Annotated in this window: 53 protein-coding genes and 2 riboswitches; of the genes, 32 read left to right on the top strand and 21 right to left on the bottom strand. The window is 63.5% G+C overall.

Annotation, left to right across the window (positions count from 1 at the left end):
* Nucleotides 1–380 precede the first annotated feature (380 nt).
* The 11 genes from DFO50_RS00265 (at nt 381) to gcvP (ending at nt 16,032) form a co-directional block, all read left to right on the top strand.
* Nucleotides 381–1,613, top strand: coding sequence for an arginine deiminase (locus tag DFO50_RS00265; RefSeq protein WP_028497903.1), 1,233 nt, complete (start codon nt 381–383; stop codon nt 1,611–1,613).
* A 91-nt stretch (nt 1,614–1,704) separates the two neighbouring features.
* Complete coding sequence (locus DFO50_RS00260; protein WP_028497902.1) at nt 1,705–2,709, top strand: ornithine carbamoyltransferase; 1,005 nt, start codon at nt 1,705–1,707, stop codon at nt 2,707–2,709.
* Between the two features lie 132 nt (nt 2,710–2,841).
* Complete coding sequence (gene arcC, locus DFO50_RS00255; RefSeq protein ID WP_028497901.1) at nt 2,842–3,786, top strand: carbamate kinase; 945 nt, start codon at nt 2,842–2,844, stop codon at nt 3,784–3,786.
* A 308-nt stretch (nt 3,787–4,094) separates the two neighbouring features.
* Nucleotides 4,095–5,534, top strand: coding sequence for an arginine-ornithine antiporter (arcD, locus tag DFO50_RS00250; protein WP_107888743.1), 1,440 nt, complete (start codon nt 4,095–4,097; stop codon nt 5,532–5,534).
* An 887-nt stretch (nt 5,535–6,421) separates the two neighbouring features.
* Nucleotides 6,422–7,654: an arginine deiminase gene (locus DFO50_RS00245; protein ID WP_107888742.1), complete on the top strand. Its 1,233-nt coding sequence runs from the start codon at nt 6,422–6,424 to the stop codon at nt 7,652–7,654.
* Between the two features lie 81 nt (nt 7,655–7,735).
* Complete coding sequence (locus tag DFO50_RS00240) at nt 7,736–8,743, top strand: ornithine carbamoyltransferase (RefSeq protein WP_107888741.1); 1,008 nt, start codon at nt 7,736–7,738, stop codon at nt 8,741–8,743.
* Nucleotides 8,744–8,968: 225 nt separating this feature from the next.
* Nucleotides 8,969–9,919, top strand: a complete 951-nt coding sequence (gene arcC, locus DFO50_RS00235) for a carbamate kinase (protein WP_036385049.1) — start codon at nt 8,969–8,971, stop codon at nt 9,917–9,919.
* A 109-nt stretch (nt 9,920–10,028) separates the two neighbouring features.
* The gene (locus DFO50_RS00230) at nt 10,029–11,168 is read left to right on the top strand and encodes a glycosyltransferase family 4 protein (RefSeq protein ID WP_112691887.1); all 1,140 of its coding nucleotides are present in this window, start codon (nt 10,029–10,031) and stop codon (nt 11,166–11,168) included.
* A gap of 35 nt (nt 11,169–11,203) precedes the next feature.
* Nucleotides 11,204–11,301: riboswitch (glycine riboswitch) on the top strand.
* Between the two features lie 13 nt (nt 11,302–11,314).
* A riboswitch (glycine riboswitch) is annotated at nt 11,315–11,439 on the top strand.
* Nucleotides 11,440–11,471: 32 nt separating this feature from the next.
* Nucleotides 11,472–12,575 (top strand): glycine cleavage system aminomethyltransferase GcvT, encoded by a 1,104-nt coding sequence (gene gcvT, locus DFO50_RS00225; protein ID WP_107888739.1) that lies wholly within the window; start codon nt 11,472–11,474, stop codon nt 12,573–12,575.
* A gap of 131 nt (nt 12,576–12,706) precedes the next feature.
* Nucleotides 12,707–13,090, top strand: a complete 384-nt coding sequence (gcvH, locus tag DFO50_RS00220) for a glycine cleavage system protein GcvH (protein ID WP_112691886.1) — start codon at nt 12,707–12,709, stop codon at nt 13,088–13,090.
* An 83-nt stretch (nt 13,091–13,173) separates the two neighbouring features.
* Nucleotides 13,174–16,032 carry an aminomethyl-transferring glycine dehydrogenase gene (gcvP, locus tag DFO50_RS00215; RefSeq protein WP_107888738.1) on the top strand — a complete coding sequence of 953 codons (2,859 nt, stop codon included), beginning with the start codon at nt 13,174–13,176 and terminating at the stop codon, nt 16,030–16,032.
* Between the two features lie 70 nt (nt 16,033–16,102).
* On the opposite strand, the gene DFO50_RS00210 is transcribed toward gcvP, so the two are convergent.
* The 11 genes from DFO50_RS00210 to DFO50_RS00160 form a co-directional block, all read right to left on the bottom strand.
* Nucleotides 16,103–16,918 (bottom strand): glycosyltransferase family 2 protein, encoded by an 816-nt coding sequence (locus DFO50_RS00210; RefSeq protein ID WP_158537377.1) that lies wholly within the window; start codon nt 16,916–16,918, stop codon nt 16,103–16,105.
* A gap of 67 nt (nt 16,919–16,985) precedes the next feature.
* Nucleotides 16,986–17,870, bottom strand: a complete 885-nt coding sequence (locus tag DFO50_RS00205) for a transketolase family protein (RefSeq protein ID WP_107888736.1) — start codon at nt 17,868–17,870, stop codon at nt 16,986–16,988.
* Nucleotides 17,863–18,672 carry a transketolase gene (locus DFO50_RS00200; RefSeq protein ID WP_233495150.1) on the bottom strand — a complete coding sequence of 270 codons (810 nt, stop codon included), beginning with the start codon at nt 18,670–18,672 and terminating at the stop codon, nt 17,863–17,865. The genes DFO50_RS00205 and DFO50_RS00200 overlap by 8 nt, the downstream gene beginning before the upstream one ends.
* Nucleotides 18,669–19,601, bottom strand: coding sequence for an FkbM family methyltransferase (locus DFO50_RS00195; protein ID WP_158537376.1), 933 nt, complete (start codon nt 19,599–19,601; stop codon nt 18,669–18,671). Before DFO50_RS00195 ends, DFO50_RS00200 begins: the two co-directional genes overlap by 4 nt.
* Nucleotides 19,598–20,632: an NAD-dependent epimerase/dehydratase family protein gene (locus DFO50_RS00190; protein WP_199489708.1), complete on the bottom strand. Its 1,035-nt coding sequence runs from the start codon at nt 20,630–20,632 to the stop codon at nt 19,598–19,600. The genes DFO50_RS00195 and DFO50_RS00190 overlap by 4 nt, the downstream gene beginning before the upstream one ends.
* Nucleotides 20,633–20,656: 24 nt before the next feature.
* Nucleotides 20,657–21,982 (bottom strand): lipopolysaccharide biosynthesis protein RfbH, encoded by a 1,326-nt coding sequence (gene rfbH / locus DFO50_RS00185; RefSeq protein WP_112691884.1) that lies wholly within the window; start codon nt 21,980–21,982, stop codon nt 20,657–20,659.
* Nucleotides 21,979–23,061, bottom strand: coding sequence for a CDP-glucose 4,6-dehydratase (rfbG, locus tag DFO50_RS00180; protein ID WP_112691883.1), 1,083 nt, complete (start codon nt 23,059–23,061; stop codon nt 21,979–21,981). The genes rfbH and rfbG overlap by 4 nt, the downstream gene beginning before the upstream one ends.
* On the bottom strand, nt 23,058–23,831 hold the full coding sequence (gene rfbF, locus DFO50_RS00175) for a glucose-1-phosphate cytidylyltransferase (protein ID WP_107888731.1): 774 nt from the start codon (nt 23,829–23,831) through the stop codon (nt 23,058–23,060). The genes rfbG and rfbF overlap by 4 nt, the downstream gene beginning before the upstream one ends.
* A 79-nt stretch (nt 23,832–23,910) precedes the next feature.
* Nucleotides 23,911–25,644, bottom strand: coding sequence for a glycosyltransferase family 2 protein (locus DFO50_RS00170; RefSeq protein WP_158537375.1), 1,734 nt, complete (start codon nt 25,642–25,644; stop codon nt 23,911–23,913).
* A gap of 82 nt (nt 25,645–25,726) precedes the next feature.
* Nucleotides 25,727–26,185, bottom strand: coding sequence for an adenylyltransferase/cytidyltransferase family protein (locus tag DFO50_RS00165; RefSeq protein WP_107888729.1), 459 nt, complete (start codon nt 26,183–26,185; stop codon nt 25,727–25,729).
* Nucleotides 26,182–28,242 (bottom strand): lipopolysaccharide assembly protein LapB, encoded by a 2,061-nt coding sequence (locus DFO50_RS00160; protein WP_107888728.1) that lies wholly within the window; start codon nt 28,240–28,242, stop codon nt 26,182–26,184. The genes DFO50_RS00165 and DFO50_RS00160 overlap by 4 nt, the downstream gene beginning before the upstream one ends.
* Before the next feature lie 262 nt (nt 28,243–28,504).
* On the opposite strand from DFO50_RS00160, the gene DFO50_RS00155 reads away from it, so the two are divergent.
* From DFO50_RS00155 to DFO50_RS00080, 16 genes are all read left to right on the top strand, one after another.
* A complete protein-coding gene (locus DFO50_RS00155; RefSeq protein WP_107888727.1) occupies nt 28,505–29,329 on the top strand; it encodes a flagellin in 825 nt (274 codons plus the stop codon).
* 90 nt (nt 29,330–29,419) lie between these two features.
* Nucleotides 29,420–29,836, top strand: coding sequence for a flagellar protein FlaG (locus DFO50_RS00150; RefSeq protein WP_107888726.1), 417 nt, complete (start codon nt 29,420–29,422; stop codon nt 29,834–29,836).
* 120 nt (nt 29,837–29,956) lie between these two features.
* Nucleotides 29,957–31,285 (top strand): flagellar filament capping protein FliD, encoded by a 1,329-nt coding sequence (gene fliD, locus DFO50_RS00145; RefSeq protein ID WP_107888725.1) that lies wholly within the window; start codon nt 29,957–29,959, stop codon nt 31,283–31,285.
* 75 nt (nt 31,286–31,360) lie between these two features.
* A complete protein-coding gene (fliS, locus tag DFO50_RS00140; RefSeq protein WP_146744992.1) occupies nt 31,361–31,804 on the top strand; it encodes a flagellar export chaperone FliS in 444 nt (147 codons plus the stop codon).
* Nucleotides 31,785–32,111: a flagellar protein FliT gene (locus DFO50_RS00135; protein WP_107888724.1), complete on the top strand. Its 327-nt coding sequence runs from the start codon at nt 31,785–31,787 to the stop codon at nt 32,109–32,111. Before fliS ends, DFO50_RS00135 begins: the two co-directional genes overlap by 20 nt.
* Nucleotides 32,112–32,196: 85 nt before the next feature.
* Nucleotides 32,197–32,580 (top strand): DUF2802 domain-containing protein, encoded by a 384-nt coding sequence (locus tag DFO50_RS00130; protein ID WP_158537374.1) that lies wholly within the window; start codon nt 32,197–32,199, stop codon nt 32,578–32,580.
* A gap of 177 nt (nt 32,581–32,757) precedes the next feature.
* Nucleotides 32,758–33,132, top strand: a complete 375-nt coding sequence (gene rpsF / locus DFO50_RS00125; RefSeq protein ID WP_028497875.1) for a 30S ribosomal protein S6 — start codon at nt 32,758–32,760, stop codon at nt 33,130–33,132.
* Nucleotides 33,133–33,432, top strand: a complete 300-nt coding sequence (priB, locus tag DFO50_RS00120; protein WP_107888722.1) for a primosomal replication protein N — start codon at nt 33,133–33,135, stop codon at nt 33,430–33,432.
* Nucleotides 33,433–33,434: 2 nt separating this feature from the next.
* Nucleotides 33,435–33,662, top strand: a complete 228-nt coding sequence (gene rpsR / locus DFO50_RS00115; protein ID WP_028497873.1) for a 30S ribosomal protein S18 — start codon at nt 33,435–33,437, stop codon at nt 33,660–33,662.
* A gap of 18 nt (nt 33,663–33,680) precedes the next feature.
* Entirely contained in the window at nt 33,681–34,133 is a 453-nt protein-coding gene (gene rplI, locus DFO50_RS00110) for a 50S ribosomal protein L9 (protein WP_107888721.1), read from the top strand.
* Between the two features lie 115 nt (nt 34,134–34,248).
* Nucleotides 34,249–35,256, top strand: coding sequence for an endolytic transglycosylase MltG (gene mltG, locus DFO50_RS00105; protein ID WP_107888720.1), 1,008 nt, complete (start codon nt 34,249–34,251; stop codon nt 35,254–35,256).
* 36 nt (nt 35,257–35,292) lie between these two features.
* On the top strand, nt 35,293–35,916 hold the full coding sequence (tmk, locus tag DFO50_RS00100) for a dTMP kinase (RefSeq protein WP_107888719.1): 624 nt from the start codon (nt 35,293–35,295) through the stop codon (nt 35,914–35,916).
* Nucleotides 35,916–36,899 (top strand): DNA polymerase III subunit delta', encoded by a 984-nt coding sequence (holB, locus tag DFO50_RS00095; protein WP_112691881.1) that lies wholly within the window; start codon nt 35,916–35,918, stop codon nt 36,897–36,899. The genes tmk and holB overlap by 1 nt, the downstream gene beginning before the upstream one ends.
* A gap of 50 nt (nt 36,900–36,949) precedes the next feature.
* The gene (locus tag DFO50_RS00090) at nt 36,950–37,726 is read left to right on the top strand and encodes a TatD family hydrolase (protein WP_112691880.1); all 777 of its coding nucleotides are present in this window, start codon (nt 36,950–36,952) and stop codon (nt 37,724–37,726) included.
* Entirely contained in the window at nt 37,716–38,492 is a 777-nt protein-coding gene (locus tag DFO50_RS00085) for an MBL fold metallo-hydrolase (protein ID WP_107888716.1), read from the top strand. The genes DFO50_RS00090 and DFO50_RS00085 overlap by 11 nt, the downstream gene beginning before the upstream one ends.
* A 107-nt stretch (nt 38,493–38,599) precedes the next feature.
* Entirely contained in the window at nt 38,600–39,910 is a 1,311-nt protein-coding gene (locus DFO50_RS00080; RefSeq protein ID WP_112691879.1) for an Nramp family divalent metal transporter, read from the top strand.
* Here the strand turns inward: DFO50_RS00080 and recG are convergent.
* The 6 genes from recG to DFO50_RS00050 all read right to left on the bottom strand — a co-directional run bounded on the left by recG (nt 39,907) and on the right by DFO50_RS00050 (nt 45,827).
* Entirely contained in the window at nt 39,907–41,934 is a 2,028-nt protein-coding gene (recG, locus tag DFO50_RS00075) for an ATP-dependent DNA helicase RecG (protein WP_112691878.1), read from the bottom strand. The genes DFO50_RS00080 and recG overlap by 4 nt on opposite strands.
* An 89-nt stretch (nt 41,935–42,023) precedes the next feature.
* Nucleotides 42,024–42,593 (bottom strand): YceI family protein, encoded by a 570-nt coding sequence (locus DFO50_RS00070; RefSeq protein ID WP_107888713.1) that lies wholly within the window; start codon nt 42,591–42,593, stop codon nt 42,024–42,026.
* A 27-nt stretch (nt 42,594–42,620) separates the two neighbouring features.
* Complete coding sequence (locus tag DFO50_RS00065; protein ID WP_107888712.1) at nt 42,621–43,169, bottom strand: YceI family protein; 549 nt, start codon at nt 43,167–43,169, stop codon at nt 42,621–42,623.
* An 18-nt stretch (nt 43,170–43,187) separates the two neighbouring features.
* Nucleotides 43,188–43,736 carry a cytochrome b gene (locus tag DFO50_RS00060; protein WP_107888711.1) on the bottom strand — a complete coding sequence of 183 codons (549 nt, stop codon included), beginning with the start codon at nt 43,734–43,736 and terminating at the stop codon, nt 43,188–43,190.
* Nucleotides 43,733–44,188, bottom strand: a complete 456-nt coding sequence (locus DFO50_RS00055; RefSeq protein WP_107888710.1) for a MarR family winged helix-turn-helix transcriptional regulator — start codon at nt 44,186–44,188, stop codon at nt 43,733–43,735. Before DFO50_RS00055 ends, DFO50_RS00060 begins: the two co-directional genes overlap by 4 nt.
* A 130-nt stretch (nt 44,189–44,318) precedes the next feature.
* Nucleotides 44,319–45,827 (bottom strand): PLP-dependent aminotransferase family protein, encoded by a 1,509-nt coding sequence (locus DFO50_RS00050; RefSeq protein ID WP_107888709.1) that lies wholly within the window; start codon nt 45,825–45,827, stop codon nt 44,319–44,321.
* 216 nt (nt 45,828–46,043) lie between these two features.
* Between DFO50_RS00050 and gabP the strand changes: the two genes are divergently transcribed.
* A complete protein-coding gene (gabP, locus tag DFO50_RS00045; RefSeq protein ID WP_107888708.1) occupies nt 46,044–47,429 on the top strand; it encodes a GABA permease in 1,386 nt (461 codons plus the stop codon).
* Between the two features lie 103 nt (nt 47,430–47,532).
* Here the strand turns inward: gabP and dapD are convergent, their stop codons facing one another.
* Nucleotides 47,533–48,354, bottom strand: a complete 822-nt coding sequence (dapD, locus tag DFO50_RS00040) for a 2,3,4,5-tetrahydropyridine-2,6-dicarboxylate N-succinyltransferase (protein WP_028497858.1) — start codon at nt 48,352–48,354, stop codon at nt 47,533–47,535.
* Between the two features lie 42 nt (nt 48,355–48,396).
* Entirely contained in the window at nt 48,397–49,599 is a 1,203-nt protein-coding gene (dapC, locus tag DFO50_RS00035; protein WP_112691877.1) for a succinyldiaminopimelate transaminase, read from the bottom strand.
* 223 nt (nt 49,600–49,822) lie between these two features.
* On the opposite strand from dapC, the gene DFO50_RS00030 reads away from it, so the two are divergent.
* The gene (locus tag DFO50_RS00030) at nt 49,823–50,743 is read left to right on the top strand and encodes a DMT family transporter (protein WP_051528617.1); all 921 of its coding nucleotides are present in this window, start codon (nt 49,823–49,825) and stop codon (nt 50,741–50,743) included.
* A gap of 141 nt (nt 50,744–50,884) precedes the next feature.
* Nucleotides 50,885–52,768 carry a methyl-accepting chemotaxis protein gene (locus DFO50_RS00025; RefSeq protein ID WP_051528616.1) on the top strand — a complete coding sequence of 628 codons (1,884 nt, stop codon included), beginning with the start codon at nt 50,885–50,887 and terminating at the stop codon, nt 52,766–52,768.
* A gap of 66 nt (nt 52,769–52,834) precedes the next feature.
* On the opposite strand, the gene DFO50_RS00020 is transcribed toward DFO50_RS00025, so the two are convergent.
* On the bottom strand, nt 52,835–53,617 hold the full coding sequence (locus DFO50_RS00020; RefSeq protein ID WP_028497856.1) for a ParA family protein: 783 nt from the start codon (nt 53,615–53,617) through the stop codon (nt 52,835–52,837).
* 78 nt (nt 53,618–53,695) lie between these two features.
* Complete coding sequence (locus tag DFO50_RS00015) at nt 53,696–54,166, bottom strand: surface-adhesin E family protein (protein WP_036385045.1); 471 nt, start codon at nt 54,164–54,166, stop codon at nt 53,696–53,698.
* A gap of 107 nt (nt 54,167–54,273) precedes the next feature.
* Here DFO50_RS00015 and recQ point away from each other — a divergent pair, with 107 nt between their 5' ends.
* Both recQ and argJ read left to right on the top strand, forming a co-directional pair.
* Nucleotides 54,274–56,100 carry a DNA helicase RecQ gene (recQ, locus tag DFO50_RS00010; RefSeq protein ID WP_028497854.1) on the top strand — a complete coding sequence of 609 codons (1,827 nt, stop codon included), beginning with the start codon at nt 54,274–54,276 and terminating at the stop codon, nt 56,098–56,100.
* 96 nt (nt 56,101–56,196) lie between these two features.
* Nucleotides 56,197–57,414, top strand: a complete 1,218-nt coding sequence (argJ, locus tag DFO50_RS00005) for a bifunctional glutamate N-acetyltransferase/amino-acid acetyltransferase ArgJ (protein ID WP_112691876.1) — start codon at nt 56,197–56,199, stop codon at nt 57,412–57,414.
* Nucleotides 57,415–57,671 lie beyond the last annotated feature (257 nt).

The raw sequence follows: 57,671 nt of genomic DNA, 5'->3' as shown, positions 1-57,671 counted from the left end.
CTTTTCGGCCGGAATTGATGCTTTCCGACCCTCGGGCCGTTTTACATAAATCGGTGTCGGTTCCCAGCCAAACCCTTTTGAATCAAAGGCTTGCGTGTCGTGGTGCGAGGCGGGGCGCCAGGGCGGGAAAGCGGACTAAGACCTTGATCCCAAAAGGTTTATCACTGTTTTCTAATTTTTATGACGAGGCGGCGCAGCGCCAATACTGATCTGGATGGAATAGTAGCGGCTTGCAATATGAGTGTGCGCTAATATAATTCAACTCAAGAACGCTGATGCACAAAGCGATCAGCGTTCATTAACGGCTGGCCGGGTTGCTCTCACTTCTCGGCAGCGCACTGACAAGTGCGACCAAGTCTCTTTATGGAAAGGAAGTCATCATGACGACGTTTGGTGTTCATTCTGAGTGCGGTAAGCTCCGCACGGTGATGGTTTGCCGCCCGGGTCTGGCTCACAAGCGCTTGACCCCGGCAAACTGCGACAGCCTGCTGTTCGATGACGTGATCTGGGTTGAACGGGCTCAGAAAGACCATGACTACTTCGTCAGTCAGATGCGCGCTCGCGGCATCGAAGTGCTGGAAGCACATGACATGCTGGCGAAGGTGCTGGACGACAAGGCCGCTCGTGCCTGGCTGCTGGACCACAAGGTGAAGGCAGACAACGTCGGTATCGGCATGCTGGGCGATCTGCGCAGCTGGCTGGAAGAAATGCCGTCGGCCCAACTGTCCGAACACATGTTCGGCGGTATCGCCAAGTCCGAACTGCCGTTCGACCCGAAGGGTCTGTTCGGTGGCTACCTCGACCAGTCCGATTTCGTGCTGCCGCCGGTGCCGAACAGCCTGTTCCAGCGTGACCCGAGCTGCTGGATCTACGAAGGTGTGACCGTCAACCCGATGTACTGGCCGGCTCGCCGTCAGGAAACCCTGCTGCTGGAAGCCATCTACCGCTTCCACCCGACGTTCGCCGGCAAGGCCAACATCTGGTGGGGTGGCAGCGACAAGGACCACGGTCCGGCTACGCTGGAAGGCGGCGACGTGATGCCGATCGGCAATGGCGTCGTGCTTATCGGCATGGGCGAACGCACCAGCCCGCAAGCTGTCGTGCAAGTGGCCAAGAGCGTGCTGGGCAAGAAGGGTGGCGCCAACCGCGTTATCGCTTGCCAGATGCCGAAGTCGCGTGCCGCCATGCACCTGGATACCGTGTTCAGCTTCCTCGACATCGATCTGCTGTCGGTGTTCCCGGACGTGGTCGACGAAATCGTCTGCACCAGCATGTACGCCGGTGACAAGGAAGGCGAAATCCGCTTCGAACGTCACGACGGCGTGCATATCAGCGAAGTCGTGCGCCAGGCACTGAACCTGCCGAGCATCGAACTGCTGAAGACCGGCGGCGACGCATTCCAGCGTGAACGCGAACAGTGGGACGACGGCAATAACGTCGTGGCGCTGGACCGTCGTGTCGTGGTTGCCTATGACCGCAACACCTACACCAACAAGCTGATGCGTGACCGTGGTGTGGAAGTGATCGAAGTCCCGGCATCCGAACTCGGCCGCGGCCGTGGGGGTGGTCACTGCATGACTTGCCCGATCGTTCGCGACGAAGTCAAGCTGTAATCGACCTGACGCATTGAAAGAACATCCCGGCTGGCAGCAGCTGGCCGGGACATCCTGAAGTTACGCAAAGTACGACCAAGGACAACACATCATGGCCTTCAACCTGAAGAACCGTCACTATCTGAAGCTCCTCGACTTCACCCCGCGTGAAATCCGCTACCTGCTCGACCTGTCCCGCGACCTGAAGCGTGCCAAGTACAACGGCACCGAACAGCAACGCCTGACCGGCAAGAATATCGCCCTGATCTTCGAAAAGACCTCGACCCGTACCCGTTGCGCGTTCGAAGTGGCTGCGCACGATCAAGGCGCCAACGTGACCTACCTCGGGCCGTCGGGTTCGCAAATCGGTCACAAGGAATCGATGAAGGACACCGCCCGCGTGCTGGGTCGCATGTATGACGCGATCGAATACCGTGGCTTCAAGCAAGACATCGTTCAGGAACTGGCTGACTACGCCGGCGTGCCGGTCTACAACGGCCTGACCGACGAATGGCACCCGACCCAGATGCTGGCCGACGTGCTGACCATGACCGAACACAGCGACAAGCCGCTGTCGCAAATTGCCTACGCCTACGTGGGTGACGCACGCAACAACATGGGCAACTCGCTGATGGTTGTGGGTTGCAAACTGGGCATGGACGTCCGTATCGGCGGCCCGAAGAACCTGTGGCCGGAAGAATGGCTGGTCGCAGAATGCCAGAAGATCGCTGCCGAAACCGGCGCTCGTCTGACCCTGACCGACGACCCGAAGGTTGCCGTTGACGGCGCCGACTTCATCCACACCGACGTCTGGGTGTCGATGGGCGAACCGAAGGAAGTCTGGGAAGAACGCATCAAGCTGCTGTCGCCGTTCCAGGTGAACAAGGCGCTGCTGGCTGCCGCGAAGAACCCGAGCGTGAAGTTCATGCACTGCCTGCCGGCCTTCCACAACAGCGAAACCAAGGTTGGCAAGGAAATTTCGGAACAGTATCCGCAATTCACCAACGGTATCGAAGTGACGGAAGAAGTGTTCGAAAGCCCGGCAAACGTGGCCTTCGAGCAAGCGGAAAACCGCATGCACACCATCAAGGCAATCATGGTGGCAACGCTGGCCTGATAGCCGCATTGCGCCTCGAAGAGTAGCCCGTCGCGACGTGTTACGTCGCGTCCCCTCTCAGGGGCCGGTCGGCTGTGAAGACCGACCGGCCCCTTTTGTTTCCGAATTCCTGCCGCTTGAAGGAAATAGATCATGCGTGTTGTAGTCGCCCTGGGTGGTAACGCCCTGCAACGTCGCGGTGAAGCAATGACCGCCGAAAACCAACGTAACAACGTCAAAATCGCTGCCGCGCAACTGTCGGAAGTGACCAAGAAGGGTCACAACCTGGTCATGTGCCACGGCAACGGCCCGCAAGTCGGCCTGCTCGGCCTGCAGAACGATGCCTACGCCCGTCACGTCAATGCTGCCGTGACCCCGTACCCGCTCGACGTGCTCGGCGCGCAGACCGAAGGCATGATTGGCTACATGATCGAACAGGAGCTCGGCAACGTGCTGCCGTTCGAAGTGCCGCTGGCCACTGTCCTGACCATGACCGAAGTCGATCCGAAGGATCCGGCTTTCGCCAACCCGGTCAAGTTCGTCGGCCCGGTGTACACCAAGGAAGAAGCCGAAACCCTGGCCGCCGCAAACGGCTGGACGGTCAAGGCTGACGGCGAATACTTCCGCCGCGTGGTGCCGAGCCCGAAGCCGAAGCGCATTTTCGAAATGCGCCCGATCAAGTGGCTGATCGAAAAGGGTGCCGTTGTGATCGCCGCCGGCGGCGGTGGCATCCCGACCATGTATGAAGACGGCAAGCTGGTTGGCGTCGAAGCCGTGATCGACAAGGACCTGGCCTCGTCGCTGCTGGCCAGCGAAGTCGATGCTGACTACTTCGTCATCGCCACCGACGTGTCGACCGTGTTCGTCAACTGGGGCAAGCCGGATCAGAAGGCGATCAAGCGCGCTCACCCGGACGAAATCGAAAAACTCGGCTTCGCAGCCGGTTCGATGGGCCCGAAGGTCGAAGCAGCCTGCGAGTTTGCCCGCAAGAGCGGCAAGCGTGCCGTGATCGGCGCGCTGGGTGATATTGCCAAGATCGTCGAAGGCGAAGCCGGCACCATCATCAGCACCGAAGCCAGCGGCATCGAGTGGTATTGATCGTTTGACTCCTGGAAAAGGCGCTTTTGGCGCCTTTTTTAGGACAACGATACGAACATTTATCGTTGCAATACGCGTAAGGGTGGGCTAACTCGTAATGGCATCAGCGTGATTTGCCAGGCGGGGTTCGCGGTAGGTTTCGCGTTCCGTTCACCCAAAACGTAGTCCCTGCGGCATGGAACATTCATTGTGGATTTTCTGCTTGATCTGAATCAAAGGCGACAGCTGGCAGGTTTGGACAAGGGGCTGTCGTTTTGCGATAAACAAGAATAAGAATTCCTTAATTAACTAACCTACGGAGAGTCAAAATGTCTGACGGGACTCAAGCTGGTTCGCAAAAGCTGAAGCTCGGCGCACTGACTGCGCTGGTCGTCGGCTCCATGATCGGCGGCGGGATCTTCTCGCTGCCGCAGAATATGGCAGCGGGTGCAGGTGCCGGCGCCATCATTATCGGTTGGGTCATTACCTTCTTCGGTATGCTGACCCTGGCGTTCGTGTTCCAGACGCTGGCCTTCCGCAAGCCGGAAATCGAAGGCGGCGTGTACGGGTACGCACGTGCCGGTTTCGGTCCGTACGTTGGCTTCAACTCGGCCTGGGGCTACTGGATCTCGGCGTGGATCGGCAACGTGTCGTACTTCGTCGTGTTCTTCTCGGCGCTGGGCGCGTTCGATGCACTGGGCTTCTTCGGTGACGGCAACACCATGCCGGCCGTGGTCTGCGCATCGATCCTGCTGTGGGCACTGCACTTCATGGTCTGCCGTGGCGTGCATGGCGCGGCGTTCATCAACACCGTGACCACCGTAGCCAAGCTGGTCCCGCTGGCACTGTTCATCGGCATCGTGATCTTCGCGTTCAACGTCGAGACCTTCAACCTGGGTTTCTGGGGCTCGCCGACGCTGGGCAGCGTGGTTGACCAGGTCAAGAGCACCATGCTGGTGACGGTGTGGGTGTTCATCGGTATCGAAGGCGCGTCGATGTTCTCCGGCCGTGCCGAGAAGATGGCCGACGTCGGCAAGGCCACCGTGATCGGTTTCCTGCTGGTGATGGTACTGCTGGTCGCCGTGTCGGTGCTGTCGATGGGCGTGCTGACGCAACCGGAACTGGCTGCACTGAAGAACCCGTCTACCGCTGGCGTGCTGAAGGCTGCCGTGGGTGACTGGGGTGCTGCGCTGATCAACATCGGCCTGGTGATCTCGGTGGGTGGCGCGCTGCTGGCCTGGACGCTGCTGGCAGGAGAAGCGGCTTACCTGGCGGGCAAGGACGGCACCATGCCGGCTGCCTTCGGTCGTCTGAACAAGAACGGTTCGCCGGCCAATGCCCTGTGGCTGACCAACGGTTGCATCCAGGTGTTCCTGATCATCACGCTGTTCAACTCGGCGGGCTATCTGGCGCTGCTGTCGCTGGCAACGTCGATGATCCTGATCCCGTACTTCCTGTGCGCGCTGTATGCACTGATCATCGTGCTGAAGTCCGATGGCTATGAGGCGGGTGACTCCAAGCGTCTGAAAGACATCGTCATCGGCCTGGTCGCTACCGTCTACGGTGTCTGGCTGGTGTACGCAGCAGGTCCGAAGTACCTGTTCCTGTCGATGATCCTGTACGCGGTTGGCCTGCCGTTCTACCTCTGGGCCCGTCGTGAACAGAAGGAACGTCCGTTCACGTCGCTGGAAGGCATCCTGGCTGCCATCGTTCTCGTGCTCGGCGCCTACGCCGCATACGAACTGGGCACCGGCGCACTGTCGCTGTAAGGTCTGCCACCCGCCCTGCGGCGGGTTGCGCAAAACACCCCGGAAGGCATCCTTCCGGGGTGTTTTGTCGACTGCTTGCAAAGGTGGGCACCGGCGGTCAGCGTGGCGTCGGTGCACGCCCGACTGACAGGATCTGTCGTGAGCACGGCAGTCTGCCTGTTTGAATCCTGCCCCTTCCGTCCCCGCCGCCGCGGGGAAACCTCGCTTCGCTCGTCCGTGCTTCGTGGCGAAGGGGAGTGCTTGCAAAGGTGGGCACCGGCGGTCAGCGTGGCGTCGGTGCACGCCCGACTGACAGGATCTGTCGTGAGCACGGCAGTCTGCCTGATTGAATCCTGCCCCTTCCGTCCCCGCCGCCGCGGGGAAACCTCGCTACGCTCGTCCGTGCTTCGTGGCGAAGGGGAGTGCTTGCAAAGGTGGGCACCGGTGGCCAGCGTGGCGTCGGTGCACGCCCGACTGACAGGAGCTGTCGTGAGCACGGCAGTCTGCCTGTTTGAATCCTGCCCCTTCCGTCCCCGCCGCCGCGGGGAAACCTCGCTTCGCTCGTCCGTGCTTCGTGGCGAAGGGGAGGGCCGTCAACAAAACACCCCGGGAAGTAACTTTCCGGGGTGTTTTGCGTCCTGCTGCCGGGGGGCTCGCGCGATGGATGGCCCTTTACGGAGCGGGGCGGGTGTTCTATACCGTGGCGTGATGAGAGCAGAATTCAGAACGTCCAGCCCCGGCGGGAACATGCCCGCCACCCCCGTCCGTTCCGCGTCGTGTCACGGCGTCACGGCGGCTGGCTGCGTCGTGCGGCAACGAGATGAGTCCACCAGATAGCGCTGTCGGCGGTCCCCGCCCCGGCGCTATTTTTTGTCCCCGCTGAAAAGCACTCAGAGAAGGAGTTCTCCATGTCCCAGTTTGGCGTTCATTCCGAATGCGGCAAGCTGCGAACGGTGATGGTGTGCCGTCCCGGCCTGGCCCACAAGCGACTGACCCCGGGCAACTGCGACAGCCTGCTGTTCGACGATGTGATCTGGGTCGAGCGCGCCCAGAAGGACCATGCCTACTTCGTCAGCCAGATGGAGTCGCGCGGCATCGAGGTGCTGGAGGTTCACGATCTGCTGACCAAGCTGCTCGAGGACCGGGCCGCTCGCGGGTGGATTCTCGACCACAAGATCAAGCCGGACTATGTCGGAGTCGGCATGCTCGGTGATCTGCGTCGCTGGCTGGACGAGATGCCGGCCCAGCAACTGGCCGAACACCTGGTCGGCGGCATTGCCCGTTCCGAATTGCCGTTCGACCCGAAGGGGCTGTTCGGCGGTTATCTCGACCAGTCCGACTTTGTGTTCCCGCCGGTGCCGAACAGCCTGTTCCAGCGTGACCCGAGCTGCTGGATCTACGAAGGCGTGACGCTGAACCCGATGTACTGGCCGGCCCGCCGTCAGGAAACCCTGCTGATGCAGGCGATCTACCAGTTCCATCCGTTCTTCGCCGGCAAGGTCCGCGTCTGGTGGGGCGACAGCGACAAGGATCATGGCGCGGCGACGCTGGAAGGCGGCGACGTGATGCCGATCGGCAACGGGGTCGCCCTGATCGGCATGGGCGAGCGCACCAGCCCGCAGGCCGTGGTGCAGGTGGCGAAGAATGCACTGGGCCAGCCCGGAGGCCCGACCCGCGTCATCGCCTGCCAGATGGCCAAGAGCCGCGGTGCCATGCACCTCGATACCGTGTTCAGCTTCCTCGACTACGATTTCGTGTCGGTGTTCCCGGACGTGGTCGACGAAATCGTCTGCACCAGCATGTACGCCGGCGACAAGCCGGGCGAGATCCGTTTCGAACGTCACGAGGGCAAATCCTTCCTCGACGTGGTGGCCAGTTCGCTCGGCATCGGCAAGCTGAAGACGCTGGCGACCGGCGGCGACGCGTTCCAGCGCGAGCGCGAACAGTGGGACGACGGCAATAACGTCGTGGCACTGGATCGCGGCGTGGTGGTTGCCTACGATCGCAACACCTATACCAACCGGCTGATGCGCGACGCCGGCGTCGAGGTGATCGAGATCCCGGCATCCGAGCTCGGCCGCGGCCGTGGTGGTGGCCACTGCATGACGTGCCCGATCGTGCGCGATCCGGTCAACTTCTGATTTCCGGCACTCCTGCCGCGATTGCCGCTGCCCGCGGCATCGCGGCATATCCCGCCCATCCGCTCATTCTGGAGAAACAACATGGCTTTCAATCTGCGCAATCGCCACTTCCTCAAGGAACTCGATTTCACCCCGCGTGAAATCCGCTATCTGCTCGACCTGGCCCGCGACCTGAAGCGCGCCAAGTACAACGGCACCGAGCAGCCGCGCATGAAGGGCAAGAACATCGCGCTGATCTTTGAAAAGACCTCGACCCGCACCCGCTGCGCGTTCGAAGTGGCGGCCCATGACCAGGGCGCCAATGTGACCTATCTCGAACCGAGCGGTTCGCAGATCGGCCACAAGGAATCGATGAAGGACACCGCCCGCGTACTGGGCCGCATGTTCGATGCCATCGAGTACCGCGGCTTCAGCCAGGAACTGGTGCAGGAACTGGCCGACTATGCCGGTGTGCCGGTCTACAACGGCCTGACCGACGAATGGCACCCGACCCAGATGCTGGCTGACGTGCTGACCATGACCGAGCACAGCGACAAGCCGCTGTCGCAGATCGCTTACGCCTATGTCGGCGATGCCCGCAACAATATGGGCCATTCGCTGATGATCATCGGTTGCCTGCTGGGCATGGACGTGCGCATCGGTGGCCCGAAGGATCTGCAGCCGGACGAAAAACTGGTGGTCAAGGCCAGGGAAATCGCCAAGGAAACCGGCGCGCGCCTGCTGGTGACCGATGACCCGAAAGCCGCGGTCAAGGGCGTTGACTTCATCCACACCGACGTCTGGGTGTCGATGGGCGAGCCGATCGAAAAATGGGGCGAGCGCATCTCGATCCTGAAGCCGTTCCAGGTCAACAAGGCACTGCTGGAAGCGACCGGCAATCCGCAGACAAAATTCATGCACTGCCTGCCGGCCTTCCACAACACCGAGACCAAGGTTGGCAAGCAGATCGAGCAGCAGTACCCGGAGTTCGCCAAGGGCATTGAAGTGACCGATGACGTGTTCGAAAGCCCGGCGTGCATTGCGTTCGAGCAGGCCGAGAACCGCATGCACACCATCAAGGCCATCATGGTGGCCACGCTCGGCGCCTGACCGGAAACGGTCGGGAGGGGGCAGAACGCCGGTGATCCGGCCAGTGTCGCGCCGGGACAAGCGATTGTCGCGGCCGGCCTGCCGGGAGTCGGCCGGCGCCCCCTAGAATGCGTTCAGGGTATGGCAGACAACCGCCGACGGGCCGGTTTCCGCAAGCCTTTCCCGCACCAGCCGGTGCGGTGACGGACAGGTGGGCATCGTTGCCCTTCGACAAAGGAGTTGGACATGAGCAGAGTTGTGGTCGCACTGGGCGGTAACGCCCTGCAACGCCGCGGTGAGGTAATGACCGCCGACAACCAGCGGAAGAACGTCAGAGTCGCCGCCAAGCAACTGGCGCAGGTCGCCAAGCACCACGAGCTCGTCCTGGCCCACGGCAACGGGCCGCAGGTCGGCCTGCTCGGGCTGCAGAACGAGGCCTATGCCCGTCACGTCGACGACAAGGTCACGCCGTATCCGCTCGATGTGCTCGGCGCCCAGACCGAAGGCATGATCGGCTACATGATGGAACAGGAGCTGGGCAACGAACTGCCGTTCGAAGTGCCGCTGGCCACCATCCTGACCATGACCGAGGTCGATCCGAAAGACCCGGCGTTTGCCAACCCGACCAAGTTCGTCGGCCCGGTGTACTCGAAGGAAGAAGCGGACAAGGTCGCCGCCGCGAATGGCTGGACGGTCAAGGCCGATGGCGAATACTTCCGTCGCGTGGTGCCGAGCCCGAAACCGAAGCGCATTTTCGAAATGCGCCCGATCAAGTGGCTGATTGAAAAGGGTGTGGTGGTGATCGCGGCCGGTGGTGGCGGCATTCCGACCATGTACGACGAAGGCGGCAAGAAACTGGAAGGCGTCGAAGCGGTGATCGACAAGGACCTGGCATCGTCGCTGCTGGCGCGTGAAGTCGAGGCCGATTACTTTGTGGTCGCAACCGACGTGAAGGCCGTGTTCATCAACTGGGGCAAGCCGGACCAGAAGGCGATCAAGCGTGCGAACCCGGACGCGCTGATCAAGCTCGGCTTTGCGGCCGGCTCGATGGGGCCGAAGGTCGAAGCCGCCGCCGAGTTCGCCACGATGACCGGCAAGCGCGCGGTCATCGGTGCACTCGAGGATATCGAGAAGATCGTCGAGGGTCAGGCCGGCACCATCGTGACGACCGAGATCGACGGCATCGAGTATTACTAAGTACCTTCCGGCCTATCCTGGCTGACCTCTTTACCGCGCCTGCTGGCGCGGTTTTCGTTTCCCGGGTGCTAGAATCACCGCCGCATTCCACTCTTTACCGGGTCACACCATGTCCGCCAGACACGCCGTCATCGCCATTCGCCAGCTGGAGAAGAACACCGGTGCCAGCCGGGTTGCCTTTTCACAGGCGGCGCTGCTGCGACAGGCGGGCTACCGGGTGACCCTGCTGGCCGAACGCGCCAACGAGGCGCTGGTGGCCGAGCGCGATTGCGAACTGGTTCGCCTCTGGCGCTGGCCACTGCGCGGTGCCTTTCGCCGCCAGTGGTTCAATCTGCGCGTGCAGGCATGGTGCCGCCGTCATCACCCCGACCTGCTGATCAGTCATGGCGATGCCGAAACCCCGAACGTACTGTTCCTGCACAACTGCGTGCATCTGGCCTCGCAGAAGATCCACGGCAAGCCGCTGCCGGCCGGGCACGAGGTTGCGCTGCTGCACGACCGCATCCTGTCGGCGCAGGCGTTCGACGTTATCGGCGTCAATTCGCGGATGATGGGCGACGAGGTCATCCGTCGCTACGGCATCCCCGCCGACAAGGTCCGGGTGTTTCACCCCGGTTATGACGCGGGGCAGTTCAACACCGACGATCGCGCGGCCCGGCGTCTGGCCGGGCGTGCGGCAGTCGGCGTCGATCTGTCGGCCACTCTGGTCGGGCTGGTGACGTCCGGTGACTTCAGCAAGCGCAATGTTGCCGGCTTTATCGACGCAGCGGCGAAACTGGTGGCGCTGGCGCCGGACCGGGACTGGCGCTTCCTGGTGGTCGGCAAGGACCGCTTCGACAGCTACCGCCAGCAGGCGGAGCGGCTCGGCATCGGCAACCGGGTCATCCACTCGCCGGTCATGGACAATGTGGCCATGCTGTATCCGGCGCTGGACCTGTTCGTGCTGCCGGCCCATATCGAGGAGTTCGGTCTGGTGGCGCTGGAGGCGATGGCCTGCGGCACGCCGGTGCTGCTTGGCGACCATGTCGGCGCGTCCGAGCTGCTGCCGGCTACCCCTGAATGGCAGCAGCGCATCCTGCCGGCTGCCGACAGCACACGCTGGGCCGAGGCAATACGTGATTCGGTTGCCGATCAGGCCGGGTCCGAGGCCCGGGCGCTGGCGCTGGCCAGCCAGCTCGGACCGTGGCAATACGCGCAGCAGCAGGCCGCCATGCTGCACTTTTTCGAGCAGATCGCCGCTGCGCACTGAGACGGTTGCATCGCGACCGGACCGGCCCGATAATGCGCGGGCATGCAGGAGAGTGTGGCGTGGAAACACGACCACCGCCGAAGGCGCAAGCGCACCCGCACAATCGCTCAGGCAAATGGACTGCATGCACGGCACGGCTGCATTGTGCCAATCACTCTGGAGAGCGGCGCCGCCAGCACGGCGCACACCGAAGGGGCTAACGACGGGACGCCGGACCTGAAAACGGTTCGCCCCGCCGGAAAATCTCAGGTGCCGGGACAGAGGGGTGTCAATCGTCCATTGCCCCTTTGATATTGGCCCGACATGACCGCATCGCTCCTCACCACCCCGTTCCACGCCCTGCATATCGAAGCCGGCGCCAAAATGGTTCCGTTCGCCGGCTGGGACATGCCCATCCATTACGGCTCGCAGCTCAAGGAGCACGAGATCGTTCGTCAGGATGCCGGCATGTTCGACGTATCGCACATGACCGTGGTTGACCTGACCGGAGAGGGCGCGCGCGACTACCTGCGTCACCTGATCGCCAACGACATCGACAAACTCGCGCCGGTCGGCAAGGCGCTGTATGCCGGCATGCTGAACGAAGCCGGCGGTGTGATTGACGACCTGATCGTCTATCTGACCGACTGGGGCTACCGCGTGGTCGTCAACGCCGGCACCCGCGACAAGGATCTGGCGTGGATGCGCCGCCAGATCGAAGGCTATGCCGCCACGCTGACCGAACGCCCGGACCTGGCCATGCTCGCCGTTCAGGGCCCGACCGCCATCGACCGCTTCTGTGCCGCTCAGCCGGCCATGGCCGACCGGGTCCGCGCGCTGAGCGTGTTCCAGGGCCTGCCGTTCAACAATGGCGCGGATGGCTGGTTTATCGCCCGTACCGGTTATACCGGCGAAGACGGACTGGAAATCATCCTGCCGGCGGCCGAAGCCGCCGGCCTGTGGCGCGATCTGCTGGCAGCCGGCGTGCAGCCGACCGGTCTTGGCGCTCGCGACACCCTGCGTCTCGAAGCCGGCATGAACCTGTATGGCCACGACATGGACGACAACGTCAGTCCGCTCGAAGCCGGCATGGGCTGGACGCTGGACCTGAAAGACCCGGCGCGCGACTTTATCGGCCGCAAGCCGGTTGAGGCGCTGAAGGCCGCCGGCCCGAAGCTGAAGCAGGTCGGTCTGGTGCTCGAGGGGCGCGGCGTGCTGCGCGAAGGCATGACCGTGCTGGTCGACGGCCTCGGCGAGGGCGTGATCACCAGCGGGACCTTCTCGCCGACGCTGAAGCAGTCGATTGCGATTGCCCGCGTGCCGGCCGCGACCGGTGCCACGGTGGCGGTCGATATCCGTGGCCAGCGCGTGCCGGCCCGGGTGGTGAAAATGCCGTTCGTCCGCAACGGCAAGAAAGTCTGCGAATAAACGGAAACGGTGCCGGTGACGGCGCCGTTTTGCTGTCTCTGCCGTGACTGCTGTCACGGCGCCCCCTTTTTTGTCAGTATGGCGGGCGGGCAGTACCCGCCGGTCGAAAATCGAATCTAACGGAGTTATCCATGAGCCACATCCCCGCCGATCTGAAGTACGTTGCCAGCCACGAGTGGATCCGTCGCGAAGCCGACGGCACCGTGACCATCGGCATCACCCATCACGCACAGGAACTGCTGGGCGACATCGTCTACGTTGAGCTGCCGGCCGTCGGCAGCGTGCTGGCCGATGGCGCCGGCGCCGGCGTGGTCGAATCGGTCAAGGCCGCCAGCGATGTGTACAGCCCGCTGGCCGGTGAAGTGATCGAAGTGAACGCCGCGCTGGAAAGCGCGCCGGACACCGCCAATACCGACCCGTATGGCGAAGGCTGGTTCTTCAAGATGAAGCCGGCCAATGCCGCCGACGTCGACTCGCTGCTCGACGCCGACGCTTACGCGAAGGAAGTGGGCTAAAACGCCTGGCGGGCCGTGCTGTTGCACGGCCCGTTGCACGTTGCCCGCACGATTGCCCCGACCACGAACGTACTGTTTCCGCCATGACTACGCTGCAACAACTCGAACACACCGACGCCTTTGTCGCGCGGCATATCGGCCCGAGCGATGCTGACGTGAGCGCCATGCTCGCCGTCCTCGGCCTCGATTCGCTGGACCAGCTGACCACCCAGACCGTGCCGGCCGACATCCTGCGCGCCGATCCGCTGCCGCTGCCCGGCGCCATCCCCGAGCATGTCGCCCTCGCCGAGCTGGCCGGCATCGCCGGCAAGAATGTCCTGGCCAGGTCCTTTATCGGGCTCGGCTACCACCCGACGCTGACGCCGAACGTGATTCTGCGCAATGTGACGGAAAACCCCGGCTGGTACACCGCCTATACGCCGTACCAGGCCGAAATCGCCCAGGGCCGGCTGGAAGCGCTGCTGAACTTCCAGCAGATGGTCATCGACATGACCGGGCTGGAACTGGCCAATGCCTCGCTGCTCGACGAAGCCACGGCCGCCGCCGAAGCGATGGCGATGGCGCGCCGGGTGTCGAAGGCACGCGGGCAGGTGTTCTTCGTTGACAGCCAGGTGCTGCCGCAGACCTTCGACGTGCTGAAAACGCGCGCGGCCGAATTCGGCTTTGAACTGGTCAGCGGTCATCCGGAAGAAGCGGTCAATCATGAGCTGTTCGGCGCGCTGTTCCAGTACCCGGGCGCGGACGGTGAAGTCAGTGACCTGAGCACCTATATCGCCGCGGCGCAGCAGAAGGGCGCCATCGTCACCGTGGCGGCTGACATCCTGGCCCTGGCCCTGCTGAAGTCGCCGGGTGAAATGGGCGCCGACATCGCCGTCGGCACCACCCAGCGCTTCGGCATCCCGATGGGCTTCGGCGGCCCGCATGCGGCCTATTTTGCCAGCCGCGACGCGCACAAGCGTTCGACCCCGGGGCGCCTGATCGGCGTGTCGATCGACGCCAGGGGCAAGCGTGCCCTGCGCATGGCACTGCAGACCCGCGAACAGCATATCCGCCGCGAGAAGGCCAACTCGAATATCTGCACCTCGCAGGTGCTGCTGGCCAATATGGCCGGCTTCTTCGCCACCTATCACGGCCCGGCCGGCATCAAGCGCATTGCCGCGCGCGTGCACCGCCTGGCCTGCCTGTTCGCTGACGGCGTGCGCGCCAGCGGCGGCCATGTCGCCAGCCAGACCTTCTTCGACACCGTGCGCGTGCAGACCGGCGCCGCCACCGAATCGGTGCTCGCCACCGCACGTGTGGCCGGCTACAACCTGCGCCGCGTCGATGCCGGCACCGTCGCCGTCGCCTTCCACGAAGTCGCCACCGGCGCCGATGTGGTCGAACTGGTGCGCTTCGTCACCGGCAAGACGGTCGATGTGGCCGCGCTGGACGCCCGCGTCGCCGACCAGTTCCCGGCCGCGCTGAAGCGCGAATCGGCCTATCTGACGCATCCGGTCTTCAATTCGCATCACAGCGAAACCGAAATGATGCGTTATCTGAAGAAACTGCAAAACCGCGACCTGGCACTCGATCACGCCATGATCCCGCTCGGCAGCTGCACCATGAAGCTGAATGCGGCCAGCGAAATGACGCCGATCACCTGGCCTGCCTTCGGTGGCGTGCATCCGTTCGCCCCGCGCGACCAGGTTCAGGGCTATCTGGAGCTGGTCGACGGCCTGTCCGAACAGCTGAAGGCCATCACCGGTTTCGACGCCATCAGCCTGCAGCCGAATTCCGGTGCCCAGGGTGAATATGCCGGCCTGCTGTGCATCCGTCGCTATCTGGACAGCAAGGGCCAGCAGGCGCGCAGGATCTGCCTGATCCCGACCTCGGCCCACGGCACCAACCCGGCCAGCGCGCAGATGATGGGCATGGAAGTGGTGCCGGTCGCCTGCGACGACAACGGCAATATCGACGTTGCCGATCTGAAGGCCAAGGCTGAACAGTACCGCGATACGCTGGCCTGCCTGATGCTGACCTATCCGTCGACCCACGGCGTGTTCGAGGCGGCGATCCGCGACATTATCGACACCGTGCATGCGCATGGCGGCCAGGTCTATTTCGACGGCGCCAACCTGAATGCCCTGGTCGGTCTGGTACGCCCGGCCGATATCGGTGCCGACGTGTCGCACATGAACCTGCACAAGACCTTCTGCATCCCGCACGGCGGCGGCGGCCCGGGCGTGGGCCCGATCGGCATGAAGGCGCATCTGGCGCCGTTCGCGCCGAACCATGCGGTGACGCCGATCGCCAATGGCTCGGAAGGGCAGAGTGCGGTGTCGGCCGCGCCGTTCGGCAGCGCCTCGATCCTGCCGATCAGCTGGATGTACATCCGCATGATGGGGGGCGCCGGCCTGCGCCGTGCTACCCAGGTTGCCCTGCTGAGTGCGAACTATGTCGCCAGGCGGCTGGAAGGGGCCTACCCGATCCTGTACCGTGATGCGAACGGCCGTGTCGCCCACGAGTGCATCGTTGACCTGCGTCCGCTGAAGGCGGAAACCGGCATCACTGAAGTCGACGTCGCCAAGCGGCTGATGGACTACGGTTTCCACGCGCCGACCATGAGCTTCCCGGTGGCCGGCACCATCATGATCGAGCCGACCGAAAGCGAATCGCGCGCCGAGCTGGAACGCTTTATCGACGCGCTGCTGGCGATCCGTGAGGAAATCCGCAAGGTCGGCGACGGCGAATGGCCGCGTGACGACAACCCGCTGAAGCATGCGCCGCACAGCATTGCCGACGTGACCGGTGAATGGACGCGCCCGTACCCGCGCGAACAGGGCCTGTTCCCGCTGCCGTATGTGGCAGAGAACAAGTTCTGGCCGTTCGTGAACCGCATCGACGATGTGTACGGTGACCGCAACCTGGTGTGCAGCTGCCCGCCGATGAGCGAATACCAGTAATCTGCAGTAAATGAAAAACCCCGGTCAGCACCATCGCTGACCGGGGTTTTTCATTGCAGGGTGCCGGCAGTCAGGCGAAGGCCTTCAGCCAGTCGGACGGAGCGACATCGTAGTGGGGACGGTAGACGCGGTTGCACATGATGGCGACCATGATGGCGTGCGGATCGTAGCCGAAGCGGGCGCTGCGGATCAGTTCTTCCTGGACATCCTTGGCGAACACCCGGGTCTTGACCTGCGAGTACGAGTCGCGACCCCAGATATTGTCGATAAAGGTGGCCGGTTCGATCACGACGTTATTGTCCGGATGCCCGCAGTACAGCGACAGGTACAACGGCAGCGTATGGGCCTTGGCCAGGTCATCGCCGTAGCAGTCGAGCGCTTCGATTGCCTTGGCGCGCCGGTACACATTGGCGCCGAGGAACATCATGCACGGACCGGTGTAGTTGAAGATGTCCAGCAGGCTGTTGATCTCGCCCGGCGGCAACTGGGTCGGCAGCGCCAGCCTGCCGTCGTGCCAGACCGCGCGGTGGTTCAGGAAAATGTAGTCGGGCTGTTGCCGGACCAGCAGTTCGCGGATGGCGGACAACAGGCCGGGCCGGTAATCGTCATCGTCGCCGAGGACCATGACGTACTCGGTCTGGCCCTCCCGCACCAGGCGAACCACACTGCTCGGTGCGCCGATGTTTTCCGGATTCACATCGACCTGGACATACGGAAAACGCGATTGCACCGCGTCGCGGATGTCGTAACCGGAACCGTTGTCAAGAATGCGGACGCTGATGAAGTCGTGCAGATCGCCCTGGAGTTCGCTGTCCAGATACGCCAGGGTGTTCATCAGGTGTTCCCGCCGTTCGAAGGTCGGGATGCAGATTTGCAGTACAGCCATGGGGTGAGGGTCCTTGTCGGGGGCCGCGCCGCTCAGGGAGCGGCGCATGATATTCAGTAGCGCGGATTCAGAGGTCGAGGCCGCCAAGCCGGTTCAGGGTCGCCTGACTGCCGACCATGCCGCAGACCCTGGCATCGAGCGCCTTGCGCACCAGTCGGCTGCGCAACGCCGGCACACGGTCCAGCGATTCCAGCAGCCAGGCACCGAAGCCGGCATCTTCCAGATGGTCCTCGACGGTGATGACCTGCTGCCAGGCATCCAGTTGCGCCGCCTGCAGCGGCTTGCTTGCCATGCCCCACAGCGGCATCGAGTGCAGCGAGCAGTCGGCGAAGGCCGGCTCGTCGCACCAGTGGGTGGCCCGCTCGGCCGTGGCGCCGGTGGACAGCAGGGTGCGGGTGGCGCCTGGGCGGACATGCACCGGCAGCCATTTCCCCGGTTCGACTACCGGCACCGTCGGGTGCAGCTCGGGCTCGCCGGCCTTGCCCAGCCGCAGATAGGATGGCTGCGGGTTTGCGGCCAGGTAACGCATGCAGGCGCGCACTTCCATCGGGTCGCCCGGCGCCGCAATCAGCATGTTCGGCAGGGTGCGCATCAGTGCGTAGTCCTGAACGGCATGGTGCGAGTAACCGAGCCCGCCATAGGCGAGTCCGCCGCCCACGGACACGACCGTGACCGGCAGCTTGTGGTAGGCGACATCGTTGCGGATCTGCTCCGCGCAGCGGAAGGTGGGGAAGTTGGCAATCGAGTAGACGAATACGTGATAGCCCTCCGACGCCATGCCGGCAGCCAGCCCCATCATGTTCTGCTCGGCGACGCCGGCATTGACGAAGCGCTCGGGAAAGGTGTCCGCAAACGGCTCGATGACGGAATAGCCGAGATCGCCGACGATCAGCGCAATCGATGGATCCTGCGTCGCCAGCGCCATCAGTTCATGGATAAAGGCATTACGCATTGTCGTGTTCCAGTTCGGCCAGGGCGAGGCGCAGTTGCTCGTCGTTCGGGCTGCGATAGTGCCACTCGACCTTGTTTTCCATAAAGCTGACGCCCTTGCCCTTGGTCGTGTGTGCAATCACGATCGACGGCTTGCCCGGCTCCCACGGCGTGCTGCACAGCAGGGCCGACAGGGCCTGATGGTCATGCCCGTCCGCCTCGCGCACGGCCCAGCCGAATGCGCGCAGCTTGTCGGCCAGCGGCTCCAGCGCCAGAGTCCGGGCGATGGTGGTCATGCTCTGCAGCTTGTTGTAGTCGATGATGGCGACCAGATTGTCCAGCTTGTGGTGCGCCGCGAACATCAGGGCTTCCCAGTTGCTGCCCTCGTCCATTTCGCCGTCGCTGAGCTGCACGAACGTCCGCCAGTCCTCATGCCGGCGTTTGGCCGCCAGCGCCTTGCCGACGCCGAACGGGAGACCGTGGCCGAGCGAGCCGGTGGAAAACTCGACGCCGGTCACTTTGTGGCTGATATGGTTCATCAGCGGCGACAAGTCCTGGCCGTAGCTGTCGAGCGCTTCCAGCGGAATGACGCCGCGGGCCGCCAGGGCCGCGTAGACGGCGACGCAGGCGTGGCCCTTGCTGAGGATGAAACGGTCGCGGTCAGCGGCGTGCGGCTCGGTCGGTGAAAAACGCATGGCGCCGCCATACAGGACCGCAAGGATGTCGGCGATGGACAGCGCGCTGGCGATATGCGATGCCCGGGCGCGGTGCACCATCTGCAGCGCGAGTACCCGGATTTGTCTGGCAAGCTGGTCGGAGTTCACCGTGATTCTCTTGTCGATTCGATCTGCTGACGGTGTTTTTCCTGATGCAGGAAAACAAAATTGGTCTCCACCGTGTTTTCATCCATGGACTGGAACGGAGACAGCCCCCGCTCGCCAATGCTGAAGCAGGCGTAGCCGAGTTCACTGAAAAACCCGATCACTTCATTGGGGTGATAGTGGAAGGACTTCGACCACTTGCGCAGCATCTCGGTGAAAACCACCGGCTTGTGCGTGGCCAGGGTGTCTCGCCCGCCCTTGAATACCAGGAATTCCGCCCCTTCGACATCGCACTTGATGAAGTCGGGGGCCACCTGGTAATTCTGCGCCCAGTCGTCCAGCTTCAGGGTCAGGCCCACCACCTTCTTGCTGTCGGCGGCGCAGGACACGTTTTCGAGCGAGGCATTGGTGGTGCCGGTCGGGTACAGGTAGAACTCGGCGACACCGCCGGTATCCGACAGCCCGTAGTTGTAGAGGCTGATCGCCGAACCCTGCCGGTTGCGGGCGACGTTGCGGTTCAGGTAATCGAAATTGCCCGGCATCGGCTCGAACGCATGAATATGTGCAGCCGGCTGCGCGGCGGAAAACCACAGCGAGAACCAGCCGATGTTGGCACCGATATCGAGAATCTGCCGGCAGCCGTCGAGCAGCGGGGTGATGGCCCGGATGCATTCCGGTTCGTACTGGCTGAAATTCAGGATCTCGATGGGCGCGACCCGCGCTTCCGCTGCCGGGCATTCCATCGAGAACGGCATGTTCTTCAGATGAAAAACCGGGCCGCCTTCACGGATCTCGATTGATTCGATATCGGTGTGACCAATGAACTCGCTGTATTCGAACAGGCTGTTGTGCTGTTCGAGCATGGCGGCAATATAGTCGGGTTTGCCGAGGGTACGGTCTGCGAATTGCTGTGACAGCCTGGCGAGGGTCATGAGTAACTTTCCACCATTTTCTTGAATCCGGCGGCCGGGGGAACCATTGCCTTCCATCCCAGCGCTTCGAGTTGAGTGACGTCCGGCAGCAGTCTGGCGAAGTGGCTCGGCAGGTAGGGCTTTGAACTGTCGATGCCGCGGCGGATCACTTGCAGCCCCAGATCCGGGTAGAGTCCGGTCAGCAGCCGGGCCAGCTCGTAGATCGACAGGTCACCTGCCGGGTTGGCAACGTTGTAGGGCAACCCCGCCTGGCCATTGAACAGCACGTAGAACAGCCCTCGTATCGCGTCGCTGATATAGCAGAACGCGCGACGGGCGGCGCCATCGCTGTTCATCGAGATATCCCGCCGCTGCACGATATCGGCGACAAAATCGGCAAACACGCGGCCATCCTGCAGATCGATGCCGGGGCCGTAGGTATGGAACGGCCGGATGATCCTGACCGGCAGACCGTACTGGCGCATCCACGACAGCGACAGCGTTTCGCCCATGCGCTTGCTTTCCGCATAGCAGGAACGGATGTCAGTCGGGTCGATCACGCCGTAGTCCTGTTCGCTCAGGCGGCTGTGGTCGCGGGTATCGCCGTAGACCTCGCTGCTGCTGATATACAGAAAGCACTCGGCCGCGCTGGCCTGGGCCAGTTGCAGCAGCTTGTAACTGCCAATGACATTCGGCGCCAGCGTACCGACCGGGTCGGTGCCATAAAAGCGGGGGCTGGCCTGACTGGCGGCATGAATGAAATAGTCTGCCCGGACGTTCAGACCATCCGGCAGCGACAGATCGCACTCGACAATGCTCAGCGCATCGCCGGCATCGAGATCGGCAAAGCGGCGTGCCGCTTTTTCCGGGTTCCTGACGATGGCGATCACCCTGACCGGTGCCGCCACTTTGCCGGCCGGGTGCAGGGCGAGCAGGCTGCGTACCAGATAGCTGCCGATAAAGCCCGAAGCCCCGGTCACCGCCACCGTTTTTCCCGCGAGCCGATGCCAGGGCAGCGGCGCCGCGAGGATGTGCCCGATATCGTCGGTCACGATATTTTCATGGCAGGAGGACATTCAGAAATTGGCGCCAACGATGGTTTCGAGTTTTTCGGCGGCGAAGTCCAGCATGTCCTCGCTGAGGCTCGGGTGCACACCGATCCAGAACGTGTGGTTCATCACCAGATCGGTGTTGGTCAGCTCGCCGCTGACGCGGTAGACCTGATTTTCCATGTATGGCTGGCGGGTCAGGTTGCCGGCGAACAGCAGGCGGGTACCGACCCGGTACTGGTCGAGATAACGCAGTACGTCGACACGCTCGATGCCGCTGTCCGGCCGGATGGTGATCGGGAAGCCGAACCACGACGGATCGCTGCCCGGGGTCGCTTCCGGCAGGATCAGGAATTCTTCGCAGCTGGCCAGCCGCTCCTTCAGGAAGGTGAAGTTGTGCTTGCGGGCTGCGATGAAGCCTTCCAGCTTGTCCAGTTGCGCCAGCGCACAGGCCGCCTGCATGTCGGTGATCTTCAGGTTGTAGCCGACGTGCGAGTAGGTGTACTTGTGGTCGTAGCCGGCAGGGAGCTTGCCCAGTTGCCAGTTGAAGCGGCGGTTGCAGGTGTTGTCACAGCCCGGCGCGCAATAGCAGTCACGGCCCCAGTCGCGGAACGATTCGACGATCTTCTTCAGCTCGGCGTTGCGGGTGAACACTGCGCCGCCTTCCCCCATGGTGATGTGGTGGGCCGGGTAGAAGCTCAGTGTGCCGATATCGCCGAAGGTGCCGGCCAGCTGGCCGTTGTAGGTCGAGCCGAGGGCATCGCAGCAGTCCTCGATCAGCCACAGGCCGTGCTTGCGGCACAGCGCGCAGATGATGTCGAGGTTGTACGGATTGCCCAGCGTGTGGGCCAGCATGATCGCCCTGGTACGCGGCGTGATGGCGGCCTCGATCAGTTCCGCATTGATGTTGTAGGTCGGAATGTCGACATCGACGAAAACCGGAACCGCGCCGAACTGCAGGATCGGGTTGACCGTGGTCGGGAAGCCCGCCGCGACGGCGATGACTTCGTCTCCCTTCCGGATCGCCCGATCGCCGAGGCGGGGGGAGGTCAGGGCCGAGAAGGCCAGCAGATTGGCGGAGGAGCCGGAGTTGACCGTAATCAGGTGCTCGACCCCGAGGTAGGCGGCAAGGCGCTTCTCAAAAGCGTCATTGAAGCGCCCGGTGGTCAGCCATCCGTCCAGCGACGCATCCACCATATTCCTGAGCTCGGCACCATCGATCAGCTTGCCGGCCGGCGGGACCGGGGTCGTGCCGGGCTGGAACGGGCGCGGGGCCAGGGTGAGGGACGCATACTCTTCGACCAGGGACTGGATTTGCTGGCGGAGTGCCTGGGCTCTGGTGTTCTCGTTCATAGTTCGGGTACTGAATCCTGATAGGCTTGAATTTGCTGGAGCGTGACGCTGCGCATGTCACTGCCGAGACGGTAGGCATTGTGCCATTGCGCGATCTGGTCAAGAGCGCGGGACAGCGTCCAGCGCGGGTGCCAGCCCAGCGTCCGCCGGGCCTTGGCGCAATCCAGCATGAGAAAATGGGCTTCGTGGGGCTGGCCGCTCGTGTCATCGGCCTGGAAGCCGGCGCTGCCGTCGCACTGCCGGGTCAGGCGCTCGGCGATCCAGCTGACCGGTCGGGCGTCGTCGTCGGCCGGGCCGAAATTCCAGCCTTCCGCATGACGGGGGCCATCGTCGTACAGCTTTTCTGCCAGCAACAGGTAACCGGACAGCGGCTCCAGCACATGCTGCCAGGGACGGATGGCGCCGGGATTGCGGATGGAGACCGGCTGTCCTGCCTCGATGGCGCGCAGGATGTCCGGTACCAGCCGGTCGGCGGCCCAGTCGCCGCCGCCGATCACGTTGCCGGCCCTGGCACTGGCCAGCGCCACGCCATGCCGTGCCTGTTCGGCCGGAGAGAAGAACGAACGGCGCCAGGCACTGCATACCAGCTCGGTGCAGCCCTTGCTGCTGCTGTACGGATCAAAGCCGCCCATGGGTTCGTTTTCGCGATAGCCCCACGGCCATTCATTGTTCTCGTAGCACTTGTCGCTGCTGACAACGACCACGGCGCGGATGCCGGGTACCTGGCGTACGGCTTCCAGCAGCTTGACCGTGCCCATGACGTTGGTTTCGTAGGTGCCGACCGGGTCAACATAGCCCAGACGGACCAGCGCCTGCGCCGCCATGTGAATGACGATGTCGGGACGCGCCGCCTGCATGGCGGCGGTCAGGGCCGGCAGATCGCGGATATCCCCCAGGGTGGACGTCATGCCCCGGGCGACGCCGGCCAGTTCGAACAGCGACGGGGTGGTCGCCGGGGCAAGGGCAAAGCCGTGGACCTCGGCGCCGAGCTGCTGCAGCCACAGCGACAGCCAGCTGCCCTTGAAGCCGGTGTGCCCGGTCAGGAACACCCGTTTGCCGCGCCAGAATGCCGGAGTCATTGCCAGACTTTCCACGGCGCCTGCCCGCTCTGCCACAGCTCTTCGAGATGGGTGCGGTCGCGCAGGGTATCCATCGGCTGCCAGAAACCATCATGGGCAAAGGCGGACAGCTGGCCCTGGCTGGCCAGGGTCTCCAGCGGTTCGCGTTCCCAGATTGTCTCGTCGCCATCGATCAGGTCGATCACCGACGGCGACAGGACAAAGAAGCCGCCGTTGACCATGCCGCCATCGCCCTTGGGCTTTTCGCGGAAGGTCGCGACGCGGTTCTCGCGGATGTCGAGGGAGCCGAAACGGCCCGGCGGATAGGTCGCGGTCAGCGTGGCCTTGCTGCCCTGGCTGCGGTGGAACTCGATCAGCTTGCCGATGTCCAGGTCGCTGACGCCGTCGCCATAGGTGAAGCAGAACGCATCATCATCCTGCACATAGCGCCGCACCTGTTTCAGCCGGCCGCCGGTCTGCGTCGTCTCGCCGGTGTTCACCAGCGTGACGCGCCACGGTTCGGCAAACTGCTGATGGACTTCGATATTGTTGTTGGCAAGATCGAATGTCACGTCGGACGAATGCAGGAAGTAGTTGGCGAAATACTCCTTGATCACATAGCCCCGGTAGCCGCAGCAGATCACGAAGTCGTTGATCCCGTAGTGGGAGTAGATCTTCATGATGTGCCAGAGAATCGGTTTGCCGCCGATCTCGATCATCGGCTTCGGTTTCAGGTGCGTCTCTTCGCTGATCCGGGTGCCCAGCCCCCCGGCGAGAATGACTGCCTTCATATTCAGTGGCTTTCCAGAATGGGGTAAAAATGCCTGTTGCTGCCGTCAGCCCGCTGCGGGCTGACGGTCGGGGATCGGCTCAGACCGCAGGGCCGGTCGCTGCCGCGAAATGGCCGAGCGAGCGTTGCACCTGGGAGTAGGCGATAAAGCCATCCATGTGGCCATAGGCGGCTGCCTGCTGGAAATAGAGCTGGGCCTGTTCCAGTCGGCGCAGTGCCACGTTCAGGTGACCCAGCTGCATGCAGGGCAGGTAGCTGCCGGTGCCATAGAGAATGCGGAACCGGCCCGAGGCCTCGCCAATGTCCAGGCAGTGCAGATAGAGCCGCTCGACCAGATCCAGCCCTTCCTTGCTGACCGGCGACGTGGCGAAATGGTCCATCAGGGTTTCTGCTGCGGCATAGCAGTAGTCGGGGCCACGCAGCAGGGGAATATCGTCGACGTGAGCGTGGATGAAGGCAACGGCGTCGAACAGGCGCTTCGCGTCCTTCAGCAGCTTCAGGTACAGCGTCCAGAACGGCGAGGCCATGAAGGAACGGGGCGACAGGCCGTCGAGTGCGCGCTGGCAGAATTCGATGGCCTGACCCTGGTTGCCGCGCTGGCTCAGCATCTGCGCATAGCGGTAATCGAGATAGCGATCCTGCTCGCCTTCCAGGACCAGTTCCTCCACGACCGTGTCGGGCAGGCTCTTTTCATGGAACATGCACTTGTGCATCCAGGCCATGTCGTAGAGCGGCTCATCTTTCCAGTCGTTCAGAACCACCATCCGGCTGCGGAAAATTTTCTTCAGGTTCTTGTTCTGGTGGGCGCTCTCGGCATGGCGGCGATAGTGGGCGACCGTCTTGTTCATGCTCCGGGCCGGTCCCTGGCGCAGCAGTTTCAGCCAGATGTCCCAGTCCTGGAGGGTGGTCTTTTCATTGAAGCCGACCGTGGCGCGCCAGGCTGCAGCCCGGTACATCGCGGACAGCGGCAGAATGAAGTTGCCCATGAACAGCAGGTCGAACAGTTCGCCGCTGTGAAGCGGCATCTCGGACGGGCGTGTCGTACCGTCGGAGAGCAGGAAATCGATGGCACCGTAGCTGAAGGCCGCTTCGGGATACTGCTGCAGATTTTCCAGATGAAGGGTAATGGCATCCGGCAGCAGCAGGTCATCTGCATCCAGGCTGATGATGAATTCGCCCTGCACCGACTGGTGCGCGATATTCAGCGACGCGCTGCGCTCCTTGTTGACCTCGTTTTTCAGATAGACGAAATCGTAGCGCTGCTGCAGTTCGGCAATCACCTCGTCGGTATTGTCCGTCGACGCGTCGTTGATGATGATCAGCTGGATATTCTTGTGGGTCTGAGCGAATACCGAAGCGATGGTTTCCGGCAGGTAGCGGGCATAGTTGTAGGTCGGGATCACGACGCTGACCAGGCTCGGCGACTGCTGGCTGACTTCCCTGACCCAGCCTGCCACTTCGGCGGTCGGATACAGCGTCAGCGCCTGCTTCCACCATCCCAGCGCGGCTGACGCCCCGGCCATTTGATAGTGGGCCAGGCCGATGCGGGAGCAGATCAGGGCTTCGACGCCGCCATCATCGTTCGTGCCGCCGGCCCGCAGGCGGTCCAGGGCTGCAGACAGTGCCCGGGCCGCGGCGGCATGCAGGTTCTTTTGCAGCAGGACGGTGCCCAGACCAAACCAGCCATCAATGCTGCCGTCGTCAGCGGCAAGCAGTTCCCGGTATTTTTCTTCGGCACGATCGACCAGCCCGCTGTCAAAGGCCTGTTCTGCCTGTTCGAGCAGTTGCTGTCGCTGGGCTTGCTGTTCATTCATGTTTTGAGCCATTCCTGCTGTATTCGGAAGAAGCGCCAGGCCGGCACCGGCCATGGCGAGCTTGGGGGGAAGCGTCGTGACGCTATTCGAAGTTCCTGACAATGCTTTCCAGCAGTCCCAGCGCATCCTTGATCTTGAGCAGGTTGTCCCTGTCGACCGCTTTCAGCGTGTCCTTGATCGTGGTGCTGGAGATGCCGGCGGTACGCGGCAGGTAGATGACCTCGCATGCGTCCTTCAACTCGTCGAACTTGCCGGCCCAGTCGTCCCCCATGCCGAGCACGTCCGCCTTCAGCCGGACGATGTCGTGGCGCTTCTGCGCCCAGTCGTTTTCCGGAATGACGCTGTGCACACAGCGGATATTGGCGACGATCTCGGCGCGTTCCGCATAGGGAATGAAGGTGGCCTTGCCCTTGGTCGCGTTGAACTCGTCGGTCGACACCCCGACCACCAGCCGGTCGCCGAGCGAACTCAGGCGTTCCAGCAGGCGCAGGTGACCGATATGGAACAGATCGAAAGTGCCGTAAGTCAGGACGGTTTTCATGCCAGATCCCGCTCGCGGATAAAGGCCTCGACCTGGTCCAGGATCGGGTGGGGGCCCCATTTGCGGATCTGTTTCGCGTAGGACATCGTCTTGGCCCAGCGTCGCGAGCGCAATGCCGAGAACAGCCGTTCATAGCCATAGAAGCTGCACAGGTCCTTCGATTCCGGCGTCAGGCAGTAGCCGGCGACCACCGCATCGAAGCCCGGGTCCGGAATCCGCCATTCACTGCCGTAGATGTCCTCGAAGAAGCGCTCCGGCGATTCCGGCGCCAGGAATTCGACGCCGAGGAAGGGCAGGGGCTTCAGTTCGAAACCGCGATAGCGCCAGCGCAGCTTCATGGCACCCCGGTCGAAGCCCTCCAGGCAGCTGTCGCCGTCGCGGTGGAAGAAGAACATGTCAATGATGATGTCGGTCGGCTTGTGATGCAGCGCGGACACCCAGGCGTTCGGGTCGAGCATGGTGTCCGGCACCATGAAATCGGGGTCATCGTTGAAAGCGCCGACAATGGCTTCGCGCGACACATCCGACCACAGGCCGAAGTCCATGTCCTTGTCGAACGGCAACAGGTCGCCGTCGCGGATGATGCCGAGCAACGTGCCGCCGATCAGGAAGAACGGCACACCGGCCCGGGTCAGTGCCTCGTGGGCGGCCAGCAGGGCGACATGGGCGTCATGGACGACCATGTACTGTTCCTTTTTCTCCTCGAACATCTGCTCCGGAGGCAGTTCCGCCAGTTCTATCAGCTTCTGTTCGATGGCATGGTGGACCGAGCTGAATGCCTTTTCGACATCGCCCTGTTCGCACTCGACCACCGACACGTTCAGGTACAGCTCGGGGTTGTCCGGCCACTTGCTTTCGGCCTGGTCGAAAATGTCGTGCGCCTGATCGTATTTCTGCTGTTGCGACAGGCAGGCGATCAGCGAGGTATAGCCCCACAGGTTTTCCGGATTCAGCGCCATGGCGCGCCGGTAGGCGACTTCGGCCATGGTATGGGCATTGAGCTTGCTCAGCAGCGAGCCGAGGTCGGTATGGATGTCGTCATCGTCCGGCGCCAGGTGGATGGCGAACATCAGTGCATACATCGCCTGCTCGGGATCGCCGGCAGTGTAATGGGCGCGGCCGAGCAGCACCCAGCAGCGCGCCGAGGTCGGGAACTTGTCGCAGATGTACTGCGCTACCGCAATCGCTTCGTCATAGCGGCGTTCGCGCGACAGCAGGCCGGCGAGCAGGGCGGCGCCGTCCGGATGGTCCTGGGCGCCGAGGCGCAGCATGTCGATGGCCTCGGCGTGTTCACCACGGGCCGCATAGTACATGCCGAGTTCCAGGCAGGTATCCAGGCTGGGCGCCAGCTCATGGCTGCGCAGCAGGGCGGCGCGGGCGGCCTCGGTCTGGCCGAGGCCCATGGCGGTTAGCGCCAGACTGTAGAACACATCGGCGCGCTCGCTCAGGCGCTGACTGGCCCGTTCGAGCAGCGGCAGTGCTTCGTCGTATTTTTTCTGCAGCAGCTTGACGTTGCCGAGCTGGAAACTGGCTTCGGCATCGTCCGGCTGACGGGCCAGTTCTTCGCCGCACACCCGCTCGGCCTGCTCCAGCAGACCGGCCGGTGCCTGAATGTCCTTGAACAGCGTGGTCTTGTTCGAGTCGTCGACCTGGCGCGCGCGCGCCAGCGCTTCGCGGGCTTCCTGCGTGTCTTCGCAGACCAGGCTGTCCAGCCAGTGCGATACGCCACGATAGATCTGGCCGGTACTGTCATGGGTGCGGGCGATGCTGCGCTGGATTTCCGCCTGCAGCGGCGCATTGCCCTGATCCGGCCAGCGGGCCCGGGTTTCCATCAGCGCGGCTTCCAGAATCACGTGCGCATCATCCACCAGCCCGGCATGCGCCGCCAGTTGTCCCAGCCCGAGCAAGGCCACCGGGTCGGCCGGGTCCTGTGCCAGCTGCTCGTGCAGCAGGGCCTCCGCTTCGGGGAGCTGGCCCTGTTCGGCCAGGTCGGCAGTCGTTTTCAGGATGGCGAGATCGGAAATTGTCGGGACGGGGGTCTTGCTGTTGGACATCATGTTCTCGGTCAGGAGTGGAGTGCGCGCGTAAAACCTATATAGATGGTCTCACCCGGAAGGCATTCTATGGCGGATTCGGCTGACAGTGCCGATCGAATGTTCCGTCACTCTATCGGCCTGTGGCAATCAAATTTGATGCCCAACTAGAAAATTTGCAAAACATCCCTAAAGCCAACGCAACTGGCTCCGATAAAGCATGTGACCCGGAAGGAAGTACCGGCACCCAACCCACCGAACAACCGTCGCCTGCTTGGAGATCATCATGGCAATCTACGTCAACACCAATATTTCGTCGCTGAATGCGCAACGTAACCTGACCACCTCGGGCAGCGCACTGTCGACCTCCCTGCAACGCCTGTCGTCTGGCCTGCGCGTCAACAGCGCCAAGGACGATGCTGCCGGTCTGGCCATCGCTTCGGGCATGGATTCGCAAGTTCGCGGTAGCAACCAGGCTATCCGTAACGCGAACGACGGCATCTCGCTGGCGCAAACCGCTGAAGGCGCGCTGTCGCAAATTCAGGAAAACACGCAGCGTATGCGTGAACTGACTGTGCAAGCGTCGAACAGCACCGTGTCGACGACCAACCTGACCCAGATCAAGAAGGAAATGGATGCCCTGGGCGCGGAAAACAAGCGTCTGGTGTCCAGCACCAAGTTCAACGGCAAGACCCTGTTCGGTTCGGCTGCCAAGAGCTTCAACTTCCAGGTCGGCGCCAACAGCTCGAGCGACAACCAGATCAAGGTGACCATCGCCGCTCTGGCCTTCTCGCAAGCTGCCGCTACCGCAGCCAGCATGAGCACCAACAGCGCCGCCCGTGCCCTGCTGAACAAGTTCGACAACGACCTGAAGACCCTGGCCAACGCCCGCGCCGACCTGGGTGCCACGCAAAACCGCTTCAGCGCCGTGGTCAGCAACCTGCAAAACTACGTTGAAAACATCTCGGCTTCGAAGAGCCGTATCGTTGACGCCGACTTCGCTTCGGAAACTGCTACGATGACTCGTAACCAGATCATCCAGCAAGCTGGTACCGCCATGCTGTCGCAAGCCAACCAGCTGCCGCAGACCGCGCTGTCCCTGCTGAAGTAATTTCGGTGACGGGGATCTGATCCCCGTAGCGTGAACGGGGCCCCGGCCAGCCAGTCTGTGTCCGGGGCCTATTGACGTCAGGAGAGATCCATGCAGATCAACCCCTCGGCAACACCCATACAGCCGGCTGTCGCAGACGCGCGGCAACCGTCCACATTGCCGCAGTTTGCCGGCCATGCGCCCGCGACGCCCGTGCTGACCAGCACCGCCGTTGCGCCTGTTCATAGTGCCGAGAGTTTGCGCAATGACGCCGATGCCGCTCGCGCCAAGGACCAGAAGCAGCAGCCTGATGCGCTGCAGAAGTCGGTCCAGCAGTTCAATCAGACCATGCAACTCATGCAGAGCGATCTCGAGTTCTCGGTCGATGAAGACACCAAGATGCGTCTGGTCAAGGTCGTCAATCGCGAAACCAATGAAGTGATTCGCCAGATACCCAATGAGCAGATCGTCCAGTTCGCCAAAGTGTTTGACGAACTGCGCGGGCTGCTGCTCTCGGACAAGGCTTGATCCGGGATATCATCATTCATCATGCAGGCGTGCCGGGTCCGATCGTATGTCGGGCTGTCCGGTCGGCGAGGTCCGGCCGGTTCATATCGCACGACATGCGGCTAGTCGAGAGGAAATAACGTGGCTTCCATTACCGCCGCCGGCGCGGGCTCCGGCCTGAATATCGAAAGCATCGTCAGTGGTCTGATGTCGGTTGAACGGCAACCGCTGACCAAACTGCAGACGCAGGCAAGCAAGTACAACACGCAGGTGTCGGATATTGGCAAGCTGACGTCCGCACTGTCCAGCCTGAAGACGGCTGCGCAGAAACTGTCCAGCTACGATTTTCTCGATGCAAACACGGCAACCAGCAGTGACCTGACCGCCATCACGGTCAAGGCCGATGGTACGGCGAGCAACGGCACCTATGCGATCCAGACGACGCAGATGGCCAGCGCGCAGGCCGACGTGTACGACCTGGGTGGGATGACCGACGGCAAGCTGACGTTCGGTACCGCAGGCACGGACCCGGCGACCATCACCGTCAATGGCAAGACCGTCAATCTCGGCACCGGCGAGGTCAAGCTGACCCCGGCCGAGCTGGCGGCGAAAATCAATGGCGCCGGTGTCGGCGCGACCGCAATGCCGATTACCGACAAGACCGGCCAGCAACGGCTGGTGATCAGCGGTCAGAAGACTGGCGCGATCGACGGTGTAATCGGGACGACCAGCTTTGCCTCGCTGACCGGCGGCAGTGCCGCATTGAACGCGGCTGACTCCAAGGCGCCGAAAAATGCCGAATTCACCATCAACGGCATCTCTGCCGTCAGTCAGAGCAACAGTGTTTCGGGCGTGATTGGCGGTCTGACCTTCACCCTGCAAAAAGAAGGCATTGGATCGGTGACGGTGGGGCGCGATGATGATGCGATCGCCAAGAAGGTCGACGATTTCGTTACCTCGTACAATGCCGTCGTCTCGCAACTGACATCGATGAAGAGCGGTTCGTTCGGCAACGACAGCCTGCTGCGCTCGGTCAAGGACCAGCTGTACGCTGCGGTGTCCGCGCCGACCGACAAGACCAATGCCGCTCCGGGCCCGGCGGACTATTCGCCGCTGGCCAGTCTTGGCATCAAGCTCGGTGTCGGCGGCAGCCTGGTGTTCAACAAGACCGACTTCACCAAGGCGCTGGCCAAGGATGCTGACGGGGTCAAGGCCGCGTTCGCCAGCAATGCGGAAGGGGTGACCAGTACGGTCAATACCCTGACCGATCCGGACAAGGGACTGGTTACCAACCGCAAGAGCACGCTCGACGCGAACGTGAAGGCGAACACCAGCAAGCAGGAACTGATGTCGGCGCAACTGGTGAAGACCGAGGCGCGGCTGCGCGCGCAGTACGGTGCACTGGATGCATCGCTGACCAAAATGCAGTCGTCTCTGGCCAACATGAAGAGCATGCTGGGCATTAGCTGATAGCATACGGTTTTTGATCTAGACGGCGACGTGCCGGCGGTTTCCGCCGGCATTGCCGTAGCGGAAGGAAGTAACGTGTCTGTGTCGAGAAACATGCAGCAGTTCGTCAAGGCGTATCAGTCCGACGCGCTGGAAGCGAAAGTGCTGGGCGCCAATCCGGCCGAGCTGGTCGAGCTGATGTACCGGGGGGCGATCGATTCCTTGCACGAGGCGGCACTGTCCATTGCCAGTGGGGATTTCTCCCGCAAGAGCCAGCAGCTGAACAAGGCGACCGACATCATCGGCAGCCTGAACATGGCGTTGAACCATCAGGCCGGCGGGCAGATTTCCAGCCAGCTGGCCTCGCTGTACGACTACTGGAAGCGGCGCTTGATGGATGCCGGTCTGAGCAACGATCAGGCAGCACTGACCGAAGTCATCAGCCAGCTGGACGAGATTCGCGGTGCCTGGGAAATCATCGGCCGTGACGTGCGCAGCAAGGGGAGCAACGGGGGGCGCAATGGCGGTATCGCCGTCTGAGCCGACGCTGGCTGCCCGACTCGATGCGTACTGCGGCCTGACCGCCGAGAGCCTGACGCTGGCCGATGCCGGCGACTGGGATGCGCTGATCGAGTGCATCGCCCGACGTGACCTGATCGAGCCGGAACTGGTCGCCGCCTGGCAGCTTGCCGCGCCGGTGCCGGAACCGCTGCGCCAGCAACTGAACGAGGCCTACCAGCAAAGCCAGCGTCTGGAAACGCTGATGCGGCTGCGACAGGTCGAAATCGATGGACTGGTGTCCAGCGGTCGTCAGCAGGTGCGCATCAACCGCGCCTATTTCAGCTGACCTGATCGCCCGTCGTGCCGGCATGGCGGGATGCACCGCCGCTGGCTAGACTGCAATGCGCAGGCATTGGGAAGAAGAGGGGATCATGGGAGCGTCACAGGTCACGCTGCCGACGTTGTGGCTGGCCCTGTCCAGCGTGACGCTGGTGGGCGTACTGGTCCTGGTTGCGCTGGTGCGCGACTGGCGCCGCCGGCTGCGCGATGCGCGCAACGAGCTTGCGCCACTGCGGGTGCAGCTGGCGGAGCTCGGGCTGCAGGTGCGGCAGCTGTCCGCCGAATTGCAGGCGCTGCGGCGCGCGGCAGTCGAGAACAATATGGGCCGCGGCCGTTCCGGCGGCGGCTCGCCGTACAATCAGGCGATCGAGCTGGTGCGCCAGGGCGTGCTGGCGGCCGAGGTCGCCAGACGATGCGGGCTGACCCGTGCCGAAGCCGAGCTGATCGTGTCACTGTACCGGCGGGAAAACTCCTGACGGCAGCAATGCCATCAGGGATGTCTCCCCGCTGAGGCCGGCCAGCGCCGGCCTTTCGCTTTTCTGCAGTGCAATCGGGTTTGTCAACACCCCCGGTTCTCCGTATAATCCTCCCCCTTTAAACCCTTGCCTTCCCGCGAGCGCATGGCGGAAGGCTGTCATCCAAAAGGAGTCAACATGCGTCATTACGAAATCGTATTCATCGTGCATCCTGATCAAAGCGAGCAGGTGCCGGCGATGATCGAACGCTACAAGGGCATGGTTCTGGGCCAGCAAGGTCTGATCCACCGCCTGGAAGACTGGGGCCGCCGTCAACTGGCTTACCCGATCCAGAAGATCCACAAGGCTCACTATGTTCTGATGAACATCGAGTGCGGCAAGGAAGCGCTGGAAGAAATCGAACACGCGTTCAAGTTCAACGACGCCGTGCTGCGTCACCTGACCGTCAAGATGGATGAAGCCGTGACCGAACCGTCGCCGATGATGAAGGAAGAGAAGGCCAAAAACCTGCTCGCCCCGCAATCGGACGCTGGTGAAGTCGCCGCTGCCTAATTGCGAAATCAGGTAAGGATTGAGGGCGTTGCGCGCCGGGTCGAACCAGTGCGCTACACCCCGGCCGGCATTCCGGTTCTGTCGTTCGAGCTCGAACACGAATCGAAACAGCAGGCCGGTGGTTTCGAACGCGCCGTGCGCTGTGTCATCAGTGCGCAGATGGTCGGAACCGAAGCCCCGCAAACGGCCCCGCAGCTCGAAGGTAACACCGTCTGCGTCGACGGTTTCCTCGCCGCGAAAAGCCTGCGCAATCCCCGCCTGGTCCTGCATGTGCAACACGTTGAATTGATAAAGGTTTAAACATGGCACGCCAACTGTTCAAGCGTCGCAAGTTCTGCCGCTTTACTGCCGAAGGCATCAAGGTCGTCGATTACAAGGCTGTTGATCTGCTGAAGGATTTCGTTGCCGAAAACGGCAAGATCATCCCGGCACGCATCACCGGTACCAAAGCCCGCTATCAGCGCCAACTGTCGACCGCCATCAAGCGCGCTCGCTTCCTGGCCCTGATGCCGTACACCGACCAGCATTAATTCGGGAGCCGCCAAATCATGCAAATCATTCTGCTGGAAAAAGTGGCCAACCTGGGTCAACTGGGTGACGTCGTCAAGGTCAAGGACGGCTACGCCCGCAACTTCCTGATCCCGCAAGGCAAAGCCAAGCGTGCGACGGAAGTCAACCTGAAGGAATTCGAAGTCCGCCGCGCCGAGCTGGAAGCGAAGCAGGCCGAGATCTTCGCCGACGCGCAAGTTCGCGCCGAGAAGCTGACGGGTGCCGTGATCGCCATCTCGCAGAAGGCCGGCGTTGACGGTCGTCTGTTCGGTTCCGTGACCAACGCCGACATCGCTGACGCGATCAAGGCCGGCCATGGCGTCGAAGTGGTCAAGGCTGAAGTGCGTCTGCCGAATGGCCCGCTGAAGGCCATCGGTGAATACAGCGTCGAAGTGGCGCTGCATCACGACGTGCTGGTCGAAGTCCAGATCGTGGTGAGCCCGGAAGCCTGATTCCGTTCGCTCTCTCCGAAGAAAAGCCGCCAGCAGGCGGCTTTTTGTCGTTTTCGCTACGCGGTGCACCCGGTGCGCCGTTATCATCTGACGATTTTTCCGCGCCTTCTCCCCCATGCCCAAGAAACCTTCCGCATCCCGCCACCGTCTGCGTACGCTCGTGTTGCTGGCGCTCGTCGCCATTGCCGTGCTGGCCGGCCTGATCGTCGCACCGTACCGGCCGGCGCAGTTGCCGGTCACGGTCGAAGTTGCGCCGAACCAGTCGCTGTCCACCGTTGCGGCATCGCTGGACCGTGCCGGTGCGGTTCGCTCAGGCACGCTGTTCCTGCTGCTGGCCAAGGTCAGCGGTGCCGCCAGCGAAATCAAGGCTGGCGACTACCGGATGATCAAGCCGCTGTCGATGCTCGACTGGCTGGCCAAGCTGCGCAAGGGCGAGAAGAGCGAGTACGTGGTGACGATTCCCGAAGGCTTCACCTTCGGCCAGTTCCGCGCCATGCTGCAGCAGCACCCGGCCCTGCGTCATGACACCGCCGGCTGGTCGGAAAAACGCATCCTGCAGAAGCTGGGCGCGGACGGCAGCCACGCCGAAGGGCTGTTCTTCCCCGACACCTATTATTTCCTGAAGGGGGCCAGCGACCTGGACGTGCTGAAGCGCGCCCATGACAAGATGCAGTCCGAACTGGAACGCAGCTGGCAGATCCGTGCCGGCGACCTGCCATACCAGTCGCCGTACGAAATGCTGATCCTGGCCAGCCTGGTCGAGAAGGAAACCGGCCATGTCGAGGACCGGCCGCAGATCGCCGGCGTGTTCATCAACCGGCTGCGCATCGGCATGCGTCTGCAGACCGACCCGTCGGTCATGTACGGCGTCAGTCCGGACTTTCGCGGGCCGCTGAACCGGCGGCAACTGCGGGCCGACACCCCCTACAATACCTATACCCGCGCCGGCCTGCCGCCGACGCCGATCGCCCTGCCAGGTCGGGCGGCGCTGGAGGCCGCAGCCAATCCGGCCGCGACCAAGGCGCTGTACTTCGTCGCCCGTGGCGATGGCTCGTCGCATTTCTCCGAAACGCTGGACGAGCACAACAGCGCCGTGCATGAATACATTCTTGGCAAGAAATAGCATTGGGCGCGTGTCCGCGCCCGGAACGGAATCGCAGTGACTGGACAATTCCTGACGCTTGAAGGCATCGACGGTGCCGGCAAATCCACCCACGTCGACTTTATCCGCGACTGGCTGACCGCGCGCGGCATCGACGTCGTCGTCACCCGTGAGCCGGGAGGGACGCCGCTGGGCGAAGCCTTGCGCGCGCTGCTGCTGGACGTGAAGTCGGACATCTCGCTCGATACCGAGACACTGCTGATGTTTGCCGCCCGCCAGGCGCATGTCGACGCCGTGATCCGCCCGGCGCTGGCTGCCGGCCGCTGGGTGCTGTCCGACCGCTTTACCGATGCGACGTTCGCCTACCAGGGCGGCGGCCGGGGCGTCCCGTTCGAACGGATCGCCGAGCTGGAGCGCTGGGTGCTGCGTGACCTGCGAGTGGACCGGACCTTCCTGTTCGATATCCCGCCCGACGTCGCGCGGGCGCGGATGTCGACCACGAGAACACTGGACCGGTTCGAACGCGAGCGCGAGGCATTCCACCAGCGGGTGCGCAATGCCTACCTGAGCCGGGCCGAGGCCGATATCGACCGGATACGCGTACTGGATGCCGAACTGCCGGTCGCGACGCTGCAGGCCGAACTGGCCCGCGACCTCGGCCGCCTGCTGGAGCGACGCTGATGCTGCTGCCGTGGCAACAAGCCGACTGGGCACGACTCGCCCAGCAGTTCGACCGCCTGCCCGGCGCCCTGTTGCTGACCGGCGCGCAGGGTATCGGCAAGGACCGTTTTGCCCGCTTTGTCGCCCAGTCGCTGCTGTGCGAGGCACCAGCGGCCGACCACGCCGCGTGCGGACAGTGCGAGGCCTGCCGCTGGTTCCTGGCCGGCAACCACCCGGATTACCGCCTGCTGGCACCGGACGACGAACGCGATGACGACAAGCCGGCGCGCAAGCTGCTGCTGATCAAGGTCGAGGCCGTACGCGACATCATCGAGTTCGCGCAATTGTCGGCCCACCGTGGCGGCCGGCGCGTGGTGCTGGTCGAACCGGCCGAAACCCTGAACCTGGCCTCGGCCAACGCACTGCTGAAAATCCTCGAAGAACCGCCGGAAGGGGTGCACTTCGTGCTGGTGGCACACCGTCCGCGCCGACTGCTGCCGACCATCCTCAGCCGCTGCCGCGCCTTCCCGCTGACACCGCCGGCGGCCGACGTGGCGCTGGCATGGCTGGAAACGGCCGGTGTCGACAACCCGGAGATCGAGCTGGCCCGGGCCGGCGGCGCGCCGTTCGCGCTGACCGACGGAGCGCGGGTGCCGCTGCGGGAGAAATTTGCCGCCGTGCTGGCCCATCCCGACGCGCAGGCCATCCTGGTCCTGTCCGGCGAACTCGATCGTGCCAAACTGGCGCTGGCCGAGCCGCTGGACTGGCTGCGCAAATGGCTGCACGACCTGCTGGCCGCCGGCACCGCGTCGCCGGTCCGCTATTATCCGGATCATGCGGCGGCCATCGAGCGCCTGTCGCACCGTGCACCGGCCGTGCGCTTTGCCCGCTTCGACCACGAGATTGTGGCGCTGGCACCGTACGGGCAGCACACGCTGAATGTGCGCCTGCAGGTGGAAAAGCTGCTGTTCGACTACCAGCAGCTGTTTGCCGGCACGCGCTGAACCACCCTGAAACCGAACATCACGCGGCCACTGGCGCCGCGCAGGCCAACATGCTGATCGATTCGCACTGCCACATCAATTTTCCCGACCTCGCCAGCCGCATCGACGAGGTCAAGGCCAATATGCTCGCCAACGGCATCGACCGGGCGCTGGTGATTTCCGTCAATGTCCCCGACTACCCGGCGGTCAGGGCGCTGGCGCTGGAACATGACATGTTCTGGGCCACGGTCGGCGTCCACCCCGATGTCGAGGACGGGCCGGACATGGACGAGGACTTTCTGGTCGCCGAGGCCGCGCACCCGAAAATCATCGGTATCGGCGAGACCGGCCTCGACTACCATTGGTGCAAGGGCGATCTCGAATGGCAGCGTGAACGCTTCCGGCGACATATCCGTGCTGCCACCCGTGCCCGGGTGCCGCTGGTGATTCATACCCGCGAGTCGGCCGAGGATACCGTCCGCGTGATGCGCGAAGCCCACGCCGACCAGCCGGGCGGCGTCATGCACTGCTTTACCGAAAGCTGGGAGATCGGCCGTCAGGCGCTGGACCTCGGCTTTTACCTGTCGTTCTCCGGCATCGTCACTTTCAAGAATGCGCAGCAGGTGAAGGACGTCGCGCAGAAATGCCCGCTCGACCGGCTGCTGGTGGAAACCGACTCGCCGTATCTGGCGCCGGTGCCGTATCGCGGCAAGCAGAACGAACCGGCCTATGTGCGCCACGTGGCCGAGCACATTGCCGAGCTGCGGGGCATGACGCTGGCAGCGCTGGCCGAGGCGACCACGGAGAACTTCTACCGCCTGTTTGCAAAGGCACGGCATGCACATTGATGTCACCGTTCTTGGCTGCGGATCGAGCTCGGGCACGCCGGCGATCGGCTGCCATTGCGCCACCTGCAGTTCGACAGACCCGCGCAATCACCGCACCCGCGCCAGCTCGCTGCTGCAGGTGGGCGGCAAGACGCTGCTGATCGATACCGGGCCGGACCTGCGCCAGCAGGCGCTGCGCGAAGGCATCAGCAATGTCGATGCCGTGCTGTACACCCACCCGCATGCCGACCACCTGAACGGTATCGACGACCTGCGCGCCTTCTGCTACGTCCGGCAGGGGCCGATCCCGCTGTACGGGAATGCGTTCATGATGCGCAATATTGAAGAGCGCTTCGGCTACTGCCTGCTGCCGCCGGGCGCGTTCTGGGACAAGCCGGTGCTGGTGCCGAATACGGTCGAGGCCGGCGTGCCGGTCGCGATTGCCGGCATCGAGGTCACGCCGGTACCGCTGATTCACGGCCGCTGGCCGATCCTCGGCTGGCGCGTCGGCCGCTTCGCCTATCTGACCGACGTGTCGACCATTCCCGACGACAGCTATGGCCTGCTGGACGGACTGGACCTGCTGTTGCTGGACTGCCTGAAGATGGCGCCGTATCCGAGTCACTTCGGTTTCCACCAGGCGCTGGAAGCCGCCGCACGCATCGGCGCACGGCGTACGGTGCTGATCCACATGACGCACGAACTGGAATACCACGCAACCAATGCGCTGTGCCCGCCGGGGGTGGAACTTGCTTATGACGGGATGCGATTGCGGGCAGCGGCTTAGCCGTTAGCGATTGCGTCGCCCAATCGTCGGGATGACAAAATTCCATTGTAAACATCAAATGAGAATGATTATCATGAACTGATCGCCTTACTGTTGCAGGAGCCATCATGTCCAGCCTGTCCGCCGAAATGACCGCCGCCAAAATGGCGGATCCCCCGAAACCGGGCCGTCGTCCACGACGCTGGTTCGGCTTTGTCGGCGCCGGCTGCCTGGTTGCGGTGGGTTATACCGATCCGGGCAACTGGGCGACCGCCATCGCCGGCGGGGCGCGCTACGGCTATACGCTGCTCAGTGTGGTGCTGCTGTCGAGCGTGATGGCGCTGTTCCTGCAGTGGATCGCCGCCCGGGTCGGGCTGGTCAGCGGCCAGGATCTGGCCCAGCTGTGCCGCGCCCGCTATGGTCGGCGCACATCGCTGGCGCTGTGGCTGCTGTGCGAGGTGGCGATCGTCGCGACCGACCTGGCCGAGATCATCGGCAGCGCGGTCGCACTGCAATTGCTGTTCGGCGTGTCGCTGCCGGTCGGGGTACTGCTGGCCAGTGCACTGGCGTTCGCGATGCTCGCCATCCAGCTGATCGGCCAGCGCAGCCTGGAAAGCGTCGTCGCCGCGATGATCCTGTTCGCCGGCGGCTGCTTCATCGCCCAGCTGGCGATGGCCAATCCGGACTGGCATGCGGCGTCGCAGGGGCTGGTGCCGCGCAGTGAAATCATCGCCAATGCCGGCCTGCTGTGGATTGCCTGCGGCATCCTCGGTGCGACGGTGATGCCGCACAATCTGTATCTGCACTCGAACCTGCTGCGCACGCGCGGCCAGGCCATGGCCTCGCGCACGGTCGAGCACATGAAGCAGGCGCTGCGGGCCACGCACTGGGATACCTCGCTGTCGCTGGCTTTCGCGTTCTGCCTGAATGCGTCGCTGCTGATTCTTGCCGCCGCCGTCTTCCACCATCACGGCTATGCCGACGTCGAGTCGCTGGGCGACGCCCACCGGCTGCTGTCGCCCCTGCTCGGCAACCACTGGGCCGGCCTGCTGTTTGCCGGCGCGCTGCTTGCCTGCGGTCTGAGTTCGACCATTACCGCGACGCTGGCCGGGCAGGCGGTGATGGAAGGTTTCCTGAACCTGCGCATCAAGCCATGGCAGCGGGCGCTGCTGACCCGCAGCCTGGCCATCATCCCGGCAATGGCGGTGGCCATTCTCGGCGGCGACAGTGAGACGACGTCGCTGCTGGTACTGAGTCAGGTCATCCTCAGCCTGCAACTGCCGTTTGCCGTGATCCCGCTGGTCCGCTTTGCCTCCAGTGCCGGACTGATGGGGCAGTGGCGGCTGAGCGGGCCATTGCAGTGGCTGGCGTGGCTGATTGCCGGCGTGATCGTTACGCTGAACATGGTGCTGCTGTGGCAGGTATTCAGCGGCGCCTAGGCCTTGAGGAACTGCTCGCGCCCTGACAGCCAGCGCGCCAGGTGGCGCTCGGCGTATTCGGGGTAGTCCGACAGCAAGCGGGGCGCCCAGTCCTTGGCCGCTTCCAGCAGCGCATCGTCCTGCTCCGGATCGGCAAAGCGCAGCAGCGGCGCACCGGACTGGCGGGCGCCGAGAAACTCGCCGGGGCCGCGGATCAGCAGGTCCTGGCGGGAAATCTCGAAACCGTCGGTGTGCTGGTAGATCACTTTCAGCCGCGCCTTGGCCAGTTCGGACAACGGCTCCTCGAACAGCAGCACGCAGCGGCTGGCATGCGCGCCGCGGCCGACGCGGCCGCGCAACTGGTGCAACTGGGCCAGTCCCATGCGCTCGGCGTGTTCGATGACCATCAGCGTGGCATTGGGGACGTCGACACCCACCTCGATCACCGTGGTCGCCACCAGCAACTGGACCTCGTTGGCCTGGAAGGCTGCCATCATCGCGGCCTTGTCGTCCGCCTTCATCCGTCCGTGCACCAGGCCGACCCGCAGCTCGGGCAGGGTCTGCTGCAGGGCCTCGAAGGTCGCGACTGCATTCTGCAGTTCCAGCGTCTCCGATTCCTCGATCAGCGGGCAGACCCAGTACGCCTGTCGGCCCTGGGCGATCTCGGCGCGGATGGCGCCGACCACCTCGCCCCGGCGCGCGGTCGAAATCAGCTTGGTGGTGATCGGCGTACGGCCGGGCGGCAGTTCGTCGATGACCGACACGTCGAGGTCGGCGTAATAGCTCATGGCCAGCGTGCGCGGGATCGGCGTCGCCGACATGGTCAGCTGGTGCGGTGCGGCGCCCTTGTCGGTCAGCGCCAGCCGCTGGCCGACACCGAAACGATGCTGCTCGTCGATGATCGCCAGACCGAGGCGCTCGAAGGCGACATCGTCCTGGAACAGCGCATGGGTGCCGACCGCCAGCCGGGTGACGCCGGCGGCGATATCGGCGATGGCGGCCTGCTTGTGCGACTTTTTCAGACTGCCGGTCAGCCAGGTGACGTGTACGCCCAGCGGTTCCAGCCAGGCGGCCAGCTTCAGATGATGCTGCTCGGCCAGAATTTCGGTCGGTGCCATCAGGGCGGCCTGGTAACCGGCCTCGATCGCGGTCAGTGCCGCCAGCGCGGCGACCACGGTCTTGCCGCTGCCGACATCGCCCTGCAGCAGCCGGTGCATCGGATGGGATTCGGCCAGATCATGGCTGATCTCGGCCATGACCCGTGCCTGGGCCCGGGTCAGCGAGAACGGCAGCTGCGCCAGAAAGGCGCGGGTCAGCGTGCCGGTGCCGGTCAGTACCGGCGCGTTGTGCGCGCGGCGGGCGCGGTAGGCGAGCCGCATCGACAGTTGCTGGGCCAGCAGCTCGTCGAACTTGAGTCGCTGCCATGCCGGCAGTGCGCCGTCGGACAGCTGGGCGACCGACAGCGAGGGCGGCGGGCGGTGCAGGGTCATGATCGCGTCGCGAAACGGCAGCAGGTGCAGGCTGTCGCGCAGCGCGTCCGGCAGCGTGTCGGCCAGAATCAGGTCATCGAGCGACTGACTGACCAGCCGGCGCAGCATCGGCTGGGTAATGCCCTGCAGTGCCGGATAGACCGGGGTCAGGTGGTCGGCCAGCGGCGTGCCGTCGACCACTTCGCGCACCTTCGGGTGCACAAGCTCGTCGCCGTGAAAGCCGTGGCGGATTTCGCCAAGCGCGCGGATGCGTGCGCCCTTGCTCAGTTGCTTGATGTGGTTCGGATAGAAATGCAGGAAGCGCAACTGCAGCTGGCCGGTGTCGTCTTCCAGCGTGGCGATCAGTTGCTTGCGCGGTTTCCACTGTACCTGTGCATCGGTGATGGTGCCCTCGACCACGACCGGCGTGCCGGCGCGGGCATCGCGGATCTGCGTCAGGTGAGTTTCGTCCTCATAGCGCAGCGGCAGGTGCAGCACGAGGTCGAAGCGGCTGTGGATGCCAAGCTTGGCCAGCTTCTTCAGCGTGGTGGGGGGAGCGGAAATCGGGGCAGTCATGCTGCGATGGTAGCAAAACGCACTGCTGTCGTGACTGCCGCGACCGCAGGCCCGGCGCGCGGTGGCGCGCCGGGCCTGCGGATCAGCGCTTACTGGGCGTCGATGGCTTCGATGGAAACCACCAGCTTGACGTCGTCGCTGATGGCCGGCACATAGGTCTTCATGCCGAATTCGCTGCGCTTGATGACCGTTTCGGCGTCGGCGCCATAGGTGTCCTTGCCGATCATCGGGTGCTTGCCATGATGGAAGCGGGTCACTTTCAGCGTCACCGGCCTGGTCACGCCGAGCAGGGTCAGGTTGCCCTTGACCGCCGTCAGCTTGTCACCGCTGAACTGCAGGCTGGTCGACTTGAAGGTGATGGACGGGAATTTCTCGGCATTGAAGAAATCCGGGCCCTTCAGGTGTTCGTCGCGCTTGGCGTTCAGCGTCTGCAGCGAGCTGCTGTCGATGGTGATGTCCACTTCACCCTTCCTGGTCTTGGCATCGAGCACGACCTTGCCGTCAGTCTTGGCGAAGGTGCCGCGCTGGGTCGAGAAGCCCATGTGGCTGACTTCATACGTGGCATAGGTGTGGGTCGGGTCGATGGCGTAGGTGACCGGGGCGGCGAAGGCCGAGGCGGCCAGTGCGCTCAGGGCGGAAGCGATCAGCAGTTTTTTCATGTGGTTTTCTCCTGGGATGAACGGGTTTTACTTGGGCAGGGCGACGCGGAACTTGATCTGGACGTCATTGGCCACCGTGTCGGTGTCGCGCCAGGATCCTTCGCCGATATTGAAATCGAGCCGGCGGATGGTCAGCGCGCCGTCGGCAATGCGCAGCGGGCCTTCCTCGCGCAGCGTCAGCGGCGCCGACGCGTCGCGGGTGATGCCCTTGATGGTCAGCTTGCCGTCAGCCTGGTAGCGGCCACCACCCAGCGACTTGATCTGGGTGGAGACGAAGCGCGCGGTCGGGAAGCCGGCGGCGTTGAACCATTCCTTCTTGCGGGCTTCGCCGGTCGCTTCCTTGCTTGGCAGATGCAGGCTGTTGATGTCGAGCGTCAGGTCGACATGGCCGGCCTCGGGTCTGGCCGGGTCGAAAGTGATATCGCCCTTGAAGGCGCTGAACTGGCCTTCGACCGGCACATTGAACTGCTTGAACACAAAGCCGATGCGGCTCTTGTTGCTGACCGGGGCTTGCGCCTGGGTCAGCGGGGCGACCAGCGCGACGGCGACGACAAGCGGTAACAGGGTACGGCGCATGGGGTTCTCCAGAGAGGGTCAGCGGGGACGACGACAGGCCGGCAGCATGCGCGACAGGATGTCGTCCCGATCGATCAGGTGATGCTTCAGGGCGGCGGCGACATGGGCGACCAGCAGCGCGATCAGGCCATAGCTGAGTGCGGAATGGACATCGGCCAGGGTGTCGCCCAGCGCTTCGTCCGGTGCCACCAGGTCCGGCAGCGGGAACAGGCCGAGATAGACCACCGGGAAGCCCTTGGCGGCACTCATCGCCCAGCCCGACAGCGGGATGGCAAACATCAGTACATACAGCAGCAGGTGCATCGCATGCGCGGCGCCGGTCTGCCAGGCCGGCAGCGTGGCCGGCAGTGCCGGCGGCCGGGCGTACATCCGCCACAGCAGGCGCACGGCAGCCAGGCCGAGCACGGTGATGCCGACCCACTTGTGCCAGTTGATCAGCTTGATCTTCAGCGGCGACAGCGACATTTCGCCCATCGACAGGCCGACGCCGATCGCGCCGATAATCAGCAGTGCCATCAGCCAGTGCAGGGCAATGGACAGGCCGTGGTAGCGGGGGGACGTATTCATGATGCGGTTTTCCGTGCGGTATCGAGGCCGGTGCGCAGGCGGGCCAGCATGTGCTGGATCTGCTCGAGCTCCGTCTCGCTGAAGGTATCGAACAGCTTTTGCATATGGTCGAGATGAGCCGGGAACACCCGGGCAAACAGCGCTTCGCCTTCCGCTGTCAGCGCAATGAACACGCTGCGGCGGTCCTCGTCCGGTATGCGACGGCTGACCAGCCCCTTGTCGATCAGCCGGTCGACCACGCCGGTCAGCGTGCCCTTGGTGATCAGGGTTTTCTCGCTCAGCAGCTTGCAGCTCATGCCGCTGGTGTTGCCGAGCGTGGCAATGACGTCGAATTGCGGCGGCGTCAGTCCCAGTTCGCGGATATGGTTGCCGGACAGCTGCTCGAACACCTGGTAGGTGCGGGCGAGCTCGCGAATCACGGGGAGGAAACGGTGTGCGGGTGTGGCGGTCATGCGTGGACTTCCAGTGGCACTCGGGAGTGCATGGCGGGAATTTAGTTCGTGTTAGGACTAAATGCAAGAGAAATGACGGAACAGGTGTCAACCGACTATGCCCATTCCATCTTAGTGAAGTCTGAGCGATTCAGCCCGGCGCATCGGCAATGCAGCCTGCCAGCGTGGCGAAATGGCGACTGATCTCGTCCTCGTCGACATGGGAATAGCCGAGCAGCAGGCCGGAGGCGCTGCTGGCCGGCGCGCGGTAATAGCGGCTCAGTGCCCGGGTGATGATGCCGTGTCCGAGCGCATCCCGGGCGATGGCCCGGTCGTCCCGGCCGGGCAGGCCGAGCACCAGATGCAGGCCGGCCGATCCGTCATGGATCGGCAGCGAATCGCCAAAGCCGGTTGCGATGGCCGACAGCAGCGCCTCGCGCCGTGCCGCATACAGATTGCGCATGCGGCGGATATGCGACACGAAATGGCCGTCGACGATAAAGTCGGCCAGTACCGCCTGGGTCAGCGACTGACCGCCGCGATAGACCTCGGACAGGCCAACGCGGAAAGCATCGACCAGCGGGGCCGGCACCACCATGTATGACAGCCGAAGTCCCGGAAACATCACCTTCGAGAAGGTGCCAAGGTACAGCACCCGCCCGTCGGTATCGAGGCCCTGCAGCGAGGGCAGCGGCGGGCGGCCATAGCGGAACTCGCTGTCGTAGTCGTCCTCGACGATCCAGGCGCCATGATGGCTGGCGTAGGCCAGCAACTGGCGCCGGCGCGCCAGACTCATGACCGAGCCGAGCGGGTACTGGTGGGACGGGGACACGAAGACCAGGCGCGGCCGGCCCTCGCCGCGGTCGACATCCAGCCCCTCGTCGTCGACCGGCACCGGCACGGTCTCGATACCGTTGGCGCGCCAGACGCTGTGCACGCCCCAGTAACCGGGGTCCTCGACCCAGGCGCGGGCGCCGGGATCACACAGCATCAGGCCGATCAGCTGCAAGGCGGTATGGGTACCGCTGGTAATGACGATCTGCTCCGGATCGCAGAGAACGCCGCGTGATGAGCGCAGATAGTCGGCCAGTGCGGCGCGCAGCGGTGGATAACCCAGGCCGACACCATAACTGAGCAGGTCCGGTGGCGGCCGGCGCCAGTGCCGGTTCTGCAGCCGCATCCAGGTCCGGGCCGGGAACGCCCGCACTTCCGGTACCCCCGGCATGAAAGCACCCCACTGGCGCTCGCCGGCGCCGGCCCGGGCCATCAGTGCCGCGCCGCGCTGCGACACGCCGGATGCATGACGGGAGGCGGGGACCGGTGCGGTTTCCCGCGTCGCGGCCGGGTGCGGAATGCGGTCGGGCCGGGTATCCGACACGAAGGTGCCGCGGCCGACGCCCGCGCTGACATAGCCTTCGGCGGCCAGTCGCTCGTAAACATGGATCACGGTATTGCGGGCAATGCCCAGTTCGGCCGCCAGCTGTCGCGATGACGGCAGGCGCAGGCCATGTGGCAATTCCTCACCGAGAATGGCGTCGCGCAGCAGGCGATAAAGTTGCTGATTGTCCGACTCGGCACTGCCCGGCAGGAAGCGAAGCTGGATCAGGTCGACCAGCATCGACGGGCTGCGCGTGCTGGCGGGCTTGGGGCGTTTGGTCATGGTGACAAGGACTTGCTGCCGGATTGGCTCCAGCAAAAAAACAGGATTGGCTCTCATTCTACAGCCAATTGCTGCTTAAACTGAGCTTAAGTGCAATTAGTTCATTTGCATAAAAAAGCAAGAAAAAAGTAAAGCCGCGCGTCGACGAGTCGCCGCGGACCATACAAAGCGCGCCCCGCCGCAGGGTGGCGGCGCAGAGAAAGAGGAAAATCCGCCATGTCCACTTCCGCCGGGCTGAGCCACGGGCTCAAGCCGCGTCACGTCACCATGTTGTCCATTGCCGGCGTGATTGGCGCCGGTCTGTTCGTCGGCTCCGGTCACGCCATCGCCGAAGCCGGTCCCGCCGTCATCCTCGCCTATGCCTTCGCCGGGCTGCTGGTCGTGCTGGTCATGCGCATGCTCGGGGAAATGGCGGTGGCCGATCCCGATACCGGCTCGTTCTCCACCTATGCCGACCGCGCCATCGGCCACTGGGCCGGCTATATCATCGGCTGGCTGTACTGGTGGTTCTGGGTGCTGGTCATTCCGCTCGAGGCCAATGCCGCCGCCACCATCCTGCATGCGTGGTTCGAAGGTGTGCCGATGTGGTCGTTCGCCCTGGCCATCACCTTCCTGCTGACCCTGACCAATCTGTTCAGCGTCAAGAATTACGGCGAGTTCGAGTTCTGGTTCGCCCTGATCAAGGTGATCGCCATCGTCGCCTTCCTGGCGCTCGGCGCGGCCGCCATCTTCGGCTTCATTCCCGGCAGCGGCGTCAGCGGCGTGTCGCGGCTGTTCGACAGCGGCGGTTTCATGCCCAACGGCTTCGGCGCGGTGATCGGTGCCATGCTGACCAGCATGTTCACCTTCCTCGGTACCGAAATCGTCACCATTGCCGCCGCCGAGTCGAAAGACCCGGAAAAGCAGATCGTCCGCGCCACCCGCTCGGTCATCTGGCGAATCAGCCTGTTCTACTTCGGTTCGATCTTCATCGTCATCGCGCTGGTGGCCTGGAACGATCCGCAACTGCCGCTGGTCGGCTCCTACCAGCGCACGCTGGAACTGGTCGGCATCCCGAACGCCAAGGCCATCGTCGACGTCATCGTGCTGGTGTCGGTTGCCAGTTGCCTGAACTCGGCGCTGTATACCGCATCGCGCATGCTGTACTCGCTGTCGGTGCGTCGTGACGCGTTCACCATTTTCAAGCGCACCGCCGCCAATGGCACGCCGCAAATGGCCGTGATCGGCTCGATGGTGGTCGGCTTTGGCGCCGTGATCGCCAACTACCTGGTACCGGAAGAAGTGTTCGCCTTCCTGCTGGCGACCTCGGGCGCGATTGCGCTGCTGGTCTACCTGGTCATTGCCGTGTCGCAACTGCGGATGCGCAAGCAACTGCTGGCGCGCGGCAAGCCGCTGACGCTGCGCATGTGGTGCTATCCGTGGCTGACCTGGGGCGTGATCCTGTTCATCTGCGGTGTGCTGGTGATGATGCTGATTCGTCCGGAGCACCGGATCGAGGTATTCGGCACCGCGCTGCTGACCGTGGTGGTGATGGCGATCGGCTGGTTCCGCTCGCGGGTGCTGGGCACGCCGTGGATGGGGGCGGTGGCGCCGGCGCACTGACGCCCCGTAGCGTGGCGGTCGCCCCACCTGACCGCGTTCACACAAAAAATGCCGCGCCCCTGATCAGGGGCGCGGCATTGTCATATTGCTGTCGCGGCCGGGCTCAGATCCCGCGCAGCAGCTCGTTGATGCTGGTCTTGGCACGGGTCTTGGCATCGACCTTCTTCACGATCACGGCGCAGTACAGGCTGTACTTGCCATCGGCCGACGGCAGGTTGCCCGACACCACCACCGAGCCGGCCGGCACGCGGCCATAGCTGACTTCGCCGGTTTCGCGATCATAGATCTTGGTGCTCTGGCCGATATACACCCCCATCGAGATGACCGAACCTTCTTCGACGATCACGCCCTCGACGATTTCCGAGCGGGCGCCGATAAAGCAGTTGTCGCCGATGATGGTCGGATTGGCCTGCAGCGGTTCGAGTACGCCGCCGATGCCGACACCGCCGGACAGGTGAACGTTCTTGCCGATCTGCGCGCAGCTGCCGACCGTGGCCCAGGTATCAACCATGGTGCCTTCGTCGACATAGGCGCCGATATTCACATAGCTCGGCATCAGCACGGTATTGCGGGCGATGAACGAGCCCTTGCGCGCGACCGCACCCGGTACCACGCGGAAACCGGCAGCCTGGAAGCGTGCCGCATCCCAGTCGGCAAACTTGGTATCGACCTTGTCGAAGAAGCGGTTCACGCCATCGTCGGACACGGCGTTGTCGCGGATGCGGAACGACAGCAGCACCGCCTTCTTCAGCCATTGATGGGTGATCCACTCGCCGTCGAGCTTCTCTGCCACGCGCAGCGTGCCGGCATCCAGTTCGGCGATGACCGCGTCGACGGCGGCTTTCACTTCGGCAGTGACGGTAGCGGGGGAGATGTCGGCGCGGCGTTCAAACGCTTCTTCGATCAGGGCTTGATTCGGATTCATGGGGCAGGCCTTTTCAATCGGATGGCAAAAGGGGTCGAAAATTCAATTAGTGGCAGTATGCACGCAATCGACGATGCGCCATGCTGCCTCGACGCAGGCATCGAGCGGCGCAACCAGCGCAATGCGGACATAGCCGGCGCCGGGATTGATGCCGTGCGCGTGGCGGGCCAGGAACGAGCCCGGCAGCACGGTGACGTGGTAGCGCGCATACAGCTCGCGGGCGAAAGCCGTGTCGCTGCCACCGGGCACTTTTGCCCACAGGTAGAAGCCGGCATCGGGCCGGCGCGTGTCGAGCACGCGACTGATGATCGGCGTGACGGCAGTGAACTTCTCCGCATAGCGCGCGCGGTTGTCGTCGACATGCGCCTCGTCGTTCCAGGCCGCGCGGCTGGCCAGTTGCACTGCCGGGCTCATGGCGCTGCCGTGGTAGGTGCGGTACAGCAGGAAACTCTTGAGGATGGCGCTGTCGCCGGCGACGAAGCCGGAGCGCAGCCCGGGGGCGTTCGAGCGCTTGGACAGACTGGTAAACATGACCAGCCGGCGGAAGTCGGTACGGCCCAGCCGGCTTGCGGCTTCCAGCCCGCCCAGCGGCGGCTGGCCGGCATGGATTTCCGAGTAGCACTCGTCGGAAGCGATGACAAAACCGTAGCGGTCGGACAGGGCAAACAGTTTGCGCCAGCCGTCCAGTCCCATCACGCCGCCGGTCGGGTTGCCCGGGCTGCAGGCGAAGACCAGCTGGGTCCGGGCCCAGACCTCGGCCGGGATGCTGTCCCAGTCCGGGACGAAGCCGGTGGCAGCCGTGCAGTTCACATAGCAGGGCTCGGCACCGGCCAGCAGCGCCGCGCCTTCATAGATCTGGTAGAACGGGTTCGGCGAAATCACCACAGGCCGCTGACCGTCGGCGCGCGGTGCAATGACCGCCTGCGCAAACGAGAACAGCGCCTCGCGGCTGCCAAGCACCGGCAGCACCTGGCTGGCCGGATCGGGGCGGGCAATGCCGTAGCGGCGAACCAGCCAGTCGGCACAGGCTTCGCGCAGCGGCAGGCCGCCAAGCGTCGGCGGATACTCACCCAGACACTCGAGCGCCGCGGCCAGTGTCTCTTTGATGACCGCCGGTGTCGGGTGCTTGGGTTCGCCTATCGACAGGTTGATGGCAGAATATTCCGTATTCGGGCTCAGGTCGCCGAACAGGTCGCGCAACTTCTGGAACGGGTAAGGTTCAAGGCGCTCTAGGTGAGGATTCATCGCGGCGGATTCATTTTGTGCGACTGCAAAACACTGGATACTAAAAGCCCGCCCTGCCATCCGCCAAGCAGAAAATCCTCAGGCCGTCCGTAAATCACACCATGCCGAACGGAAGCACGCAGCGGGGTCTCCCCACCACAACGGGGAGCGATGCCGCGCCCGGCCGTTTCCCGTCTCCGTCGGACCTGCACCGATCCCCCAAAAACCGCTGGTGCCCACCGTCATGCGCAGTCTGAAAATTCTCCCCATCCTCTGTACCCTGACCACCGCGCTGGTGTGGGGGCTGCTGTGGTATCCGTTCCGTTTTCTGACCGAGCAGGGCATCTCGGCGTCGATGACATCGATGCTGGTCTACCTGCTGTGCGCCACGGTCGGCATTGCGCTGTTCTGGCGCGACTTCAAGCGCTATTTCCGCCCCGAGTTCCGCCTGCTGGTCCTGATGGTGATCTTCGGCTGGACCAATCTTGGCTACACCTGGGCCGTGACCGAAGGCCAGGTGATGCGGGTCATGCTGCTGTTCTACCTGTCACCGTTGTGGACTGCCTTCCTGTCCTGGCTGATCCTGAAGGAAACGCTGACCCGTGCCGGGCTGGCGGTGATCGGCCTGTCGCTGCTCGGCTGCGCGATCACCCTGTACCGGCCGGGCCTGTGGAGTGGCTCGGCGATGCTGTCGGAGCGCTATGAATGGTTTGCGCTGACCGCCGGCTTCGCCTACTCGCTCGGCACCGTACTGTCGCGGCGCGCACAATCGCTGGCGCTGCCGGTCAAGTCGGCCTGCATCTGGCTCGGTGTGGCCGGCTTTGCCGCCGTCACGCTGACCCTGTCCGGCCGCATGGGGGAAATCCGCCTGCTGACGCCGGTCATCGGCGTGGAAATCGTGCTGATCGCCGCCTGCCTGCTGGCGACCAGCATCGTGTCCCAGCATGGCGTCAGCCTGCTGCCGGCGAACCAGGTCATGACCCTGATGCTGACCGAACTGGTGTTCGCCGCCGTGTCGGCCTACCTGCTCGCGTCCGAGCGCATGAGCCTGCAGGAATGGATCGGGGGCGGGCTGATCATTGCCGCCAGCCTGCTGTCCGGGAAAATGCATGCCGGACCGGAAAAAGTGCGGTTGAAGCCGGAACCGCCATTGCCAACGCGCTGACGGAAAACGAATAACCCCATACAAAATATGGATTTATTCGTTATGAACATAACAAGCTCCTCCCGACGATATGAATCACTAAATGGCTGAGAGGATCTGACATAATCCCGATCCCAATCGAATTTGCGTCGCATCAGGATCATGAAATCCATCAAGACAAAGCTGATCGTGCTGGTGGCGGTTGCCATCGTTGTCGCGACGGTCAGCGTCACGCTGGTCGCCTTCTTCAAACTGCGCGGCGATCTGCGTACCGGGCTGGAACAGCAGGTAGAGCTGGTGGCAGTCAGCCAGCGTCACTTCGTCGAGGAATGGATCGACGTGCGCAAGCAGGTGGTCGAAGCCGGCCTGCGCCACGCTACCTCGCCGGATGTGTCCTCGTCGCTGCAGTCGCTGGCGGCCGCAGGGGGCTTTACCCAGATGTTCGTCGGGGACGGAGCCAGCAAGGACATGGTCTACTCCATTCCGGGCAAGCAGAAGCCAAGCCCCGACTACGATCCGGCCAGCCGTGAGTGGTTCAAGCGCGCCCGTGCCGGCAACGACACCATCGTGACCTCGCCGTACAAGCCGGCCAGTGCCGACATCAAGGAACTGGTGGTCAGCATCGCGCACCGGGTCGACGGCAGTGAAAAAGTGGTGGCTGGCGATATCGTCATCGGCCAGCTGGTCAAATCGGTCCGTGCCGTGGCGCTGCCGGGCGACGGCTTTGCCTTCCTGATGACGCGCGAGGGCAAGCTGATTGCCTATCCGCACGAAGGCATGGAACTGAAAGACGTCGCCGAAGTGGCCGAAGGGCTGGACGCGGCGCGGATCCAGTCCCTGCTGGCCGAGCCGGGTCTGACCGACATGACGGTCGAACGCGTGCCATCGCTGGTCAGACTGGTCGATGTGCCCGGGACCGACTGGGTGCTGGGCATGGTGATGGACCGCAGCGTGCTGACCGGACCGCTGCTCAAACTGGTCGGTGCCATGGTCGGCGCCACGCTGCTGGTGCTGCTGCTGTGCACCGGTTTTGTGACCGGCTATCTGCAGCGCCTGCTGCGTGGCCTGATCCAGGTCCGCGACGCGATGCGCGAAATCGCTGCCGGCGAGGGCGACCTGACTCGTCAGATCGACGTGCCGGGCGAAGACGAAGTGGCCGAGACCGCACAGGCATTCAACCAGTTCATCCAGCGTCTGAACGGCATGTTCCGCGAACTGCGCGACGATGCGGTGCAACTGGCCGGCGGCGTGGTATCGCTGGGCGGCGCATTCGACAAGATGGCGGGGGATTCGCGCGCGCTGGCCGATATATCCAGCGCCAACGCCGCAACCATCGAACAGGTGTCGGTCAGCATCTCGCAGATTGCCGACGCCGCGCGCGATACCGACGCGATGGTGCATGAAACCGGTGACGCGTCGCATGAAGGGGCACTGCATATCGAGCGCATCGCCACGGATATGGACAAGACCTCGTCGGCGGTCGATGACCTGTCGACCCTGCTGTCGTCGCTGGAACAGCGCTCGCAGCAGATCAGCCAGATCACCAATGTGATCAGCGACATCGCCGACCAGACCAATCTGCTGGCACTGAACGCTGCCATCGAGGCGGCGCGTGCCGGCGAGCAGGGACGCGGTTTCGCCGTGGTGGCGGACGAAGTGCGCAAGCTGGCCGAGCGCACCGGCAAGGCGACCATCGAGATCAGCGCCATGATCGGCAGCATCATGAGCGAGACCACGCGCGCGACCGGCAATATGCAGGTCACCAGCGGGGCGGTCAGCCAGAGTGTGGCGCTGACCCGCGAAGCCAGCGACCGCATCGGCCGCATCAGCGACACCATGCGCGAGGTCGAGAGCAAGATTGAATCGATCGCGCTGTCGACCGGTGAACAGCACAAGGCCGCACTGGCCATGGCGCAGAGCACCGAGAGCATCAATCTGCGCATCGTCGACAGCGATCAGGCGCTGCAATCGGCCAAGGGGACGCTCGATACGCTGACCGGGCTGGCCGGCAGCATGCAGCAGGCGTTCAGCCGCTTCCGCCTGTAAAAGGCACTCCGGAACAAAAAACGGGAGCCGTCAGGCTCCCGTTTTTCTTTCCGGCCGTGCGTACCGTCAGCGAACTGCCGGTGCCGCAGCCAATTGCTGATACAGCGACGTAAATGCCTGGGTCAGCTTGTGACGCGGATCGAAATGGATCAGCGGCCGTGCCGCCTCGTGTGATTCGCGTACCCGGATCGAATGCTGCAAGCGGACATCCAGCACCGGCAGGCCCTCGGCAAGCAACTCGTCGACCATGCGGCCGGGCAGGGTGGCGCGCGGCTGGAACTGGTTGACGATAATGCCTTCCACCGTCAGCCCCGGATTGTGGTCGCCACGGATTTCATCGACATTGGCGAGCAACTGGTACAGCGCCTGACGTGCGAACGCATCGCAGTCGAACGGAATCAGGCAGCGGTCGGCAGCGATCAGCGCCGAGCGGGTAAAGAAGTTCAGCGCCGGCGGCGTGTCGATCCAGACCTCGTCGAAATCAGCCGCCAGCTCGACCAGCAGGTCGCGCAGCTTGTACATCTTGTAGCGGGATTCGAGCTTGCCGGCGAGTTCGCCCAGCTCCGGATGCGACGCCATCAGCGTCAGGCCCGGATACGGCGTGGCATGCAGGAAATCGCGCGTCTCTTTCGAGAACAGGCTGAAGTTCAGTTGCTGGTCAAACCAGTCGAACAGCGTCGGTGAGACGGTATCGGCCCCGGTGCCGAGCAGGTAGTGAGTCAGATTGCCTTGCGGATCGAGGTCGATGACCAGCACCCGGCGTCCGGCATGTGCCGCGACCGCGGCAAGATTGGCGGCGATGGTCGATTTGCCGACGCCGCCCTTCTGATTGAAAACGACTCGCTTGATGGCCGCCATACCGCGTCCTCCGTTGAACCTGCATGAAAAACGCCCGGGGCGGACCGGGCGCGTTGACAGTAGTCGGCGTTATTTCCTGCCGCAGACGAACTGCATTTGCTGATAGCTCGCCGAGTTGGGAATGATCGCCGCCGGTTTGATCTGTTTGTCATTATACGAATAGCTGGCGATCTGGCGACCCCCGTCGTCATACAGGCGCATTGCCACCAGCCGGTAGGTCTGCGACTGGCAGTCGATCTGCCAGGTATTGATCGAACGCTTGTGCAGCGGCGTGTCGCCGAGGTTTTCCTTCTTCGGATTGAACAGCGTCTTGCGGTCGCGGAATGTGACCAGCGAACCGCGACGCTGGATCGACAGCGTGTCGATCTCGTTCATCACATTGCCGTTCGGCGTCACGCCGAGGTTTTTCCATTCGGCGTCCTGCACCGCCGTGGACGTGCCGGACTTGCCCGGCGACGAGGTGCTGCCGGACTGGGTGGCGCAGCCGGTGGCCAGCAGGCTGAGGAGGGACGCGACAATAAGCGGGCGGATAGCAGTCATGACTGAGTCGATGAAAAGGACAGAATGGTTGCAAGTTTGGCACAGCGACGGTCCCAGTGCATCGACCGGCACGGCAAAGGTGCGCGCTTTTGCTTACAATCCGGTCGGTGAACACGCCCCAGACCACCCTTTCCCACGCCAGCCAGATCCTGCGCGACGTATTTGGTTACCCGGATTTCCGCGGCCCGCAGGCCGACATCGTCTGCCACGTTGCCGAAGGACAGCATGCGCTGGTGCTGATGCCGACCGGTGGCGGCAAGTCCCTGTGCTTCCAGATTCCCGCGCTGATGCGCAGCGGACTGGCCGTCATCATCAGCCCGCTGATCGCACTGATGCAGGACCAGGTTTCCACACTGACCGAACTTGGCGTCGCCGCGGCCTTCCTCAATTCGACCCAGGACGCCGAGCAGGCACGCACCGTGGCGCGCGCCGCGCGTGCCGGCACGCTGAAACTGCTGTACGTCGCACCGGAACGCTTGCTCAGCCCGCGCTTTCTCGACTGGATCGCGTCGATGGAAATCGGCCTGTTCGCCATTGACGAAGCGCATTGCGTCAGCCAGTGGGGACACGACTTCCGTCCGGAATACCGGGAACTCGGCGTACTGGCCGATCGCTTTCCGAACGTGCCGCGCGTTGCCCTGACCGCCACCGCCGACCCGGATACCCGCGAGGAGATCCGCCATTACCTGCGGCTGGAACAGGCGCGGGTCTTCCTGTCCAGCTTTGACCGGCCGAACCTGACCTATCACGTCATCGAAAAGCACCAGGCCAAGCAGCAGTTGCTGCGCTTTATCCAGCAGGAGCACGCCGGGCAGAGCGGCATCGTCTACTGCCTGTCGCGCAAGCGGGTGGAAGATACCGCCGCCTTCCTGCGCGAAAACGGCATCGACGCCATGCCGTATCACGCCGGCTTCGATGCACGCACCCGCGAACAGCACCAGACCCGCTTTATCCGCGAGGACAATGTGGTGATGGTCGCAACCATCGCCTTCGGCATGGGCATCGACAAGCCCGATGTCCGTTTCGTCGCCCATCTCGACCTGCCGAAAAGCCCGGAAGGTTTCTATCAGGAGTCCGGCCGCGCCGGCCGTGACGGACTGCCGGCGACCAGCTGGCTGTGCTACGGACTGAGCGATATGGTCCAGCTGCAGCAGATGATCTTCGACGGCGATGTCGACGAAACCCGCCGCAGCGTCGAACTCGGCAAGCTGGATGCGATGCTGGCCTACTGCGAAACCGCCAGTTGCCGCCGCCAGTTGCTGCTGGCCCACTTCGGCGAGCAGATCGAGCCGTGCGGCAAGTGCGACAACTGCCTGCATCCGCCTGTGACCCAGGACATGACCACCCAGGTGCAGAAGCTGCTGTCGTGCATCTATCGCGTCAGCCAGCGCGCAGCGGCCAACCATGTGATCGAGATCCTGCTCGGGCGCGAAACGGCGAACGTGATGAGCCGTGGCCACCAGCACCTGTCGACCTATGGCGTCGGCAAGGAACTGTCGCAACGCGGCTGGCGCTCGCTGGTGCGCCAGCTGGTGGCACAGGGTTATCTGCAGGTCGACGTGATGAACTACCAGGCGCTGCGCCTGACCGACAAGTGCCGGCCGGTGCTGAAAGGCCAGGAACAGGTGTGGCTGCGCCCGCTGCGGGAAGACAAGAAGACCCCGCGCAGCGGCAGCCAGGACGCCGAGCGCTGGCTGCGCACCGAACGCGAAGAACGGCTGTGGCAGGGACTGCGCAGCTGGCGCAAGCGAATGGCCGACGAACACAACGTCCCGGCCTACGCGGTGTTCTCCGATCGCACCCTGCGCGAGCTGGTCGAGCAACGGCCGCAAAGCGAGGATGGCCTGCGCCAGGTCTACGGCGTCGGCGGCAGCAAGCTGGCGCGCTATGGCGACGACCTGCTGACGGTGATCGCCGAGTTTTCCGACCAGTAGTCCCCGGCGGGCTGCATGACGAAACAACGCTGGCCGCATGACCGATAAACGCTACAATGGGTCGCTTTTCTGTAAGTCAGACCTTTTGGAGCCATCATGCCCGTCAATCTGCAGCAACCAGACCGTTCCCGGCTTTTCCCTGTTCCCGGCGTGACCCTTGCGGTCGCGGAGGCCGGTGTCAAACAGGCAAAGCGACGAGACGTGCTGGTGCTGGAGCTGGCGCCGGCATGCCGGGTGGCCGGGGTTTTCACCCGCAACCGCTTCTGTGCCGCGCCGGTGATCCTGTCCAGAGCGCACCTGGCCAGTGGCCAGCCGATCCGGGCGCTGGTCGTGAATACCGGCAATGCCAATGCCGGGACCGGTGAGGATGGCCGCCAGCGTGCCCGTGCCATCTGCGCGGCGCTGGCCGAGGAACTGGGTGTCAATGTCGAACAGGTCCTGCCGTTCTCCACTGGCGTCATCCTGGAACCGCTGCCGGCCGACCGCATCATCGCCGCTCTGCCGACACGACAGCATGCCGACTGGCTGGATGCCGCCGAGGCGATCATGACTACCGACATCATGCCGAAGGCGACCTCGCGTCAGGTCATGGTCAACGGCAAGACCGTGACCGTGACCGGCATTGCCAAGGGCGCCGGCATGATTCATCCGAACATGGCCACCATGCTGGGCTTTATCGCTACCGACGCGGATGTCGGACAACAGGCACTGCAGCAGATGGTGCGCGATGTTGCCGACCAGTCGTTCAACTGCGTCACCGTCGATGGTGACACCTCGACCAATGACAGCTTCCTGCTGATTGCCAGCGGACAGGCCGGCAATGCCACTATTGATGCGGACTCTGCAGCCGGCTACGCCGAACTGCATGATGCAGTCCGTGACGTGGCCATCGAACTGGCCCAGGCCATCGCCCGTGATGGCGAAGGCGCGACCAAGTTCATGACCGTTACCGTCGAAGGCGGTCACGACCGGGCCGAATGCAAGCAGGTCGCTTATGCCATTGCCCGCTCACCATTGGTCAAGACTGCCTTCTTCGCCTCCGACCCGAACCTGGGCCGGCTGCTGGCGGCCATTGGCTACGCCGGCATCGACGACCTCGATGTGGACCGGCTGGACCTGTATCTGGACGACGTCCTGGTCGCGACCGGCGGCGGGCGCAATCCGGCCTACAGGGAAGAAGACGGCCAGCGGGTGATGAACCAGCCGGAAATCACCGTCCGGGTGAAACTGAACCGCGGCGAGGCGTCGGCGACGGTGTGGACCTGCGACTTTTCCTATGACTACGTGCGCATCAACGCCGACTACCGCAGTTGAGGCCGAAACAAAGCCTTTTTCTCTCAAGGACTTGCCGAATCGGTGACAAAAAAGCGGAAAACGGGTGTTGACGGAAGGGAGGGGCGGACGTATAGTTCGCTTCCTCGCTGCACGACGCAGCGCCGAACGAAGCAGCAAGTCGCTGATTCGGTTCGGAAAAATGCTCTTTAACAAAACAGACAACCGATAAGTGTAGGCGCTTGCTGAAAAGCAAGGCTTACACAGTCAAGGAAGAGCTTTCAGAAGTTCTTTTGAGA

The organism is Microvirgula sp. AG722 (assembly GCF_003269145.1).
Classification (GTDB): Bacteria; Pseudomonadota; Gammaproteobacteria; order Burkholderiales; family Aquaspirillaceae; genus Microvirgula; species Microvirgula aerodenitrificans.
Note: the sequence above shows the minus strand (reverse complement) of the source record. Positions and strands in the feature narration are given on the sequence as shown.

Bases quoted from the DNA above. Each gene is read 5' to 3' on its own strand.
- DFO50_RS00265 (WP_028497903.1), top strand. From the start codon at position 381: ATGACGACGTTTGGTGTTCATTCTGAGTGCGGTAAGCTCCGCACGGTG.
- DFO50_RS00260 (WP_028497902.1), top strand. From the start codon at position 1,705: ATGGCCTTCAACCTGAAGAACCGTCACTATCTGAAGCTCCTCGACTTC.
- arcC (WP_028497901.1), top strand. From the start codon at position 2,842: ATGCGTGTTGTAGTCGCCCTGGGTGGTAACGCCCTGCAACGTCGCGGT.
- arcD (WP_107888743.1), top strand. From the start codon at position 4,095: ATGTCTGACGGGACTCAAGCTGGTTCGCAAAAGCTGAAGCTCGGCGCA.
- DFO50_RS00245 (WP_107888742.1), top strand. From the start codon at position 6,422: ATGTCCCAGTTTGGCGTTCATTCCGAATGCGGCAAGCTGCGAACGGTG.
- DFO50_RS00240 (WP_107888741.1), top strand. From the start codon at position 7,736: ATGGCTTTCAATCTGCGCAATCGCCACTTCCTCAAGGAACTCGATTTC.
- arcC (WP_036385049.1), top strand. From the start codon at position 8,969: ATGAGCAGAGTTGTGGTCGCACTGGGCGGTAACGCCCTGCAACGCCGC.
- DFO50_RS00230 (WP_112691887.1), top strand. From the start codon at position 10,029: ATGTCCGCCAGACACGCCGTCATCGCCATTCGCCAGCTGGAGAAGAAC.
- gcvT (WP_107888739.1), top strand. From the start codon at position 11,472: ATGACCGCATCGCTCCTCACCACCCCGTTCCACGCCCTGCATATCGAA.
- gcvH (WP_112691886.1), top strand. From the start codon at position 12,707: ATGAGCCACATCCCCGCCGATCTGAAGTACGTTGCCAGCCACGAGTGG.
- gcvP (WP_107888738.1), top strand. From the start codon at position 13,174: ATGACTACGCTGCAACAACTCGAACACACCGACGCCTTTGTCGCGCGG.
- DFO50_RS00210 (WP_158537377.1), bottom strand. From the start codon at position 16,918: ATGGCTGTACTGCAAATCTGCATCCCGACCTTCGAACGGCGGGAACAC.
- DFO50_RS00205 (WP_107888736.1), bottom strand. From the start codon at position 17,870: ATGCGTAATGCCTTTATCCATGAACTGATGGCGCTGGCGACGCAGGAT.
- DFO50_RS00195 (WP_158537376.1), bottom strand. From the start codon at position 19,601: ATGACCCTCGCCAGGCTGTCACAGCAATTCGCAGACCGTACCCTCGGC.
- rfbH (WP_112691884.1), bottom strand. From the start codon at position 21,982: ATGAACGAGAACACCAGAGCCCAGGCACTCCGCCAGCAAATCCAGTCC.
- rfbG (WP_112691883.1), bottom strand. From the start codon at position 23,061: ATGACTCCGGCATTCTGGCGCGGCAAACGGGTGTTCCTGACCGGGCAC.
- rfbF (WP_107888731.1), bottom strand. From the start codon at position 23,831: ATGAAGGCAGTCATTCTCGCCGGGGGGCTGGGCACCCGGATCAGCGAA.
- DFO50_RS00170 (WP_158537375.1), bottom strand. From the start codon at position 25,644: ATGAATGAACAGCAAGCCCAGCGACAGCAACTGCTCGAACAGGCAGAA.
- DFO50_RS00165 (WP_107888729.1), bottom strand. From the start codon at position 26,185: ATGAAAACCGTCCTGACTTACGGCACTTTCGATCTGTTCCATATCGGT.
- DFO50_RS00160 (WP_107888728.1), bottom strand. From the start codon at position 28,242: ATGATGTCCAACAGCAAGACCCCCGTCCCGACAATTTCCGATCTCGCC.
- DFO50_RS00155 (WP_107888727.1), top strand. From the start codon at position 28,505: ATGGCAATCTACGTCAACACCAATATTTCGTCGCTGAATGCGCAACGT.
- DFO50_RS00150 (WP_107888726.1), top strand. From the start codon at position 29,420: ATGCAGATCAACCCCTCGGCAACACCCATACAGCCGGCTGTCGCAGAC.
- DFO50_RS00135 (WP_107888724.1), top strand. From the start codon at position 31,785: ATGGCGGTATCGCCGTCTGAGCCGACGCTGGCTGCCCGACTCGATGCG.
- DFO50_RS00130 (WP_158537374.1), top strand. From the start codon at position 32,197: ATGGGAGCGTCACAGGTCACGCTGCCGACGTTGTGGCTGGCCCTGTCC.
- rpsF (WP_028497875.1), top strand. From the start codon at position 32,758: ATGCGTCATTACGAAATCGTATTCATCGTGCATCCTGATCAAAGCGAG.
- rpsR (WP_028497873.1), top strand. From the start codon at position 33,435: ATGGCACGCCAACTGTTCAAGCGTCGCAAGTTCTGCCGCTTTACTGCC.
- rplI (WP_107888721.1), top strand. From the start codon at position 33,681: ATGCAAATCATTCTGCTGGAAAAAGTGGCCAACCTGGGTCAACTGGGT.
- mltG (WP_107888720.1), top strand. From the start codon at position 34,249: ATGCCCAAGAAACCTTCCGCATCCCGCCACCGTCTGCGTACGCTCGTG.
- holB (WP_112691881.1), top strand. From the start codon at position 35,916: ATGCTGCTGCCGTGGCAACAAGCCGACTGGGCACGACTCGCCCAGCAG.
- DFO50_RS00090 (WP_112691880.1), top strand. From the start codon at position 36,950: ATGCTGATCGATTCGCACTGCCACATCAATTTTCCCGACCTCGCCAGC.
- DFO50_RS00085 (WP_107888716.1), top strand. From the start codon at position 37,716: ATGCACATTGATGTCACCGTTCTTGGCTGCGGATCGAGCTCGGGCACG.
- DFO50_RS00080 (WP_112691879.1), top strand. From the start codon at position 38,600: ATGTCCAGCCTGTCCGCCGAAATGACCGCCGCCAAAATGGCGGATCCC.
- recG (WP_112691878.1), bottom strand. From the start codon at position 41,934: ATGACTGCCCCGATTTCCGCTCCCCCCACCACGCTGAAGAAGCTGGCC.
- DFO50_RS00070 (WP_107888713.1), bottom strand. From the start codon at position 42,593: ATGAAAAAACTGCTGATCGCTTCCGCCCTGAGCGCACTGGCCGCCTCG.
- DFO50_RS00065 (WP_107888712.1), bottom strand. From the start codon at position 43,169: ATGCGCCGTACCCTGTTACCGCTTGTCGTCGCCGTCGCGCTGGTCGCC.
- DFO50_RS00060 (WP_107888711.1), bottom strand. From the start codon at position 43,736: ATGAATACGTCCCCCCGCTACCACGGCCTGTCCATTGCCCTGCACTGG.
- DFO50_RS00055 (WP_107888710.1), bottom strand. From the start codon at position 44,188: ATGACCGCCACACCCGCACACCGTTTCCTCCCCGTGATTCGCGAGCTC.
- DFO50_RS00050 (WP_107888709.1), bottom strand. From the start codon at position 45,827: ATGACCAAACGCCCCAAGCCCGCCAGCACGCGCAGCCCGTCGATGCTG.
- gabP (WP_107888708.1), top strand. From the start codon at position 46,044: ATGTCCACTTCCGCCGGGCTGAGCCACGGGCTCAAGCCGCGTCACGTC.
- dapD (WP_028497858.1), bottom strand. From the start codon at position 48,354: ATGAATCCGAATCAAGCCCTGATCGAAGAAGCGTTTGAACGCCGCGCC.
- dapC (WP_112691877.1), bottom strand. From the start codon at position 49,599: ATGAATCCTCACCTAGAGCGCCTTGAACCTTACCCGTTCCAGAAGTTG.
- DFO50_RS00030 (WP_051528617.1), top strand. From the start codon at position 49,823: ATGCGCAGTCTGAAAATTCTCCCCATCCTCTGTACCCTGACCACCGCG.
- DFO50_RS00025 (WP_051528616.1), top strand. From the start codon at position 50,885: ATGAAATCCATCAAGACAAAGCTGATCGTGCTGGTGGCGGTTGCCATC.
- DFO50_RS00015 (WP_036385045.1), bottom strand. From the start codon at position 54,166: ATGACTGCTATCCGCCCGCTTATTGTCGCGTCCCTCCTCAGCCTGCTG.
- argJ (WP_112691876.1), top strand. From the start codon at position 56,197: ATGCCCGTCAATCTGCAGCAACCAGACCGTTCCCGGCTTTTCCCTGTT.